At 41.7% G+C, this 44,782-nt stretch carries 36 protein-coding genes, 1 tRNA gene, 1 pseudogene and 1 CRISPR repeat array; of the genes and pseudogenes, 14 read left to right on the forward strand and 24 right to left on the reverse strand.

The window, feature by feature from the left end; translation table 11 throughout:
• Positions 1–102: 102 nt before the first annotated feature.
• From H6G92_RS29885 to H6G92_RS29900, 4 genes are all read right to left on the reverse strand, one after another.
• A complete protein-coding gene (locus H6G92_RS29885; protein WP_190899256.1) occupies positions 103–1,620 on the reverse strand; it encodes a DUF262 domain-containing protein in 1,518 nt (505 codons plus the stop codon).
• Entirely contained in the window at positions 1,617–2,090 is a 474-nt protein-coding gene (locus H6G92_RS39790; protein ID WP_190899257.1) for a hypothetical protein, read from the reverse strand. The genes H6G92_RS29885 and H6G92_RS39790 overlap by 4 nt, the downstream gene beginning before the upstream one ends.
• Before the next feature lie 48 nt (positions 2,091–2,138).
• On the reverse strand, positions 2,139–3,752 hold the full coding sequence (locus H6G92_RS29895; protein WP_190899259.1) for a type I restriction-modification system subunit M: 1,614 nt from the start codon (positions 3,750–3,752) through the stop codon (positions 2,139–2,141).
• A gap of 80 nt (positions 3,753–3,832) precedes the next feature.
• Positions 3,833–4,264, reverse strand: a complete 432-nt coding sequence (locus H6G92_RS29900; RefSeq protein ID WP_190899261.1) for a MerR family transcriptional regulator — start codon at positions 4,262–4,264, stop codon at positions 3,833–3,835.
• 68 nt (positions 4,265–4,332) lie between these two features.
• On the opposite strand from H6G92_RS29900, the gene cas12k reads away from it, so the two are divergent.
• Positions 4,333–6,243, forward strand: a complete 1,911-nt coding sequence (gene cas12k, locus H6G92_RS29905; protein ID WP_190899263.1) for a type V CRISPR-associated protein Cas12k — start codon at positions 4,333–4,335, stop codon at positions 6,241–6,243.
• Between the two features lie 461 nt (positions 6,244–6,704).
• A CRISPR array of direct repeats spans positions 6,705–7,103; the repeat unit is 37 nt; unit sequence GTTTCAACACCCCTCCCAGCTAGAGGCGGGTTGAAAG.
• A 329-nt stretch (positions 7,104–7,432) separates the two neighbouring features.
• Here cas12k and H6G92_RS29910 read toward each other — a convergent pair.
• The 3 genes from H6G92_RS29910 to H6G92_RS29920 all read right to left on the reverse strand — a co-directional run bounded on the left by H6G92_RS29910 (position 7,433) and on the right by H6G92_RS29920 (position 9,459).
• Positions 7,433–7,505, reverse strand: a tRNA-Arg gene (locus tag H6G92_RS29910).
• A 65-nt stretch (positions 7,506–7,570) separates the two neighbouring features.
• Positions 7,571–8,776 carry a murein hydrolase activator EnvC family protein gene (locus tag H6G92_RS29915; RefSeq protein ID WP_190899265.1) on the reverse strand — a complete coding sequence of 402 codons (1,206 nt, stop codon included), beginning with the start codon at positions 8,774–8,776 and terminating at the stop codon, positions 7,571–7,573.
• 275 nt (positions 8,777–9,051) lie between these two features.
• A complete protein-coding gene (locus H6G92_RS29920; RefSeq protein ID WP_190899313.1) occupies positions 9,052–9,459 on the reverse strand; it encodes a universal stress protein in 408 nt (135 codons plus the stop codon).
• An 89-nt stretch (positions 9,460–9,548) separates the two neighbouring features.
• Here H6G92_RS29920 and H6G92_RS29925 point away from each other — a divergent pair, with 89 nt between their 5' ends.
• Positions 9,549–10,751: a phosphoglycerate kinase gene (locus H6G92_RS29925; RefSeq protein ID WP_190899267.1), complete on the forward strand. Its 1,203-nt coding sequence runs from the start codon at positions 9,549–9,551 to the stop codon at positions 10,749–10,751.
• A gap of 80 nt (positions 10,752–10,831) precedes the next feature.
• On the opposite strand, the gene H6G92_RS29930 is transcribed toward H6G92_RS29925, so the two are convergent.
• From H6G92_RS29930 to H6G92_RS29980, 11 genes are all read right to left on the reverse strand, one after another.
• The gene (locus H6G92_RS29930; RefSeq protein ID WP_190899269.1) at positions 10,832–12,031 is read right to left on the reverse strand and encodes a DUF4159 domain-containing protein; all 1,200 of its coding nucleotides are present in this window, start codon (positions 12,029–12,031) and stop codon (positions 10,832–10,834) included.
• Between the two features lie 70 nt (positions 12,032–12,101).
• Positions 12,102–13,130: a phage tail protein gene (locus H6G92_RS29935; protein WP_190899271.1), complete on the reverse strand. Its 1,029-nt coding sequence runs from the start codon at positions 13,128–13,130 to the stop codon at positions 12,102–12,104.
• Between the two features lie 51 nt (positions 13,131–13,181).
• A complete protein-coding gene (locus tag H6G92_RS29940) occupies positions 13,182–15,380 on the reverse strand; it encodes a putative baseplate assembly protein (RefSeq protein ID WP_190899273.1) in 2,199 nt (732 codons plus the stop codon).
• Between the two features lie 221 nt (positions 15,381–15,601).
• Positions 15,602–16,015 (reverse strand): GPW/gp25 family protein, encoded by a 414-nt coding sequence (locus H6G92_RS29945; RefSeq protein WP_190899275.1) that lies wholly within the window; start codon positions 16,013–16,015, stop codon positions 15,602–15,604.
• Between the two features lie 275 nt (positions 16,016–16,290).
• Entirely contained in the window at positions 16,291–16,674 is a 384-nt protein-coding gene (locus tag H6G92_RS29950) for a hypothetical protein (protein ID WP_190899277.1), read from the reverse strand.
• The gene (locus tag H6G92_RS29955) at positions 16,664–17,161 is read right to left on the reverse strand and encodes a PAAR domain-containing protein (RefSeq protein WP_190899279.1); all 498 of its coding nucleotides are present in this window, start codon (positions 17,159–17,161) and stop codon (positions 16,664–16,666) included. The genes H6G92_RS29950 and H6G92_RS29955 overlap by 11 nt, the downstream gene beginning before the upstream one ends.
• Positions 17,162–17,203: 42 nt before the next feature.
• Positions 17,204–18,937, reverse strand: coding sequence for a VgrG-related protein (locus H6G92_RS29960; protein WP_190899281.1), 1,734 nt, complete (start codon positions 18,935–18,937; stop codon positions 17,204–17,206).
• 80 nt (positions 18,938–19,017) lie between these two features.
• Positions 19,018–19,575 carry a CIS tube protein gene (locus H6G92_RS29965; protein ID WP_190899284.1) on the reverse strand — a complete coding sequence of 186 codons (558 nt, stop codon included), beginning with the start codon at positions 19,573–19,575 and terminating at the stop codon, positions 19,018–19,020.
• A gap of 38 nt (positions 19,576–19,613) precedes the next feature.
• Positions 19,614–23,039 carry a hypothetical protein gene (locus H6G92_RS29970; protein WP_190899286.1) on the reverse strand — a complete coding sequence of 1,142 codons (3,426 nt, stop codon included), beginning with the start codon at positions 23,037–23,039 and terminating at the stop codon, positions 19,614–19,616.
• Between the two features lie 107 nt (positions 23,040–23,146).
• Entirely contained in the window at positions 23,147–23,671 is a 525-nt protein-coding gene (locus H6G92_RS29975; protein WP_190899288.1) for a phage tail protein, read from the reverse strand.
• On the reverse strand, positions 23,671–23,910 hold the full coding sequence (locus H6G92_RS29980) for a hypothetical protein (RefSeq protein WP_190899290.1): 240 nt from the start codon (positions 23,908–23,910) through the stop codon (positions 23,671–23,673). The genes H6G92_RS29975 and H6G92_RS29980 overlap by 1 nt, the downstream gene beginning before the upstream one ends.
• A 190-nt stretch (positions 23,911–24,100) precedes the next feature.
• Between H6G92_RS29980 and H6G92_RS29985 the strand changes: the two genes are divergently transcribed.
• Both H6G92_RS29985 and H6G92_RS29990 read left to right on the forward strand, forming a co-directional pair.
• The gene (locus tag H6G92_RS29985; RefSeq protein WP_199345034.1) at positions 24,101–25,795 is read left to right on the forward strand and encodes an eCIS core domain-containing protein; all 1,695 of its coding nucleotides are present in this window, start codon (positions 24,101–24,103) and stop codon (positions 25,793–25,795) included.
• 430 nt (positions 25,796–26,225) lie between these two features.
• Positions 26,226–28,415 (forward strand): eCIS core domain-containing protein, encoded by a 2,190-nt coding sequence (locus H6G92_RS29990; RefSeq protein WP_190899292.1) that lies wholly within the window; start codon positions 26,226–26,228, stop codon positions 28,413–28,415.
• A gap of 284 nt (positions 28,416–28,699) precedes the next feature.
• Here H6G92_RS29990 and H6G92_RS29995 read toward each other — a convergent pair whose 3' ends face one another.
• The 4 genes from H6G92_RS29995 to H6G92_RS30010 form a co-directional block, all read right to left on the reverse strand.
• Positions 28,700–29,359 (reverse strand): FHA domain-containing protein, encoded by a 660-nt coding sequence (locus H6G92_RS29995; RefSeq protein WP_190899294.1) that lies wholly within the window; start codon positions 29,357–29,359, stop codon positions 28,700–28,702.
• Entirely contained in the window at positions 29,337–31,472 is a 2,136-nt protein-coding gene (locus tag H6G92_RS30000) for a substrate-binding domain-containing protein (RefSeq protein WP_190899296.1), read from the reverse strand. Before H6G92_RS30000 ends, H6G92_RS29995 begins: the two co-directional genes overlap by 23 nt.
• A gap of 43 nt (positions 31,473–31,515) precedes the next feature.
• Positions 31,516–32,196 carry a response regulator transcription factor gene (locus H6G92_RS30005; RefSeq protein ID WP_190899298.1) on the reverse strand — a complete coding sequence of 227 codons (681 nt, stop codon included), beginning with the start codon at positions 32,194–32,196 and terminating at the stop codon, positions 31,516–31,518.
• Positions 32,197–32,274: 78 nt separating this feature from the next.
• Positions 32,275–33,249: a sensor histidine kinase gene (locus H6G92_RS30010; protein WP_242059360.1), complete on the reverse strand. Its 975-nt coding sequence runs from the start codon at positions 33,247–33,249 to the stop codon at positions 32,275–32,277.
• Positions 33,250–33,992: 743 nt separating this feature from the next.
• On the opposite strand from H6G92_RS30010, the gene H6G92_RS30015 reads away from it, so the two are divergent.
• The 9 genes from H6G92_RS30015 to H6G92_RS30050 all read left to right on the forward strand — a co-directional run bounded on the left by H6G92_RS30015 (position 33,993) and on the right by H6G92_RS30050 (position 43,176).
• Entirely contained in the window at positions 33,993–34,832 is an 840-nt protein-coding gene (locus tag H6G92_RS30015; protein WP_190899300.1) for a Pvc16 family protein, read from the forward strand.
• A gap of 30 nt (positions 34,833–34,862) precedes the next feature.
• Positions 34,863–36,524 (forward strand): phage tail sheath family protein, encoded by a 1,662-nt coding sequence (locus H6G92_RS30020; protein ID WP_190899301.1) that lies wholly within the window; start codon positions 34,863–34,865, stop codon positions 36,522–36,524.
• 104 nt (positions 36,525–36,628) lie between these two features.
• On the forward strand, positions 36,629–37,084 hold the full coding sequence (locus tag H6G92_RS30025; RefSeq protein WP_190899302.1) for a phage tail protein: 456 nt from the start codon (positions 36,629–36,631) through the stop codon (positions 37,082–37,084).
• A 22-nt stretch (positions 37,085–37,106) separates the two neighbouring features.
• Entirely contained in the window at positions 37,107–37,601 is a 495-nt protein-coding gene (locus tag H6G92_RS30030) for a phage tail protein (RefSeq protein WP_190899303.1), read from the forward strand.
• Between the two features lie 11 nt (positions 37,602–37,612).
• A complete protein-coding gene (locus H6G92_RS30035) occupies positions 37,613–37,960 on the forward strand; it encodes a hypothetical protein (RefSeq protein WP_190899304.1) in 348 nt (115 codons plus the stop codon).
• Positions 37,961–38,267: 307 nt separating this feature from the next.
• Positions 38,268–38,651, forward strand: a complete 384-nt coding sequence (locus H6G92_RS30040) for a phage tail assembly protein (RefSeq protein ID WP_190899305.1) — start codon at positions 38,268–38,270, stop codon at positions 38,649–38,651.
• On the forward strand, positions 38,615–38,797 hold the full coding sequence (locus H6G92_RS40915) for a DUF6760 family protein (RefSeq protein WP_083782463.1): 183 nt from the start codon (positions 38,615–38,617) through the stop codon (positions 38,795–38,797). The genes H6G92_RS30040 and H6G92_RS40915 overlap by 37 nt, the downstream gene beginning before the upstream one ends.
• On the forward strand, positions 38,794–40,827 hold the full coding sequence (locus tag H6G92_RS30045) for an FHA domain-containing protein (protein ID WP_190899306.1): 2,034 nt from the start codon (positions 38,794–38,796) through the stop codon (positions 40,825–40,827). The genes H6G92_RS40915 and H6G92_RS30045 overlap by 4 nt, the downstream gene beginning before the upstream one ends.
• Before the next feature lie 168 nt (positions 40,828–40,995).
• Positions 40,996–43,176, forward strand: coding sequence for a CHASE2 domain-containing serine/threonine-protein kinase (locus H6G92_RS30050; protein WP_190899307.1), 2,181 nt, complete (start codon positions 40,996–40,998; stop codon positions 43,174–43,176).
• 28 nt (positions 43,177–43,204) lie between these two features.
• Here the strand turns inward: H6G92_RS30050 and H6G92_RS30055 are convergent, their stop codons facing one another.
• A complete protein-coding gene (locus H6G92_RS30055; RefSeq protein WP_190899309.1) occupies positions 43,205–43,774 on the reverse strand; it encodes a cysteine hydrolase family protein in 570 nt (189 codons plus the stop codon).
• A gap of 529 nt (positions 43,775–44,303) precedes the next feature.
• Here H6G92_RS30055 and H6G92_RS30060 point away from each other — a divergent pair.
• Positions 44,304–44,453 carry a PsaJ protein gene (locus tag H6G92_RS30060; RefSeq protein ID WP_190899310.1) on the forward strand — a complete coding sequence of 50 codons (150 nt, stop codon included), beginning with the start codon at positions 44,304–44,306 and terminating at the stop codon, positions 44,451–44,453.
• Between the two features lie 123 nt (positions 44,454–44,576).
• On the opposite strand, the pseudogene H6G92_RS30065 reads toward H6G92_RS30060, so the two are convergent.
• Positions 44,577–44,782 (reverse strand): annotated as a pseudogene (locus H6G92_RS30065) (photosystem II q(b) protein); the annotation flags it as partial.

Consider the following 44,782-nt stretch of genomic DNA (forward strand, 5'->3'; position numbering starts at 1 on the left):
CTCGTAGAATTCTGGTAACATTATCATTAAATAGAGCTTGTTGCGAATGAAGGCTCTTTTTCTTTTACCACAAATTGCTACACTCTTTGCAATATAAGCATTCTAAACCATTTTGTCCCCCCGCAAGCTGTAAAGTACATAGCTATCTGCCCAAATATGCTCGATCTCATATCTATTTTTACCAGCGGCAATGTATTCGCTGTATCGTGATCTTAGCCCTGACTGCTGTTCTATATGGTCTGTAATACGAGCAAGAAAGTGGTAAATAGCTTTGTAGTTTTGCTGATTTAGCCGCAACCGATCATTAGAACTAAAAACTTCTGTTTCAGCGTCTAATCTCTTACGCAGAAGTGTTGCCAAATCAACAGGTGTTGTTCTCCGAATCTCCTGCATAACGACAAACATGGCATATTGCATAGTGTTGTAGGTAATGGTTCGGGAGTTCCACAACCTACGGGCGAGAAGAATGTCAATAAAACTTGCCACTAAACGAATTTTCTGATCAATTACTTCGGCTGTATCATCAGGAACAAGAGGAGCAAGCATCAAGAGATATTGAAGGGTAAAACCGTTTTGGGCATTGTAGAAGACTTCCTCCAGACCTGTTTGCAAGGAAGTCGAGGCTTTCCGCAAGCGCACGTATTGACCACTATAAAATTGTAAATCTCGCTCTATAAAGCGCACAAAATCAGCACTTTTGTTAAGTCCAATGTCCAGCTTATAGTCACGTACCCAACGGTGAAACTCTGTACTGATGAGGTCAAAGTCACCAGGAACAGCACCTTTTGTACGTTCCCGAATAGTCTGGGCGTACTGACTGCGAAGCCAAGTTTTAATCGCATCGGCTTCTTCATCTTTGCCCAACTCTATCAATTCACTCACACGCTTTTTCCAAAGCTGATTCGCCTGAACCTTTTTAGCTTCATCACTGATATTCGCCAGCAAAAAGCCTTTAAGCATATCCGTAGGTGAAAGAGATAGCCCCCGGTCATTCATCGTTTCAAAAATGGTGTAGGCATCCTCATCTGAGTAAGCTGTAATCTCAACGATGTGGACGTTCTCTATCAACCAGTCAATAAAGTAGGGTAAAGCTTCTTTAGTTAAATCTTGTGGGAAATATTCTTTAATATCGGCATAACGCGCAACAATATTCTTTACTGACTCCGGTTGATCGGTGTCATCAAAATGAATCTCATTGAAGAGAGCTTCCATGCAAGCATTACGCTCCTCAACATCCAAATTAAAAGATTTTTTAGCAAACTTCTCTGCAAAAATCAAGTCATTTAGTTTTACTTGGTCTGGATGAGCCTTTTGCAGATTGTGTAGGAAAATTAGCAACAGAGATATGGTGGTGAGCCGTTGCTGTCCATCAATAATAAATTTCTTGCTTTCCTTCTGACTAATAATAATTGACCCCAGGAAGTAATGCCCGTAATTTTCAACGGCTTGGCGTTCATGGCTTGGCTCAAAATCATTAAAGAATTTCCCTGCTAAGTCTTCCAGAAGTTCTTGAAGCTGTTTGGTTTGCCACTTATATTCTCGTTGATAATAGTCAATGGCATATTTATTCCCACCAAGAAGTCCACGAATCGTTTTAGCGTCGCCCCGAATCTCTTTCATTTTGCAATGTTCTCCCCAGTAACAATCTGACGTAAAACGCCTTCTGTCTCTGCTTCTAAAGCAAAGATATCTGCTGCTATTGCTTCCAAACTCCGCAACGGTTTGAACTTATAAAAATATTTAGTGAAAGAAATTTCATAACCCCTTACCGTTTTCTCATGGTCTATCCAAGCATCGGGTACATGGGGTAGCACTTCACGAGCAAAAAACTCTTCAATATCTTCTTTCAATGGCACATTTTCAGTATCTCGCAACTCAGAATCCGGCTCATAAACTACCACATCCTTCGTTTTTTTCTTAATTACAGGTTCCGCCGTTTCATCTTTGTATGTGAATGTGTCATAAACCAGCTTTAAATCTTTAGCCGTAAATTTAATTTCTTCTGCCTTCAGTGCTTTTTCAAATTCCTGCTTGACTCTATTAAAATCTTTGTGAGGTTCACTGTTAAACAAGTCCTTTAATATTCCCAAAATTACCCCATGTTTTGTATTAGAGGTGAGATTTAGCAGTATTTCCTGTTATCCTACACTACCTTTTTTAGGAGATGAATTAGTCAGGCTTACTGCTAAAAACTGCTCTACTCTTTCCGGTGTAACTTGGAATGTCAGCCTTAAAGGACGGTCAACAGTAATTTTGTGATAACCAAAATCCTCGTTATCAAAAATTTTAGATTGTTCTGTTTTCTCGAACTCCAAAAATGTTTCTGTAATTCTTTGAATATCTGCTTGGGTTAATACACAATTTTTCTTACCCAAATTCTTTCTTAATTTCCCATACCATTCCGTAGCATCGATTAATTGTATTTTTCCTAAACGGGATTGAAGTTTGCGGTTAGATAGCACCCAAATATAAGTAGCAATACCCGTGTTATAAAACATATTTAAAGGTAAGCCGATGATGCACTCTAACCAATCATTTTCAATAATCCAGCGACGAATATTACTCTCTCCGCCACCTGCATCCCCAGTAAACAAAGCCGAACCATTATGAACAATTGCTATCCGGCTACCCAAAGCAGTTGACTGCTTCATTTTGGAGAGCATATTCACCAAAAATAACAATTGACCGTCACTGCTACGGGGTAACAGAGTCAGCTTTTCTCCTGGTTTTAAATCAGGATGTTCTACAGCAAAACGCGAGTCTTTAACTTCCTTCTTCTTGCCATCAAACACAGCATCCTGATCTACAGTCCATGACTTGCCATAGGGAGGATTAGCAAGCATAAAGTCGAACTGCAAATCTGCAAACTTGTCATGAGAAATCGTTGAGCCGAACCAAATTTTTTCCGGGTCACGACCCTTAATCAACATATCCGACTTACAAATGGCGTATGTTTCTGGGTTGACTTCCTGACCGTATAGCTCGATTTTTACCTTTTTGGCTTTTTTTTCAGCAAGCTGTTGAATAAACGCTTCTGATTCTGTCAACATTCCCCCAGAACCACAAGCGTCGTCATATACCAAGTAAGTACCACCTTGAATCTCATTTTCAATCGGGAGAAATATTAGATTCACCATTAGTTGAATGATGTCACGGGGAGTGAAGTGTTCCCCCGCTTCTTCGTTATTCTCTTCATTAAATCTGCGGATTAACTCTTCAAACACATAACCCATCTCAAGGTTAGTTAATCCCTCAAGAATAATTTCTCCTTCAGAGTTTTTAACAGGTTCAGAACTTAGGTTAATATGATTGGAAACAAATTTATTAATCAGTGCATAAAGCCTATTACTTTCTGTTAAAGTTTCAATTTGATTCCGCAGCTTAAACTTAGCAATAATCTCTTGTACATTATCGCTAAAGCCATCTAGATAGTTTTCAAAGTTTGCCCGAATTTGACTAGGAAAATCGAGTAAAGTTTTAAATGTAAATTTGGAAGTATTATAAAATACATAACCAGGTATTCTGGGAAGCTGTTGTGCTACAGCATTCTGCCCAAAGTTGCCTTCTTCCAGCACCTTGTAACGCTCAAGAACCTTTTCCTTAGTTGGTTCCAGTAAGCAATCCAAACGCCGCAGTACCGTCATTGGCAGAATTACATCTCGGTACTTGCCGCGTACATAGACATCCCTTAATACATCATCGGCAATATTCCAGATGAAGTTAACAATAGTGTTGTGTGTCGTGTGATTCATGTTGCCAGTACAGAAGGCGATCGCATCCCAATAGTTGTAACAGTTTAAAGTACAGTGGTGTCTGCTTTGTAATAAGAGCCTTAATTTTTATCCAACTTTTGACGCAACTGCTGATAAATCACGTCCAACCACACCGGAATCACAGGCTTACCTTCATCCAAAGATGCGATCGCCTTTTTTTTGTCAAACTCCACAAGCTCAAGCGATCGCTCCTGCGCTTGGGACAACAACATAAACCGCTTACCTTTACCTGAAGTAAATAACTCCGGCTCTTGGTCTTTCAGCTTTTTGAGCGTGGTGCTGGCTATGTCAAAACTTAAACCCACAGATAGCCAATATGACATTGCAGCCAGTTCCAGCAAATTAGATTTTGAGTAATAAATACTACGTCCTGTCCCAGTATCACTAATTACAGGAACAATTACCCCCCTCTCTCGCCAATACTGTAGCTGACGAAGGGTGCAGCCTGTGATTTCAGCAGCTTCCTTGCTTGTAAAAAATGTCTCCTGCATACAATTTATTTTACAGAAGACTCGTTTAATACAATTATGTTAGTATTAGACAATATTGTTTTAAAGCGATGAGCCAAATCACTATTCAGTGTCGCCTTGTAGCCTCAGAGTCATCACGCCAGAAACTATGGGAGTTGATGACGGAGTTAAATACGCCATTGATTAATGAACTACTACGTCAGGTAAGTCAACACCCAGAGTTTGAGACTTGGCGACAAAAGGGCAAACACCCCACTAGCGTTGTCAAAGAACTCTGCGAACCTTTGAAAACTGACTCTAGCTTTATTGGTCAGTCTGGACGGTTTTATACGAGTGCGATCGCATTGGTGAACTACATATATAAATCATGGTTTGCGCTAATGAAGCGATCGCAGTTCCAACTAGAAGGCAAAATTCGCTGGTTGGAAATGCTCAACAGTGATGTTGAATTGGTAGAAAGTAGTGGTGTCAGCTTAGATAGTCTTCGCACTAAAGCTGCTGAAATTTTGGTTAAATTTGCTTCCCTCAATACTGCTGAAACTCAATCAACGAATGTAAAAAAAGCTAAAAAGCGCAAGAAACCTCAAAATTCAGATAGCGATCGCAGTTTATCAAAGAATTTATTTGAGGCTTACGGCAACGCAGAAGATAACTTGACTCGTTGCGCTATCAGCTATTTGCTCAAAAATGGTTGCAAAATCACCGAGAAAGAGGAAGATCCTAAAAAATTTGCTCAACGTCGTCGTAAACTTGAAATTCAGATTGAACGCCTTAGAGAACAGCTAGAAACACGAATTCCCAAAGGGCGAGATTTAACCGATGCTAATTGGTTAGAAACTCTTGTTGTTGCTACCCAAGATGTTCCAACAAATGAAGCCGAGGCGAAATCTTGGCAAGACAGCCTTTTAAGGCAATCTAGCAAAGTACCTTTTCCGGTAGCTTACGAAAGCAACGAAGACATGACTTGGTTTAAAAACCAGTTTGGGCGTATCTGTGTAAAATTCAACGGTTTGAGTGAGCATAGTTTTCAAGTGTATTGTGATTCTCGCCAACTTCACTGGTTTCAACGTTTCCTAGAAGATCAACAAATTAAGAAAAATAGCAAAAATCAACACTCCAGTAGCCTGTTCACCCTGCGTAGTGGGCGTATTGCTTGGCAAGAAGAGGAAGGCAAAGGCGATCCTTGGAATGTTAATCGCTTAACTCTTTACTGTTCTGTAGATACCCGTCTATGGACAACTGAAGGAACCAATCAAGTAAGGGAAGAAAAAGCCGAAAAAATCGCTAAAATTATCACCAATACAAAAGCCAAAGGCAAGCTTAATGAAGAACAGCAAGCCCATATAAAACGGCAAAACTCTACTTTAGATACAATTAATAATCCTTTTCCTCGCCCCACTAAACCTTTATATAAAGGACAATCTCATATTCTTGTTGGTATTAGCCTTGGCTTAGAAAAACCTGCAACACTAGCGGTAGTAGACGGCACTACAGGTCAAGTAATTACCTATCGCAGCATCAGACAACTACTTGGTGATAACTACAAACTGCTAAATCGACAGCGACAGCAAAAGCACTCTTTATCCCATCAACGCCAAGTAGCTCAAACGCTTGCTGCACCAAATCAGTTTCGAGAATCGGAGTTAGGGGAATATATAGACAGATTACTAGCGAAAGAGATTATTGCGATCGCCCAAACATACTCTGCTGGAAGTATGGTTCTACCTAACTTGGACAATATGCGAGAACAAGTTCAAAGTGAGGTTCAAGCCAAAGCTGAACAAAAATCAGACTTAATAGAAGTTCAACAAAAGTATGCTAAACAGTACCGAGTTAGCGTCCATCAGTGGAGTTACGGCAGATTGATGGCAAATATTCACTCGTCGGCTGCTAAAGCTGGAATTGTTATAGAGGAGTCAAAACAGCCAATTCGAGGTAGTCCACAAGAGAAAGCGAAAGAATTAGCGATCGCGGCTTATCATTCTCGCAAAATAAACTGATTGACAAAACACCGAACCTTGATAATAAAATAAGAAAATTCAACAGCGCCGCAGTTCATGCTTGTTATAAGCCTCTGTGCTGTGTAAATTTGGGTTAGTTTGACTGCTGTTAAACAGTCTTGCTTTCTGACCCTGGTAGCTGCCCACCTTGATGCTGCTGTCCCTTGTGGATAGGAATTAGGTGCGCCCCCAGTAATAGAGGTGCGGGTTTACCGCAGTGGTGGCTACTGAATCACCTCCGAGCAAGGAGGAACCCACCTTAATTTATTTTTTGGCATGGTAAAGCGGGGGCGATTTCCCTGGGACTCCTGCCAAAACTTTAAATCACTTGTTTAATAAGGTTTATAGCCTTTAATGTGTCAGTTGATTTACTTTTTTAAGTATTAACTGAAGGGCGGTTTTGGGAGACGTGACAAAAATGCCTTCAGAACTATTGGTAAATCAAGGGTTTGAAGCGCAGAGTTTCAACACCCCTCCCAGCTAGAGGCGGGTTGAAAGAAGTTTCATTAATAAAGCTGAATTTCTCGCATACTCCGAGTTTCAACACCCCTCCCAGCTAGAGGCGGGTTGAAAGGACTACTGATACCTAACTATTTCTAAAATGACCAAAGTTTCAACACCCCTCCCAGCTAGAGGCGGGTTGAAAGCAGATGTGGACAATCGGCGAAAAGCAAAGCTTAGGTTTCAACACCCCTCCCAGCTAGAGGCGGGTTGAAAGGCTGAGTAGCACGACTGTATCTTATGCAAAAAGTTTCAACACCCCTCCCAACTAGAGGCGGGTTGAAAGGGGTAGCCGCTTTTTCAGCCCGAATTGCTTTATTAAGTTTCAACACCCCTCCCAGCTAGAAGCGGGTTGAAAAAATATATACCATCTTGTTCTTAAATTAGCTCTTTCTCGGTATTAGCATTACTTTAAAAGCTTTATCGACTTTTTGTGACTGGTTCTCAATTTCGATAACAAGCTGACAAGTTTTTAGGTGGGTTGAAAGGATAGAGCAACAGATTCTTTGTTTGGAGGGAATGACCTCTGGCTCTATTAGTGAATAATTAATCCGGTTATAAGTTAGATGCACAAGGATAATACTGCCATACTTATAAATATATAGCAGTATATGAATGTGACAGCTAATATGTTAACAGTGACATCAATCTGTTAACAGTGACAAATAATTAGTTAATGTACAGGTAACGAGCGCGGAGGGATTTGAACCCCCGACCCACAGAACCGGAATCTGTTGCTCTATCCACTGAGCTACGCGCCCTTAGTCTTACACATTATAGCACGTCTGTGATAAAATTTGCAGCCTAGAAAAACTTGGTTTTTGGGTTAAAGATAATTAGCTGGGTCTACGGGTGTACCATTCCGACGGACTTCAAAGTGGAGGTGGGGCCCAGTTGATAAACCTGTGGAACCGACAGCCGCGATCGCTTGTCCGCGTTCAACTGCTTGTCCGTCAGCAACATACAACTCGCTGCTATGTCCGTACAGCGTAGTAATACCATTGCCGTGGTCAATAATTACGGCTCTGCCATAACCACCATACCACCCAGCAAAAATCACTTTTCCCGAATCGGCTGCCCGAATTGTACTACCATAACTAGCGGCAAAATCTAACCCAGCATGAAACCGGCGATAGCCGAGAACAGGGTGCATTCGCCAGCCAAACGGACTGCTAGTATAAGCATCGCTAGGATATGCCATTACTCCAGTTCCCCGAATGATGACACTGGTACGGCTGTTGGTTTTTGCTTGCGCCTCCTCTGTTGCTCTGGCTTCTGCTACCTTTTGTTGAATCAAGGCTTCCAGATTTTTTGATTCCCTCTCTAGCTGGTTTTGCGCTGCTTCTAAGGCTAGGCGATCGCTATTGAGGCGTTGAATTAATTCTGATTGTGATTGCGCCTGGGTTTGATAATCGGCTTTTTGTGCCAACAGTTGCTCACGAATCAAGGCAATTTCGTTTTTTTGCTGTTCTACGTCCGTTTTTTGTTGATTTATCAAGTTTGCTTGGGCATTGAGTTTTAGCAAAATTTGTTCGTCTGCCTGATACACTAACTTCAACTGATGACGACGGCTGATAAAGTCACTGATATTTTGACTTTGGAGCAAAACTGCCCATCCAACAGATGCAGGCGATCGCTGAAGATAACGCAATCGTGCTACTGTTGCTATTTGCCGCTCTTCATAAGAACGTTCCGCCACAGCTAAATCAGTTTCCAACTGCTGGAGGCGTTGGGTGGCGAGTTGTAATCGTGATTCGCTCTCTTGAATATAGTTATCTGTAGCTTGCAGATTTTGTTTTAAACCAGTGAGGTGTTTTTGGGCCTCTTGTTGGAGATTTGTTAAGCGATCGCGATCGTTAACCACACTCTGACGCTGCTGGTTCATTTGTTGCTGCTGTTGTCGCAGAGTATCAATAGACCCTGTAGACGTTGCGTCAGCTGGAATTAATGCCAAATAAATCCACAAAATGCAACAAAATGCAATAAATAAACAGTAATAAATTGGCTTTTTTCTTAGAAATTGCGCTCTCATAGTGCGCAGCCCAATCAAAATGATGCTTTCATACACTATGAGGATTATTCCCAAAATCTGATTCACCCATTCCAATGCATTATTAAATTGGTCTGCCAAGTTGTAACACAAGGATTCCAGCTATGTCAGCATTAACTTTTACACCGTAAGTCCCCACTGAATTCTGTAATCAGAATTCAGTGGGGACTTAAGGCGAAGTAAATTACCACATTCTTGCATTAGTGGGATAGATTCTAGCATTGAGCAACACACTCGCTCCTGGGCACTGATCACTGCTAAGGCACAATCAGCACTGGGCAAGGGGAAAGGTTAATCACGCGAGTGGTAACACTATCATCCGCTCCCTCTTCAGTCAAGCCTAGACCCCGACAGCCCATAATAATTAAATCTGCCCCAATTTCATCAGCGACATCGCAGATAGTAAAAGCTGGTTTGCCTTGTCTTTCCAGGACTTCGGATTGAATTCCTTGCCCAGAAAATAAAGATTGAGCATTTTCTAGCAGTTTGGCAACTACCTCTGGTGACACCATCGGATCTGGACTAGGCGCGTCTGGAGGCGGTTCTTCTACCACAGACAGCAGTACCAAGCGACTGCCGTACTTTTTAACTACGTTGGTAACAACATCAGCAGCTTCCCGTGTTTCCCGGCTTTGATCAATAGGAAATAGTACTGTCTTAAATATATCTGTCACTTGGGCACCCCTGACTCCGGTAAAATCTTGATGGTTCTACTTTCAAAACAATAACAAAAAGGCAATCAGGAGAGTTTGGTGTGTCCAAAAAAAGTTTAGCAAGTTTATCTTCGGCTGATATATCTGGGAAACGTGCCTTAGTGCGGGTTGACTTTAATGTGCCTGTGGATGATCAAGGCAACATTACCGACGATACTCGCATTCGCGCAGCTTTACCAACCATCAAAGATTTGACGCAGAAGGGTGCTAAGGTCATTCTCGCAAGCCATTTTGGTCGTCCCAAGGGTGTGGATGACAAATTACGCCTAACTCCCGTTGCCAAGCGTCTCTCTGAGTTACTGGGGCAAGAAGTCATTAAAACTGATGACTCCATTGGTGATGAAGTTGCAGCTAAAGTTGGCGCGTTGCAAAATGGTCAAGTGCTGTTACTGGAAAATGTCCGTTTTTACAAAGAAGAAGAGAAAAACGACCCAGAATTTGCGAAAAAATTGGCAGCTAATGCTGATTTTTATGTAAATGATGCTTTTGGTACTGCACACCGCGCCCATGCTTCTACTGAAGGTGTAACTAAATTCCTCAGCCCTTCTGTGGCTGGATATTTGGTTGAAAAGGAATTGCAATATCTGCAAAACGCCATTGAAAATCCCCAACGTCCTTTGGCAGCAATTATTGGCGGTTCCAAAGTTTCTAGCAAAATTGGCGTGATTGAAACGCTACTGGAAAAATGCGACAAACTGATCATCGGCGGTGGGATGATTTTCACCTTCTACAAAGCCCGTGGTTTGAATGTCGGTAAGTCGTTGGTAGAAGAAGACAAGCTAGAACTAGCGAAGTCTTTGGAAGCTAAGGCTAAAGAACGGGGCGTTGCTTTATTGCTTCCTACAGATGTGGTATTGGCAGATAACTTTGCCCCTGATGCCAATTCTCAAACCGTTAGCATTGAGAATATCCCAGATGGTTGGATGGGTTTGGATATTGGGCCAGACTCGGTGAAATTTTTCCAAGAAGCTCTTGCAGATACCAAAACGGTAATTTGGAACGGGCCAATGGGTGTGTTTGAGTTTGATAAGTTTGCCTTAGGTACGGAAGCGATCGCTCATACTCTCGCCGAAATCGGTAAAACTGGCACAACCACGATCATTGGCGGCGGTGACTCAGTAGCGGCTGTGGAAAAGGTTGGTTTAGCCGACCAAATGAGCCACATCTCCACCGGCGGCGGCGCTAGCTTGGAGTTGCTTGAAGGCAAGGTATTGCCTGGAATTGCGGCTTTAGATGATGCTTAATAGCCATCTTTAGAATTATGTAGAGACGTTACATGTAACGTCTCTACATTAAAGCAGTACTCAATCTACTAACTTGGCTTTCACCACTGCCCTGAATTATCTTCCTGTTGCAAACCGATCAACTGTCGCCGCTTCCAAGCATAGTGAAGAATATTAATTCCTAATTCCTGGGCTGTGCGAATGGTCAATCTGGGTAAATTTAATTCTCTATCCAGTCCCCAAGCAGTTGCTAAATCTCCAATTGCTAAAATAATTCCTCCACCAATTGACAGTTTAATCTGCTGTTGATTAACCATTGGCAAGGCAGCAAATAAGAAAGGTTTTGTCCTTAAAGGATGACTCCGTTGCAATTCTTCTAAAGGTCTTAAAGGACTTTCTAACTGTTGTGCTAATGCTTGAGTACTCTCAATGAGAGCATTAGCGTTTGTTGGTGCATCAACTAGAAGCACACCACCTAAATTTAAGTAATTTTTTAGAGATTCAAATTCGAGACTATTTAAAGATATGGCTTGTCCGCCGGTCAGATAAAGTAGGTCATAATCTTGAATATTTTCTCCTAAAGAAACCTGCCCTGGTTCATCAGCCCCTCGCAAACTAGGATATAAGGGTTCTACTGCTTGTAACAAATATGAAAGGCTGAAAAAATTACGCGCACATTCTGGATCGCTATGATTCGCCTGCGCCATACACACAAGTGCTTGGGGACGCATTTGTGCTTGACGGCGATAACGCAAATCAATATTGTTATATCCAGGAAAGAAAGCATCCGCAGGTTGGTTAATTTCAGTATGCCCTGGTTGCAGGAGTATGCGGCATATTTCTATTTCTGAACTGAGTGGTGTAGAGTTCCTTTGGTCAATTCGATAAGTTTCTTGAACAATATCTCTTTGCTGTCCGCGCCGCAATTCGTCAGGGTCTACATAGCTAACTACTAAGTAGATCATGAGTGGTTCAGAACTTGCTACTTCTATATCAATGGGAAAATCATAAGAAGTCGGTACAACAATTAAATTACCTGCTAAATCAATTGCAATACCAGGTTGAATTTGCACCCAACGTCCATCTCGATATTTAGCTTCAACTTGGCTTGGGGCAGTCACATCTCGAACGCCTAAACCGCAGACAATTCCTGGTTGGTTTAAACTTTGATATTGGGCATTTTGCCGATTACGGTGGTAATCATGGGCTGTGCGCCAGCGTTCAGCATTAATTAGTAACCCGTCTGCGGCTTGTAGGCGTTCAAAGGATTTAATTGGTGGGGGTGGAAAAGGATGGGACATAGTAATTTTGGATTTTAGATTTTGGATTAAAAGTCTGTTTAATTTTACTTAATTACAAATTACGAATTATTTAATTAGGGGGATTTTCGATAGATAATTCGTATGTGCAGAAAGCAGGTTTTTCTTGCTCTATGATCCTTTGAATCAGTTGCTCATTAATAATGCCACTAGAAATATTTGAACGCAAACGCACTATAAAGTGATATGGTTGTCCACCTGCTAAAACTGCATTTCCTAGTTGGGCATCTCCTATGATGAAACTTGGCCCAAAAGGTTCTGTGATACTGATATGTTTATCAGCTTCATTAGGTAAATGTTCGTCTAGCGGTAAACCAGTATAAAGATGTAAATAGAGGCGTAATCCTTTACGAGTTCCTCGCCAGCGATAAAGTTCTACAGCCCGGCGAATTAAACGCCGCTGTTGTTGAAGATCCCAAACTGAATCTACTTGCCAAGCAACCCAATGAGCCATAAAGGGTAGTAGTGCTTGCGGTGCTGTCAAGGGATCGAGGTTTGCCCACATGACATTGTAACTATTAACTATTGGTTGAAAAGCTTGCTCAAATATTTTCATGAAGCGACCAATAAAGTCTACTTCCCGATACAAAATTGGCAAGAATTCCATGTAAGCAGTGTAGGGACGGATGTATAAATCGAAATACTCGCTTCTCTCGATTTGTTCGTTGTCAGTGCCTGGGTCTATATGTAGAGTAACTAGACTACGAAAATTGAGCGTCAGTTTGTCTTTTTTTCCAGGAGCGATCGCTTCTTGATCTTCAAAAAATGTGTCAGGAATTGAGAAGTAGAGGACAGCATCCATCTGTCCACGAGGCGGTATTTCACTGCCTTCTGTGCCAATCTGACACCACTGGGACGGGAAGTTTCCCTCAACGCTTAAGCTTACCCGCAAAGGACGCTGTTCTAAGTTTTGCACTTGTACAATCATCTCACTGGGATGTCCAGGATGCAAAAGTAAAGTACGTCCAGCAACATCCATATCTGCGTTCGCAAATGCTAAACCTGCCACAGGTAAAGCTTCAGGAATTTGCATTGGCGTTAATTGAATGCGTACAGATGGACTAGAGCGACTTTGAACCATAGGTTTGGGGGGAGAATAACTACTGACAAATGACAAATTACGAACTACGAATTACGAATTACGAATGATTTGGATGTCGTGATTTGAACGCAGATTAGTATCAGCCCAAGAACATATTAAACCTTCCGAACCTGGGTCAATCAATTGTTCTGGCGATGGTTGTCGCCGCCAATTTTCTCCTTGCTTGCGGATGGGAAATAGTAAAACGGGGCCTAAATGACGCACGCCTGGGGTTTGTTGCAGTAATGCCACAATATCGGATGTATAAACTGGTCGCCCAAATGGCCAACCTTTGCCGTCGATTCCTCCAGTCAAGGGATTTAAATATTTATACAGCGATCGCCTTAAATTCCGGCGAATTTCTTCGCTGGCAAAAGGGTTGTTGTATGCTGGCTCTAAAGCAATTTCTGTCTGTACAGAAACACCTACGTAATTTGGTTCTTGTAACTCTACTTGTACCCCTAATAACCGTCTTTCATCTAAATAACTCAAAATTTGCTCTTGGAGGGCATTACTCAGGGCAAATTCTTCTGGTCTCATGCCATTGCCTTGAGCGATCGCATCTGTATTTGCAAATGGAACTACCAGCAGACTAACTATACCAGCTTGTCTACGAGAATTTGCTGGCAAACAACGGACGCGGGCGATCGCACCTGCACCCGCCTGTTGAGTTAAAACTTCAAAATCTTCAGCAGTGACGGCGCGATCGCGCGTGCGGAGGATGCGGGGAGCCTTCATCACAGCTTGCTCCAGCGATTCGGCATCCGCCCCATTGATTGCTGGTACAGGATTGATCACACTAGCAATATAAGGATATGCAGACTTCAAAAACTGGATCGCTCCAGCTTGAACATTGCCTTCTCTGCCACCGCCTGTACGATAAGCAACCATTTTAATCTCTGATCCACGGGGAGGAATCGCCCCATACTGGTGTTCAGACTGGTTATTATCAAGAACTTGTACAGATGTGTTGTCTAGTTGTGGTTGCTGAATTCGCGATCGCACTTGGGTTTGCTGTTTAAGTTGGCTAGGTTCCCGAATCAGCGGCCCAAACTGGATTGTACCAGTGATCGAATCGATGGTGTAATGGAAATTATGCGGCCCAGAATCAGCAAAATCTCTCACCTCAGTCCACTTCTGCGGCAAACCACCAGCCGGAGTAACTAAAATATACTCATTTTCTTTCCGTTCTAAAATTGGTGCTGTTTGTAATTGGAAACTCTGGCCAGGTGTACCATCACTAATCCCCAAGCGCTCATCTTGAATCAGCGTACTGTGACTAGCCCTAACAGTACCGCCAATTGACCGCACTGCTAAACCAATAATTCGTGGCGGACGATTGTAACCAGATTCATTGGCTTCTGTACTAATAAAACTACAGCGCAACCAGCGACCTCGGTAAGAGGTAAAATTAGCCACAGGCCAAATTTGAGGTAAATGCAGACGTACTTCTGCACCTTGAGATGGGTTTCCACCCTCCTGGGCGATTTCGTAAAAACTGAAGCCGCGAGTCTTATCATCTGACTCTTGTAATAAAACTGATTGCCAATTTTCCCCATCCCAGGCTTCCCATTTTCGAGGTGGTTGATTGGGGTTAATACCAGCAGGGGTAGCCGCAGCCCCTTGGAAAATAATTTCTAAAACATTAGCGTCTAAAGGATCATCAGAATTAATTGCTAAATAAAAGCAGTTCCCAGGCTGGGGTTCCTCTTCAAAAATCGGTTGTTCATTACCTGTCCAGTAACCGTTAGATTGACGAGTCCATGAAGTTGTGACTCTTTCGCGCAGAGATTGGGGAATATCTTCGGTGGTTTGGGCAGTTAAGAAATGTTGGATGCGGGGTTTGCCGATAATTAGAGGAGAATCTGTGCTGAAGGTAATCGCTTCTGTTGTCTCAGTGCGGATAGTTGAGGCTTCCAATCCTGCTGGAATAGTGTAGGCTTCTGGTAGTGCAGCGCTTAAATAAAAAGTTAATTCCGTGCGGGCTGGGGCGGGAGGCTGGAGACGAATACCCAGTAATTCTAGAAAAGCTACATAATTTTTTCGAGGTACTTGGTTAAATCTGAGCAACATCTGGTCAGTTAACCAAGCAAATAACTCAATTAGCGTAATTCCAGGGTCGCTGAGGTTGTGGTCAGTCCATTCTGGACAGTAGCGCGGAATACGCATAATACATTCTTCCACCAAATCATCGAAGGCGCGATCGTCTAAGTTAGAAGAAGGTAATTTCGGTAAAAAATCAAAGTTCATACCAATTTAAAAAAGAATGTGACAGATACAAACCTAGAAACCCAGATAAAATTTAGCTTTTTTAATTAGGACTTACGCATAAATTACGGAATAACGTAGACGCTTCGGCTTGCCGCAGGCTACCGCAGAGGCACAGAGGGCACAGAGAAATCAGAGTTTGAGAGATATTTTGCGTAAGTCGTATTAATTTTTAATTTTCAATTTTCAATTTTTAATTCGGATCATGCTTCCTCCCCAGCTGAAACCAAATAATAAGGATAAACAAAACTATAAATATCGGGGCCGTCTTTGAGTCGATAATTGATAATGATGTCCACTCTGCCACGCACAGGGTCAGGATCGGTGATAACTTCATCGATAGTAATGCGTGGTTCCCAGACTTCTAAAGCTTCCAAGACATAAAGACGGATTCGCAGTAGGGTATCGCTACTTAAAGGTGCAAACGCCAGTTCAGACAAGCGCGAACCAAAGGTAGGTCGATAAACCCGCTCACCTACTCCGGTGCGGAGGATAATCCAAATAGATTCTTTAACTTTTTGATCTTCACGGCTAAGTTGTATCCCGCCTTGCACACTTAAATGCAGTGGATAAGCCCAACCTGTTCCCAAATAGGCTCGTTCACGACCATAAACCATATCTGGCACTTAAACAGTTGTACATGGATATCTTCAAAGATATCGGCACAGAGGGTTTAAGCCTATTCGCCAAAGGTCGAGGATGAAGAGGCAGAGGGGCAGGGGGCAGAGGGAGAATGATTTGTAACTGTAATGTTGGTATAAAATTAAGATTCATAGACGAGTCTTTGATATTCGCGGACGAGTTTCAATACAGTTCAGAATGAGCAACAAAACATTGATGTAGAGACGCGATTTATCGCGTCTTCAAAGACCAATTATCCACACCAATAACCTTAACCCAAGCGTATTGGGACGAGTCTTTGATATTCGCGGATGAGTCTTTGATATTCGCGGACGAGTCTTTGATATTCGCGGGAGAGTCTTTGATACTCATGGATGAGTCTTTGATATTCGCGGATGAGTCTTTGATATTCGCGGACGAGTCTTTGATATTCGCGGGAGAGTCTTTGATACTCGTGGACGAGTCTTTGATATTCGCGGACGAGTCTTTGATATTCGCGGATGAGTCTTTGATATTCGCGGATGAGTCTTTGATATTCGCGGACGAGTCTTTGATATTCGCGGATGAGTCTTTGATATTCGCGGATGAGTATTTGATACTCGCGGGTGCAGTATTCCTCTGCCCCCTGCCCCCTGCCTCTCCAATCACCCGCCAATCAAAACAGTGGGATTACCTTTGATAATTTTATTCGGCGGCCCTAATGCTTCTAAAACAGTATCGCCCATGCGAGAAGCAGGCAGATTGTTAATCAGCACAGTCTGGCTACCATCAATCACAACCCCAGGGCCGTGGGGAGGTAAGGGTAAGGGTGTGGCGCAATTATGAATATCAGCACCAGCAGCAGCAGCAGCGATCGCACTACCCATAGTAGAAGCTGCCGTTGTCTTTGTAGTTTGTTCGGCGGCTAAAGCAGCAGGTGCCCCTGGTGTACCAGCCGCCGCTAGGGTAGCAGCCTCAGCCGCTTTGATAGCTATATCAGAAGATGTTTTAGCAGACTGCAAACCTGGTACTGCTGCTGCAAGCACACCCCGCCACGCAGGTAAAGACCCAATCAACACATTGGGACTACCTGGCCCTCCTGTTAAAACTGGGGGTAAGGGATGCGCTACATTGTCGGTAATTCTTGCTGCTGGTCTACCCATCACAACCTCCTATTGTGTTTATTACGAATTACGAATTACAAATTAATTAAGTCGAATCAACGCACCTTTGACTGTAATCGTACCGTTGGCTGAAATGTCTATATTTCCAGCAGCATCTAATGACATATTGCCTGTTGATTTCACTGAAACAGATTTACCCATGTCGTCCATTTTGATTTTATGGCCGCCTTTGGTTTCAATCTCTATGCACTTCTGACTATCGTTAAGATATATTTTGTGACCGTATTCAGTTTCTACGCGAATACCTTTTTTACTACTTCCTTTATCCTCTTCAACAAACTGTAGAACATGACCAACACGAGTTTTAATTGTGCGTAATCTGACACCACCTGTCACTGAATCACTCACCTTTTCCGGTGGTGCATCTTTCCCGTTCCATACCCCGCCAATGACATAGGGACGATGGATATCGCCATGTTCAAAACCTACCAAAACTTCATCGTTTACCTCTGGTAAACAGTCAAAACCTCTGTTTGGGCCTGCTCCCACAGCTACAACTCTGGCCCAGTCACTTGTATGGTCTTCTGTGAGAGTGGGAAACTTGACCTTCACTCTGCCCATTTTCTCTGGGTCTTTATTATCAGTCACAATTCCGACTAATAAAGTTTCAGATGGCTGTAGACGTTTTTCTGGAGATAGGGTTGTGAATAAGTTACCAGAACGTAGTCCCCGCACGCTGAACTCAGTTTCATAAACGCGCTGATTAAAGAAATGGCGGGTTTCTGTAACATAATACTTACCACTATAGCGATCGCCCATATCCTCAAGACTAATAACCCGTCCAGGACGAATCTCAGGATTCCCTTCTGCTTTAGCATCTGCGTAAACAAATTCTCCTCCTAGTTCATCACACAAAGCCTGAGCCATCGTATCTGCTTGTTTTTTGCTGGCAACAGGTTTATCTACAACAATCATTTTCGGAGACTTAAGATTAGAAAATGCATTACTCGTACTACTTCCTAGCTTATTACCTGTCTGGGTTGTTTGCTTCTCTTTGTTGGCTATTCCACTAATCAATTTTTTCTGGGTATAGTCCCAGGCGCGTACTTCTACAGAACTTATCTGTTCAGCACTAGTAACACGAGTACTAAATTTATTAATATCAACTAGCCATTTTAATGATAAAGCTCCCTGAGTTTTTGGTTTGCAAAAATTGAGTTTTTCCTCGGTAATAAATAACTCAAAACCAATGCGAGCAGCCCTTTCCCGCAAAAATTCCATATTCGTTTGATTTTCTTGGAAGACATACTTATGAACTTCACCAGTTGGCTCTATATTGCCAGGTTTTATACCTACTTCTTGAATTATTTTTTTGACTATACCGCTATCAGTTTCATTTAAAAAAGAACGATTATAACGACCTCTATTCAGACGATGAGAAATATCATAACCGCGAACAATTATATCAGCTTCAGATTTTTCATTAAAGTGAACTTCCATCGCTGTAATTTCGCCTTCAATAATGAATTCTCCTACCTCTTCTTGAAAATTATTATCTAGAGTAGTACTTGAAGTAAAACCCAACTTCACTTTTTTACCAATCTTAAACAACTGATCATGTCGCCAAGCCTTATTTTCTGCTCGATCAGATGTGGGAATATAGCTATTATGGATTACTAGCGTAAACATTGCTGGTAAATGAAGGCTTTCTTCTATTGTGATTTGCAACAAATCCTTCATTAATTCAGGCGAAGCAGGTTGTTCATCTATCTGTATTTTAGGTTCGCTTAAATAAAGGCTTTTTTTAGGAGGCATAACTATTATTTGATAAGTTGTAAAATCTTTAGAGCAGCCTTTAATGACAAAGTAAATACTAATTTATTACTTTATATGTTTTACTTAATCAGTTTTTGACCCTTTTTATCTGTTGCACGAGCGTTGCCTTTAGAATCAGATTTACGTCCTCCAGGCAGGTTATTCTTATCTACTTCTTGCAAGGCTATATCTACCAGTGCCCTGACTGGTGTACCATCACTCAAAAACATATTTAAAGTGTAGGTTAAACTCGTGATTACACAATAAAAATACTCTTCTCCCCATGTAAATATATAGACAGGTGGTCGTTTGTCAGTTGCTTTACTGATAGTTTCTACACCTTTCTTAATGTTGTCTATATATTTTTTCATCACAGACTCTTTCGTTTCATAAGTATCATAAAGTAACTGTTTAAGGGTGAATTTGTAAGGGTCAACGCCAGAAAAGTTTACTTTCGGAAGTAGAGTAGTTCCTCTATTACCATCCTTACTTTCCCACTTAACAGTCCGAGCAAAACTAATATCTGTAGGATTAAACATTAATTCAATATCTGGCGCTTCATTGTTATAAGCTACAAGTTTGGCTTTCTCAAGTTGTGGTTTAAGTTTTTGAATAACAATAATTGCTGGACTTGCCATTTAAGTATCTCTCCAAAAATTAATTATTGAATAGAAATTTACCAAGGTAATCTACCTGAGTAACCGCCATGACGTTCTCGCTCAATTTCTATCCGTTGTCGTAATCTGCTATAAATTTCACGAGCTAGAGCTTCAAGATCAGCCGGATCATCTTTTTCATCTCCTTCAGAAGATGAGGATGTGTTCTCTATGGTCTCAGTTATCGGTTCTATTTCTCTAGATATGTCAGGTGGCGTGACTTCTCCACCATCAGCAAAACCTCTAGGTGAAGGAAGGTGTTTAGCAAAAACTTGTGGTGATTCTGAAACATGAGAAAATTCATAATTTTGGCTGTTAGATTCTCCATCACTAAAATTAAAGCTAGTGAAATCATCATTATTTCCATTTAGTAAATCTTCGACACTCGACCATTGAGAAGGTGTATTAGTGGTAGAATTTGCTTTTCGGAAAATCAGGGGAGGCGATGAGTATTGAGGTGAAGGTTCACCTACATCAATTGTTTCGTTTTGAAGAAGATTAAGCTGTGGAGAATTGAGGACAGAAAGCCTCTGTTTTCCAATATTCAACCCCAATGAAGAAGGAATTAAAGAATTAGATACCTGAGATGAATCAGTCTCAGCGCTTTTTAGCTGTAATGAAGTGTCAGGAAAAGAATCGACTTTAGTCGGAGCCTCTGGAGAAGTTGTTTCTTCTGGTTCTGTGGGATTGGGTGTCTGTAAACTTGGGAGGATAATATCCTGCGGTGTTCCACCAGTGTTGATGTGATGTAGTAGAGGTAAATTTTTCTGTGCATCCCTGGTATTAATCACAAACTCTCCAGGCGTAAGCATTGCAGGTACAGTATCCGAGGGTGCTATCTGCTGACGATTGTCAAAGTGGGAGTTTGTCACATGACCGCCAGTAGCATAACCTTTAGGTGCTGGCAAATTTTCAATGGTCGTATTTTGCTCAACTTTAGGTGCTGTGCTTACCTCATCTTGTGGGGAGATTGAATTTTCTGAGGTATCAACAAAGGTTAATATTTCAGGATTTGTTACCGCAGTGGGAAATTCTGATTCTACTGTTTGTTCATTGTCAATAATTTTCCTGAAAATACTTGCAGTTTTATTCATCTCAGGCAATATGGCGCTAACTACTGGTGCTTCAGCAATCTCAGGTGATGTGGCGGTAAGTGGTGCGTCACTAATCTCAGGTGATGTGGCGGTAATTGTTGGTGTTTCAGCAATCTCAGGTGATGTGGCGGTAATTCGCGCGTAGATGTCTAGCGGCTTGTCGTTAGACGCAGTTTCATTAATCTCAGGTGATGTGGTGGTAATTGTTGGAGTTTCAACAATCTCAGGCGATGTGGCGGTAATTAATGGTGTGTAGACTCCTAGCGGCTTGTCGTTAGACATAGCAGTTTCACCAATTTCAGGTGATATGGCGTTAAGTGGTGTTTCCGTAATCTCAGATGATGTGGCGGTAAGTGGTGCGTCACTAATCTCAGGTGATGTGGCGCTAACTACTGGTGTTTCAGCAATCTCAGATGATGTGGCTTTAACTACTGGTGCTTCAGCAATCTCAGGTGATGTGGCTTTAACTACTGGTGCTTCAGGAATCTCAGGTGATGTGGCGATAACTACTGGTGCTTCAGGAATCTCAGGTGATGTGGTGCTAACTACTGGTGCTTCAGTAATCTCAGGTGATGTGGCGCTAACTACTGGTGCTTCAGGAATCTCAGGTGATGTGGCTTTAACTACTGGTGTTTCAGGAATCTCAGGTGATGCGGTGCTAACTACTGGTGTTTCAGGAATCTCAGGTGATGCGGTGGTAATTGTTGGCGTTTCACCAATTTCAGGTGGTGCTAAGATCGGCTGATTCTCTGTAGAATCGCTGGTAGTATTCTCCACATTACCGTCAAGTTCCAGTGAAATAATATTTGCTGAGACATCTGAAACATTAACTGCCATAGTAGATTGTGACTCTGAAGTAACTAACTGTTCATTATTATCAGAGTTTCTAAACAAACTAGGTGTATCTTCAATATCGACAGAGGTAGGTGTTAACTGAACAGGCGTACTGGCTGAAGACTCACTCGTAACACTAGAGTTAATTTCTTGTTGTACTGTAATAGTTTTTTTTGCAATTAAGGACTCAGAATTAGGTATAGAAACATGCGCTTTGGGCGCATATCTATAAGTCTCTACAGGATTTTCATCATTCCCCAAAGAATAAAGTGTGTCATCAACATCAGGTGAAGTAAATGCTGTATCGTTAGCATTTACTAGAGAATTATCAGCCACCTCATTATCTGTGACGAAATTATTTGGAATGCTTTCTAATATTAAGTCTGCTGCAATGCCTGTAATTGTCTCAAAATTATTATTTATATGTGATGGATCTTCTGAATTTAATGGATATTTTAAGCTTGGTGAAACCTCTTTTGCTTGGATTAAACTTGTTTCTGAAGCGGTGCTTTGATTATCAACTATGGAAGGATATTGATATGTTTTTATATTCTGTTTTGATGGCGTTTTGCTGTCTGGGATATCTGAGCTATTAACTGATTCTGATGATTCTGATGCTTCTGAGATTACTTGTTGTTCATTATTAGGAAAGTTACTAGACGGGCTAAATAATTCCTCCACATTATTAGGCGCAGGAAATTCTATAGGCGAATTTTCAAATAATTCACTTGGGCTTTTGTCTAATTCAATCTTTTCTTTTGATGGTAAAATACTTTCTACACCCAACAACTCTGGACTGGGTAAACTAGATGGTAACTCAGAATTTAATTGCAGTTCATCGTTAGCAATATTTCTGGGTAAAGTTGAATTATCTTCAATACTTGGCGGATTAGATGCCGTTATGATAGGGTTTATACTATTAGCAGAAAAAGCTTCTATCGTAGTATTGTCTGAAGCAATATCCCGTTGTAATGTAGGTATTTCCGAATTAGGCTCAACAGATAGCGGCTCATCTAATGCTAACAAGCTATCTTCATTAAGATTAAGAACAATATTACTTTCGTCAACAAATTTATCAACATTATTAGCCGCTGATGATTTGACTGCTTTTTTAGCCTTAGATTTTGGCTTTGGTTTTTTTTCTGCTGACTGTTGAGATTTATTTATTTTTTTTGATTTAGATTTACCTTGAATATTTATTTTTAATGATGACTCATTACTCGTATTGTTATTAATGCGAGTTGGCATGATCTCTAGAATACTATTTCTTGCCGATTTGTTACTATTAATATTATTATTTTCTGGTGAAGCTATTGAATCAAAATAATCAACCTCACGTAATGGAAACTCACTATTTATATCTTGATTATCCCAACTATCCCAACCTATGAATGGTTGGATAGACGGTTCATGTTCACGAGACAATAAAAATTTAGAGGATGTAACTAATGGTGATTTAGTTTGTATAGGACTAATAATATTACTTCGCAAATGCAGAGAAGGAGAGTTTTTTCTCATTAGCATTTTATGAGAATTAGATAAAGATGATCTTATCCCAAGGGGATGAAGATTGTTCCCTAGTGAAAATTGAATAATTTGCATAGTTATAGAGGAAAAATGGTTAATTAGCTAGAAACGAAATATCCTGTTTTTTGATTTCGTTGTACAGAAATACCTCCTCCTGTGGCTCTTGCAACTTGTAAACCTTCATAGGCTAAAGTTAATTCTTCAATTGCAACTGCCTTTCCATCTGCTTGGAGTGCAGGTGTTTTCCAGGTTATAGGAATAGCACCAATCAAAGTCCAACTCATCATCGTTTCACCAGCTTGATTGAAAATCAGAATATTGACATTGCGTCGAGATGTTTTCTTTTTTTCATCAAAAACTGCATTCATCCAGTTCCAAAAACCTGGATGATCGGTAACTCCACGTTTAAGAGTTATGTCTGCAAATTCTGTATGACCTAAATAAATTCTTTGCTGGTCGTTAACACCACCTTCCTGAAAAACATTTTTCTTAATTTGAATACTTAATCCTGTACATTCAGCGAAAGATGCAGCGATGGAACTGTCTATCTCTACGTAGAACCGATTAGTAGTGACATAATTTAATTCGTGGGTAATATTGCCGTTATTAGCGCCTGTAGCCATCACAACCACCTTTGGGAATTATAATTACCTAGCCTTTCACGCTGCGATCGCAGGTCTTCTAGCAAGAGTTTATACACGTGCTCTGTGAGTTGGTTCAAAAGCCGTGAGTCGTTGAGGTATTTACCCGCAGCAATAGCGACCTTACTGGCATCAGAAGTCACTGAAACCCCAGCGTAGCCAGAAGTACCGCCAACATCTCCATCGAATGTAAAAAAAGTTTGTTTCTGATTTGAGTCCATAAATAAAAAACTCTCCTAGAATCCAGGCTAAAGGTACTGCATCAGAATCAAAAGTAGCCAAAAGTCGAACTTAGTATTTGCCTAGATTTAGATTTTTGAGGAATTGTGCTGGAAATGCGATCGCAGTACTCTAGATGTTAGTAACAACAAAATATTTATCTACCTACGGTTTGGGCAACAGGATAAGAAAATGAGAGAACACATCAGCCGGAATAAAAAAACTACTACAGGCTTCTCAATCCCATCCCTGAAACACCCGACACCCAGATTTGGTTTGGAGTCGTCGACAATTTCACGCCAAGCAGTTTCTAAAATACAACCGCTCCATAAACCAGTTACTCACGATATAAGTCGCATACCACTGCGTAGCCAAGCAAAACTCTCAATTAGCCAGCCGGGAGACATTTACGAACAGGAAGCCGATAGCGTAGCACAGCAGGTAATGCAAACAATGGCGCAACCTGTAAATCATCAGTCTATCCAACGAGAAGCAGTGCCAGAAGAAGAATTGCAGATGAAACCTCTGGCAAATTCCATCACACCCTTGGTGCAACGAGAAGCAGTGCCAGAGGATGAGGAAGAATTGCAAATGAAATCTCTGGACAATCGCACACTGCAACGAGAAGCATTGCCAGAGGAAGAGGAAGAATTACAGATGAAATCTCTGGACAGCAGCACACTGCAACGAGAAGCATTGCCAGAGGAAGAGGAAGAATTACAGATGAAGCCGATGGTGCAGCCTCAGGCTGGGATGGCTGCTACACCAGACTTGGAAACGTCCATTAACCAAGCAAGAGGTGGTGGACAATCGCTCGCAGACAATATCCGCCAACCGATGGAACAGGCGTTTGGCGCTGATTTCAGTGGGGTGAAGGTTCACACGGATGGTCAATCCGATCAGTTGAATCGCTCGATTCAGGCGCGTGCTTTTACTACGGGACAGGATGTGTTCTTTCGTTCGGGTGAATATAATCCTGGGAGCCGGGGTGGACAGGAGTTGTTGGCCCATGAGTTGACCCATGTTGTGCAGCAAAATGGTGGGGTATTGCGAGAGGTGCAGCCACAAACAGAGAAAGGTGAAGAGTCTGTAGAACATAAGGAAAAACAGCGTTTGACTGTCCCGGCATTCAAGCAGCGATACATAAGCGGGAAAGAGGCAACTGAGTCAAGAGTACAGCGATTAGCGTTATTTCATGGCGGCGCGAAAGATTTCGTTGACAACGCCATAACGACTTCTCATACAGCGAAGGAATCCGTGGGAGAACTGGGTACGAAAGGTATGTACTACTGGAAAGATGACGAAGACGCAGCATTGGTGTCGGCTGTCATCTACAACCCAAAAAAAGAATGGTCTGTGATGAAGATAGAAATAAACGAGGCTGTAGCAAAACAGGCAGCAAGCAACACTCGTACCTTGATATTTCCTAGCAATAGTCAAGCTCCATATACGAAGAGCACAAATGGAAAAAAGATAACTATTTATGGTGTCCACTATAAATTCTTGCAGGAAAATCTAGATAACAAGTTGATAGAAGCAAAGAAGGATCTATCTATAGAAGGAGAATTGGAGCCACAGTACCAACAAATGACAGGAAGAGAATTCCTTGACGCATTTGACTTGGTGATTTCGCCGACAAAAGCAGAGGAATACAAGCATGAAAACCTACGACAAGTAAGAGCCAACGACCAGGCGCTAACCAATGTAATTTATGGAAGCGGACTCCAAGGAGAGACCAACGAAAAAACCAAAACATGGGAAGGAATTATCAATGATGACGATCAACAAAAGACTATTGTTAACATGGGGATGAAAGACAAGGCTAAGGTGGGGCCAGTGTTAAGGGGATTCAATGGAAAGAAAGGAAGTTCAATCACAGAAGTATAAGGCAGTTCAATCATAAAAGTATTTAGTGCGATCGCAATTTGGTATAAAGTTTCTCGTCAGGCAACACCGAATAGCCCGTCGTAGATATCGCTTATGTATGATGGATGGTTGATGAGGGTGCGATCGCCGCTCTTGTAAGTTGCCTTGAAGAATGAAACCCAATTATTTATTATTTGGCTTCTCCCACTAAAATGAAATTGTCAAATTATCAGAATTTAACCATCCTACACCTCTTGAAATATGATCGCGTTCGCGTTAGCGTCCGCTTTTTTAGCAACTGTTTTAAAAGTCAAGCATTCGCCCGATACTATCAAATGGATTTCCCGAAAATTTAGACTTTGAGTGAATTGCTTGATAAGTGCGATCGCTGTACTCTAAATGTTAGTAACAACAAAACATATAGTTACAGCTTGGGTATAAGGAGAAGGAAATGAGAGAATATGTCAGCCGGAAGAAACAAACTACTACAGACTTCTCAATCCCATCCTTGAAATACCCGACACCCAGATTTGGTTTGGAGTCGTCGGCAATTTCACGCCAAGCGGTTCCTGAAATACAACCACTCGATAAACCAGTTACTCACGATATCAGTCGCATACTACTGCGTAGCCAAGCAAAACTCTCAATTAGCCAGCCGGGAGATATTTATGAACAGGAAGCTGATAGCGTAGCACAGCAGGTAATGCAAACAATGGCGCAACCTGTAAATCACCAACCTATCCAACGAGAAGCATTGCCAGAGGATGAGGAAGAATTACAGATGAAGCCGATGGTGCAGTGTCAAGCTGAGGCTGGGATGGGTGCTGCGCCTGACCTGGAAGCGTCTATTAACCAAGCAAGGGGTGGGGGACAGGCGATCGCAGACAACATCCGCGAACCTATGGAACAGGCGTTTGGCGCAGATTTCAGTGAGGTGAAGGTTCATACAGATGGTCAGTCTGACCAGTTGAATCGGTCAATTCAGGCGCGAGCTTTCACGACGGGACAGGATGTGTTCTTTCGTTCGGGTGAATATAATCCTGGGAGCCGGGATGGACAGGAGTTGTTGGCCCATGAGTTGACCCATGTTGTGCAGCAGGAGGCTAAGGCGACTCAGAGAACGGACGCAAAAGGGGAATTCAGTGAGTGTGGCAGCCTGCCGAAGTACTCTGAGCAAAGCAGAGTGCTACAGAGGAAAGGCGTTGGAGGAAACAAGATAGGATTCAAGCGGATAAATGATAAAGAGAATAAAGAGGCGTGGGAGAAATTGCAATTTTGTTGGCAGGAAGCGAAGAAGACACGTAAGTTAGCGAAGACAGAAATTGAGAAAACGCTGCCGGATCGGGAAGGGAAAGGAGGATTCCCGGCTTACTACGCCAACAAACTCGACGAAATAAAGGATGAGCGCGAACTCTTAGTGGAGGCACTGACAAAAAACAGCAAAGAACCCATAGTGAAAATCCAAGATAATCAGATCCTATTAGTCACGGTGGGAGAGGGGAAAGAGAACAAAGATGTGGTTATAGGTGAGCTTATAGATACGCAAGAAGAACTGTACGAGGGGAAAGGAATCGCAAGTTCAACCATGCGAGAGATATACAAGAAAAAGAACGCGTTAGAAGAGGGAAGTGAAACTGGTGAAAATGGAGAGAAGGAATACATCAAAGATGCGCGGGGGGTTTACACGCGTCGGTATGCGTATCACGAAATGAACTACCACCAGATGATGGATTTTGTCATGAGCGGTGAACTTACCGGCCGTTATCAGATGTTTATGAGTGCGGGCGAAGCAGACAACACATCTCCCCAAAAGATCGCCCACTTAGAAAATAGGAAAGGAGTATCGAAACGAAACAACAGAAATAAAAGCGACCTAACATGGGAGGAAGTGGCGGTGTTGCACCAATGGAAAGGCAGCGGACCTTATCAAAGTGGAGTTAGTCTGACATCAACATCACGTGAGCAGGTTCGTAGTAATAAAGGGGCGCTATTCAAGACGCGGGGAGGATTCAGGCTAAAGATAGATCTAGCGAAGGTTGCGGCAGAAGTCCCCATCGTGAATGATTATGCGAAGGGAGGTGTAAGTCAAAACCCGGAGAAAACGACCCAAATACGACCGAAGGGAAAATACGAATTCCCGGAAAGTACAACTAAAAGTAGAGAGTTGTATATAGAAAGAGTGAAAAAGGAATGGGTCATAGAGGTCGTCCACCACGGAGCCAGCGATGTGTCAACAACATTCCTTGAGATAGAAAAGGCTGTGCAGGGCGACACAGAAGCGAGTAAGAGCGTTACAGACATAGGAATACAATCATACCTGAAGGGATTTGAGAAAGGGATGAAGGGGGAAAGCTATGATGACGGCAAAGAAGCAGGAAAAGACGGAGCTAAAGCGGGTAAAAACGTTTTGGCAGGATATAACCGCGGGATTAAGGCACGAGAAGACAAAGGTAATCTGGCGCAGCCGTATGAAGCAATAACAGAGCAAAATGGCTATGAAGAACAAAAAGGTGGTGTCCCGAAAGAACATAAGTACGATGCTCACAAAGTGGGGTATATGTGGGGCAGATGCACCACCAACGCTATGTTTGCGTCAGTGGCGCAATATGGAGCGGCCATTAAGGGGCGAAATAAGGTTTGATAAGAGCGATCACCGATCTTGTCGTGGCGTGGCAAGCTTAAAATAGTGCATTAAACGTAGACGTAGCGACTGTCTTAATAGTCTTGCGATCGCTCGTGTATGAAAATTAATTTAGTGTGATCGCCCATCTTCCAAATTCTTGTGGCGTGCATTAACCAATTGCAGTGTCAAACTCAGGTTAATTTATGGTGACTCTCGCCAAAATTGAAGGGTAGTTGATCGATCAACTACCCTATGAAATTTGCCAGCTTTTTGCAACCCTAGTGCATTAGCAAGAAGTTTTACTACACAACATACACCGTAAAATTGACTAGATTATCCTGACCAAATCGCAGTACATCGCCATTAAGCAGGCGATATTGCATCCCAGGAGTTAGAGGATTGTTGTTTAAATAAATACCATTTGTACTCATATCAACAATCATGTATGCATTTTGCGACCAGTCCCAATCGACTCGCGCATGACGACGAGAAACTATTCCCTCACTAGGGATGCCGGTCAAGTCAATTTCTGGCGGCGCTATTCCTGGACTCTGACTGCGACGACCAATATAACCTCCTTCCCCAACGAGATTAAATTCTCTCCCGGTAGTATGAATCAGCTTTAAAAGTGGCGCTCTTTGAGGTGGGGGAGTGTAAACAGGCGGTGTTGGTGGATAGGAAACCCGTGGTTGATAAACTGTTGAATAATCAACAGGAGCTTGTTGGGGAGCTTGGTAGTTAGGTTGGTCTGTTGCTGGTCGCTGATACTGAACAGGTGGTTGTTGACTGGGTGGTGGTTGACTAGGTTGTTGTTGAATAGACGGTGGTTGACTAGGCGGTTGTGGTGTATTGGAAACTACATTACCCACAGGAGTGGAACACCAGGGACAAACCTTAGCATTGTTAGGCAGGGCGCGGTTAAAATATTCGCAACTGGGATTAGGGCACCGATTTGCAGGCATAGGAATTTATATCATCAGGCATAGGTTGTAAAGCTACAAGACCTACTTTACTAAGTAAACACTGACCCTGACGAGTGGTTAGCATCTGGGCAAATGTAGAACCACCAGGCAGGCGGCTGCTGTCTTTAGGGTACACTACGAAAATAGGGTATCCCAAGGGGTAGCTTTGGAAAGTGGTGACATCAACATAATAATCATCATGTTGACACAAATCATCTGAGGGATTAATTGAGCGGCGATCGCGCCTTTGAAACAGAGGTTGAATCGCTGACTTTTTGCCATCTGCGATCGCTAACGGATAGCCAGTACACTGTTTCCAAGTTTTACTGATAATGCCAAAACTAATAATACCAGTGGTTCGCCCCTCCAAAGTCTCACTGCGGATCTGATTTTGAGTTTTTGTTGTATCAAGTTTAGTAACTTTCGCTGTAAATAAAGCTTCGTCCTGAGGGGCATTTTTGAGAACTATTTCTTGAAATTTACTGATTGCTTCCGGTTCAGTCGGGGCAAAAGGTTTCACGGGCAGATTTGGAAGTTTGGAACTAATTTGTTGCCAATTAGTAATTTTACCTGTGTAAATTTTACGCAATTGCTCAATATTTATTTGCCCCCCCAGAGCATTAGCAAGATTTGAGTCTCTTTTATTAAATGCGACAAAAACAATTAATCCATCATAAGCAACTGTTTTTTTTGTCAGTTTATCTGTAATCTGATTTACCAAACTAGTAATTGCAAAATCTTTTTTGTTTGTTTGGACTTCTTCGATACTTTTAATCGGATTATTTAAATTTGCTGATAAAACAGATTCATAGTTAAATGTTGCTGTTGCATCTGGCTTTGGTCTGGTCAATAAATCTCCTAAACGACTGTTGTCAACTGGTTGTGTCAAAACATAGCTCCATGTACTGTCTTTTTCTCCTGTATAAGTAAATTGTCCTGAAGGAACGTTGGGAACTTCGGAGAAATTCCGCACAAGTCTAGACCATTGTATATACTGATTAGGACTATCTGTTTTCTTGCCCAAAAGCCAATACAATATTCCTCCGCCAAGTAGTAATAAAGCCAGAATCCCTAGCAGAATTAAAGGCATTGGCAAACGCTTTTCTACTACTTGAGAACCAGAGGAAGATCGCACTGAACTATTAATATGATCTTCTTTAGGAAGTTGTAGTAGTGCTTGACGAGCCGCTTCAGCATTCTCGAAAGGAGTTTCCAATCCAATTAGGCGATAAAGAAACCGCTTTAAATGGCTATCGGTATCTGGCCATTGTTGATTATCTCTAGGATCGAGAGGTTGGTTGGATAAAAAATTAGTTGTCCGTCCTGCCCATAAATAAAAAGCTAGCAATCCTAATGATTCTAAATCTTGTTCAGGTCTGGCAGGCGCGGGTTGAGCAATAATAGGTGGAATAAATAAGTTTTCCCAGATAGCTAAATCACAAAAATATATAGAAAATTTTTGATTGTTTTCTACCTTAATTAAGGTACTATCTAAATTTATGTTGCCGTGAGTTATACCCAGTTGTGTTTGGTTTGAGGGAAAACGCAGCTTTTGAGTGTGGAGAAACTGGAGAGTTTGTAAACCTTGATTTAGTACCTCACGCACATCAGTAGATGTCATTGCCCCCTTCTCTATGAGATATTTGCCTAAAGTTTGGGATGACTCTATTCCTTTAGTAATTAAATAACAGCGTTCTCCTTTTTCATCAGCGATCGCTTCTTTCGTTTCGACAAGACGGAAGTTTTGAATTCTACTATCGGCTAAACTGATCCCACCTACCCGTTTGAAAGTCTCTTTTCGCTTCAGAGTCTCGCTTTCATTAAAACAACGGTTGGGTAGCAGGTATTCTTTGATGATGACAGGCTGCTTGTCTTTGAGTTGGATACCTGAGTATAAGCGGCCTAAACCCCGCACACCGACAAAACTAGCTATTTGATAAGTCCCTTGACTTCCTTTAATCTCAGCCTCCTGCGGTAAAGTTGCTGGAAAACCACATTCCAAGCAAAACTTAGCGCCCTTGATTTGCTGTGCCGTTTGGAAGGGGCGATCGCAACTTAAGGGAGAATTGTACGAGCAGGGGTATTCTTGATAAAAAGATTCAAATGAAGCCATATACAAAGAGTTTCGTGAATTGCGCCGATTACTTCTGTCGCACTCAAGCGTGAACTAATCCTAACTTGAGGGCAGCCACAATAGCTTGAGTCCGGCTAGTAACCTTCAATTTTTCAAAAATACTTGTGAGATGCGCCTTAACAGTAGCAACTGTTACATATAAATGTTTAGCGATTTCTTCATTAGAAGCACCTTGAGTTAACCAGTATAAAACTTCTTGCTCTCTTTCTGTTAAATGCACCTCATGACATGCTTTCACACAAGAGTCTGAATAAGCCTGAAAAAACCGGAAAAATCTACTAGCAACTTCTGAAGGTAGATAAATTTCTGACCTAGTTACAGTGTCAATAGCCTCACACAATTGTGTTGCTACACGATTTTTAAACACATAACCTGCGGCTCCCGCCTGCATTGCTCTAAAAATCCAGTCATCTTCTTGATGAGCCGACAATACTAAAACCTTTCCAGTGTAAGAAGTTTCTTTAAGACGTGCCAGAACTGTAATTCCATCACATCCTTTCAATTGCATATCCAGCAAAATTAAATCTGGACACTTCTGGGCTGTAAACTTTAAAACCTGCTCCACAGAATCCGCATCACCCATAACTTCTACAGGTAATGCAGAATTAATACTATAAAAATTTAAGAGAGTACGTAACCCTTGACGAAACCGTTCTTCGTCATCTACAAGCAAAACCGAAAGTTTCTTATTATCATTAGCCATCTTTTTTATTACATTAGCGAGTTCATGTTCGCTTTTAGCATCTAGTAGAGAACGTCATTATGAATTACGAATTACGAATTAATTAACACTCCTCGGTCGAGGCAAAATCATTGAGAATTGTGCTCCACTTTCTGATAAAACTTGCGCCCAGATACTTCCTTGATGATCCAAAATAATTTTTTTAGCAATAGTTAAACCCAGCCCTGTACCTCCCTTACGCCGGGAATAAAATGGTGTAAATACTTTTTGTAAATCTTCTTTAGATAATCCCGGCCCTTGATCTGAGATTTTAATTAAAACTTCATCTTGGAAAATCTGCCAGCTACAGGTAATAGTTCCTGAATTAGGACTGAAATGAACAGCATTACTGAGGATATTGTCAAATACTTGTTTCATTTGTAATCTGTCTATTTTCAATATCGTCGATGTGTCGGGAATTGATATTTTAACTTGTTTCTGATTAATTAAAGGTTGTAAATTTGTGATACTTTCAATTACCAAGCTTCTTAAGTCTTGAAGTGTTACCCTTAATTTTGCACCTTGTCCGCAATCAATAAGCTCATTTAAATTAGTATCTAAATCTTGTATGCTTTCGCCGATGATTGTTGCTTGCTCTTGCCAAGGGCTATCCTCTAAACCTAAGCATAAATTATGTGCATACAATCCTATAAGTCCTAGAGAGTTACGTAATTGATGACCTACTCGATGCAGGATATCTTCCAATAGTTGAATTTCAGTTTTTTGTCTTCCATAGTCTAAATAAATATCTACATACTTACTCAGGATCATGGCAGAGCGTTTTACATACAATTGCAAACTTTCTGAGAGAGGTTCATTAGTAATGATTTGGATGTATTCAGGTTTTTGATTTCTATAGGCTATGGGGCAAATGTAAGAAATGGATGAAAAATCCTTAAGTTTAAATGCATGTAAAGTCAAAGCAGGTGGAAAATCTGTCAGCCATGCTTCTGAGCGCAAATAAGCTAAAGTTTTTGGAGAAAAAGGAGCTTGGCCTTGACCATAACGTATAACTTCCTGATGATTTTTCAGCAAGCAATCATGGTAGACAATCCGAGCGAAAAAAATTGGATACTGACTAGTTAACTGCTCAGACTCTAGCTGACAAAAGCTTTGGATGTCTGAGGAATTCAAATAATTCGAGCCATTCTCTAGTTTTTGTATAGAAAAGCCTAGTGTCATAGCTTCACTCGCTTTTTGCAACCAAATGTTTTTACTCTTCTGCTGACCAGTATAAAATTATGCAGTCTCAGTAATGTTTATTTTTTTGTTAAGTTATCTTGTTAGATAATTCATACAAAGAATTATTAAGCTTATATTCACAGATCCTTCTCCTTTTTCTAAGTATATATAAGTACGCAGTAATTTTATCTGTAACACTTAATTCAGTAATAAACTGGCAAGGACAACAATGCTTGGTTCGTAGTTAGCCCTAGCCTACGGAAATCCATCACACCTTACAGAAAAAATGTAGTGCTTCCAATGAAAAACTACTCCAAACTAATCTACAAACTGAAGTTGCTGCTTTTCGGATTCTTGAAAATATAATATTTTCCAGCCTTCTTACTCATGATTTTAGGGGAGCAGGGGAGACTTGGAGACAAGGTGAAAAGGTGACTTGAGCGAGAGCTTGCGACAAGTCTTTCTCCTTGTCCCCAAGTCCTCTTCACCATGCCCAATGCCCCAATCCAAAAATATCGACAAAAGTCTAATTAACTTTAGAAGGCTGATACATATACTGTAGATGCATCTGGATTAGCTACCAGCAGAACACCTTCATGCTTATCTTTGTTCTTCAAACTTTAGCCGAAATTCTAGCTGGAGGAACCTCACTTACCAGTACAGAGCAAATTGACTTTAGCCATCCTGGTAATCGAAGGGAAGAGGGAGCAGGGCCGACTCTCAATTTATACATTTTTGATATACGTGAGAGTAAGCAGGTACAACATTCTGGCAGGCAAGTTGAACGCAAGCTAACACGCGCTTTACAACCTGCTACTGTAAATTGGGCACCTGCTTGGTTTGATGTTTCGCTGCTATTAACAGCCTGGGATAGAACAGCTTTAGGTGAGCATCACTTTATCAGTGAGGCGTTGACCGTACTGTTGCGCCATCGCACCTTGGAAGAGGAGTTTTTGGTTCCTGAATTACGAGGCTATGGTAATTTGAACCTGACAGTTGCCCTAGAGCCACCAATTGAGATTGGCTCTTTGTGGAGCGCTCTCAATGTACCGTTGCGTTCAGCCTTATATTTGACAGTTACAATACCCTTCGAGCCACAACCTACTTCAGTACCTTTGGTTTGGGAGCGAATTTTCAATTTGCGAAATCAATTGTCTCGTGATACTGACAGTCTAGTAGTAACTAGACGAGTTGCGATCGCAGGTATTGTCAAAAGTGCGGTGACAAATCTGCCGTTGGTAGCGACAGAAGTGGCTGTGAGGGGAACTGAAAAGTCCATATTAACCACTAAAGAAGGGCTGTTCTTCTTTGAAGACCTTCATTTAGGTAATTATGTTTTGACTCTGAATCATCCTGGCTATCTACCCCAAAACGTCAACGCATTGGTAGATAACCAAAGTCATACTTTCAAAGAAATATTTCTAACTCCCGAATAATTAGATTTTTACTGACTTGGAGAGACTTTCATGGCTAGACTTGATTACTTTGCTCCCGGTGTCTATATTGAAGAAATTGACCGAGGTAGCCGACCAATTGAAGGTGTTAGTACGGCAGTTGCCGGATTTGTAGGCTTTACAGAAGATGTTCGCGGTGGGGCTGAGTTATACAAGCCCATGCTAGTAACCACTTGGACACAATATCTCAACTACTTTGCCCGTCCTAACTCTGATGGGTTCACCGACTTCAACGCCTATTTACCTTTTTCAGTCTACGGCTACTTTATGAATGGTGGCGGTCGTTGCTGGGTAACAAGCATTGGGACTCAGTTACCAGGCGCACCCAGACCCGCAACTCCAGAACCGGCTACCCTCAGAATCAACTCTAGAGGTAATCGTCCTGCTCTCCGCTTTACTTTGCGTCCTGAGCAAGCATCAGGCGGATTAGTAAATATCGTTATTATTGATGGTTCACCCCGCGCCCTACCAGAAGGTACTGAAGGAGAAGCGCCTCCAAATACGGGTGAATATTTCACCATCCAAATTCGTCGGGGAGATGAGCTTCTAGAGCAATACGAGAACTTGAGCATGAACCGCGAACCTAATGCTCAAGTCGCTACTTATGCGCTGGCGGCATTGAGAAATTCCATGTATGTCACTGTAGAAGACATAACTCAAAGTGGACAGCCTTTAGCTCGTCGTCCCGTGAATGGTCAATATGAACTAGCACCACCCATTGTTGCCGCCCCACCCGATAGATTTTCGCAAAATTTAGAAGGGGTTCGAGATGATCGCACCGGGGTACGCGGTATCTTTGAAGTTGATGAAATCACAATGCTAGCCTGTCCTGATGTGATGCGGGCTTATCAAGAGCAGGTGCTGAATTTAGATCAAGTCCACGGCATCATCGAGCTGATGATTAGTATGTGTGAGGGTTCTGCCAGTGGCGATATTCCCAATCCACCCAACCGCATGGTTGTACTTGATGCGCCACCGGATGCCGTCAAACCCCAGCAAGTAGTTGAGTGGTTGAATAGATTTAACCGTCGTTCGATGTTTGCGGCCCTTTATTATCCTTGGATTAAAGTACCTAATCCACGCGATCGCGGTAATCCAATTTTAGTACCTCCTTGTGGTCATGTAATGGGTGTTTGGGCCCGCACTGACGAAACCAGAGGAGTTTACAAAGCACCTGCAAATGAAGTTCCCAGAGGTGTAATTGGTTTAGGTTATGACACAAACTTCCGCGAACAAGAACTATTAAACCCTCTTGGGATAAATTGTATTCGTACCTTCCCCAACCGAGGTATTCGCATTTGGGGCGCACGCACTTTAGTTGAGCCAGATAAAACAGAGTGGCGTTACATCAGTGTGCGTAGACTAATTAGCTATATCGAAAAATCCCTAGAACTGGGAACTCAGTGGGTAGTTTTTGAACCGAACGACCAAGATTTGTGGGCACGTGTGACCCGCACCGTCAGCAATTTCTTAGAACGCATCTGGCGTGAAGGTGCTTTGTTTGGAGCATCACCAGAACAAGCATTCTATGTTAAATGTGACGAAGAATTGAACCCACCAGAAACCAGGATTTTAGGACGTTTATACATTGAAGTCGGTGTTTGCCCCGTCAGACCGGCTGAGTTTGTTGTTTTCCGCATCAGCCAATGGAATGGCATTGAAGACAGCGAATAGGGCATTGCACCAAGAATTCTCTTAACTCTTGTACAGACGCGATTTATCGCGTCTCTCCCATTCCCCATCTCCCTAATTAACTACACACAAAGGAGTCTAAAAGTATGGCAGGCGAATTTTTAACCTCTTGTAAATTTTACTTCGAGGCTGACGGAATTACGGATAAATTCATCAAAGAGATTAGTGGACTAGGCGTTGAGAATACTCCAGCCCAAGAAGTCCACGGTTCATCTAAAGGCGCTAAACTAATGCGTCAAGCTACACCAACTGTTGTTAAATTTACTAACATCACAGTAAAAGTCATCGCCACTGATGATATAGACCTTTATACTTGGTATCAAAAGTGTAACGAAGATATGGGAGACCCTCGTCAGTGGGCACAGAATCGTAAGACTGGTTCGGTAGTTGCTTATGACCAACAAGGCTCTGAAAAAGCACGCTGGAACATTGTCAATTGTTATCCTTGTAAATACACTGGGCCTACCTTAACTGCCTCTGGTGGTGATATGGCGAATGAAACCATTGAATTGGTTCATGAAGGAATTAAACGGATCAAATAATTAGTATTTGCAGTAATTAACAGTGGTACAATCCGCAAGCCGAATTCCAGAAGTTCTTACAGCCCATCGGTTCTATTTAGAACTGAAACTAGAAGGTCAAAACGATGCCAATTGCTTCTTTTTGGAGTGTCAAGGCTTCAAAAGAACACAAGAGGTAATTGAAATTTCTGAAGTTACTTCTCAAACCTGGGGTACAAAAGGGCAGTCAAAAGGCCAGGTGGTGAGAACTAAGCTTCCTAGCAATCCTAAGAGTGGTAATCTCACTCTGCGTAGAGGTACTACCAACTCTATGGATTTTTGGAAGTGGTTTGAAAAAGTCGAAAAGGGTAATTGGTCTGAGCAACGTAGACTTGTTGCTTTATCTATTTATAATCAGGCAAATCAAGAAGTAGCTAGATTTGAATTAGCTGGTGCTTGGCCTGCAAGTTATAAGATTGCCGATGTCAACGCCCGCAGCCATGACATCGAAATTGAGGAGGTGGAAGTTGCTTTTGAGGAATTTAAGCGCGTGAAGTAATTAGGAGGACTATGTTTCCAACAGAGTTTGAATTTACATTGCCTAAGGGATATCTAGACTCTGAAGGCAACCTCCACCGCAAAGGTGTAATGCGGTTATCAACGGCGATAGACGAGATTGCACCCTTGCGTGACCCACGCGTTAAAGCGAATCCCGTTTATGCCACAATTATTATCTTGGCGCGAGTGATTACCCACTTGGGTGCTTTATCAGAAGTGACTCCTGCAATAGTGGAAAACTTTTTTGCCCAAGATTTAAATTACCTCCAAGATTTGTACCGTCGAATCAATGGCTTGGAGAGCGAAACTTCCATACCAGAAGATACAATAAATTCCCCTGAACCGCTTCTTCATAATTGAATTGGGCATAGGGTATCGGGGGATGAGGCAAATGAGGGAGATAAGGGAGATGGGGAAAAAGAACTATTGATTATTGCCCAATGCCCAAATTTAACTAATTTCGTGGGTTTAAGTAAAAAGCAACTAACAAGACGTTCGGCGAGCACTACTTCGACCCTTCTCTACGATAGGCTGCGCTATCGACAAGCTCAGGGCAACGTAGGCTCAGTACATGTCAGTCCAGTCGCGGCAAGTTCTGTGGCGGGGTCTAAATCCCCGTTACAAAACTTAATTACGAATTACGAATTACGAATTATTTTAATTACCTATGCCCCGTAAGAAAGATACTGTATGCACAGAATTTGCCTTCACTCTTCCTAGAGGACTGAGTGATAGTGAACACCGAATACATCGTCATGGGGTGATGCGTTTAGCCACCGCCAAAGATGAAATTTTGGTGCAGCAAGAGCGCAGAGTTCAGGAAAATCAGGCTTACGGTGTTTTGGTGATGCTAGCACGGGTTATCACTCGCTTGGGCAGTTTCAATTCTGTTAGTCCTGATTTACTCGAAGGACTGCTCTTACATGACATTGCCTATCTCCGAGAATTTTACAATCGAATCAATCAACAAGGCAATGTACACATTCCGACACAATGCCCTCACTGCAATAATCAATTTTCAGTGGAGCTAGAACTAGCGGGGGAGTCGTAAGCTACCCCTCTGATACTTTGTATGAGGAGGTAGCTTTTATTGCTTATCATTTTCACTGGTCACAAGATGATATTTTAAATTTAGAACACACTACCCGTCAGCGCTGGGTAGCAGAAATCAATAAAATTAACCAAAAATTAATATGAAAGTAAAAGTTAGCTACTCACCAAATCTAAGTGAAATCAATGAAGTTGACCTTACCCTAGAAAATACAACCAGAGGAGAATGGCTAATAGGTCGTTCTCCTGATTCTGATTTAGTCTTAGATAGCCCTGATATTAGTCGGGTACATGCTAAGTTTTTTGTTAAAAGTGGAAATTACTACTTCTGCGACCTTGGCAGTAGAAATGGCTCAATATTTAACGGGAAACAAGCTGAAAAAGATCGACCATATTCTTTAAGCGATGGAGATATTATTAGGATTGCAGATTACGTTTTGATCTTAGAAGCAGTTGCTCCCGCTTATGAGCAACCAGAGACAGTCTTTAGAATTATAGATCCTTCATTGTTTTCTCGGCCGCGATCGCCTGAAAATGTCAGCCCTTCCAACGTTGCTAATCCAGCCCCAGAAGTAGTTAACGAAGCTCCAGCGCCAATTGTTCAAGAAGTAGAAACACCTGAACTTAATGTTGTTTCCTTAGAAACCAGCGAAATCTCAGAAGCTTCTATTCAACCTGATGATGTCATCGCGGTTGTTGAGGTAATCACCCCTGAAAACATCATTCAGTCACCAGAAGCAGTTAGCGAAGTTTCAGATGATGTTCATGATGAAATTGGGGATTTGCATACATTAGTTGCAGGAGAAGTCAGCGCAGATGCTGAGGAAGTAGAAGTTCCAGAAGTTAGCGAAGACTCAGAAGCTTCTTTTACTGTAGCTGATGATGCGATCGCTGCACCTGAAAACATAATTGAAACTCCTGAAGAGGAAAGTGTTCTTCCAGAAGCTACCTACGACGAAAATGCAGACTTTGAAGCAGCACTGGCGGCAGAAGCTACCTTCGTACAACGGCGTGATATAAGTGCCATTCCACAAGCTACCTCTGATGAAGATGCAGAGTTCGAGGCAGCACTAGAAGCAGAAGTCACCTTTGTGCAGCCGCGTGATATTTTTAACGAAATTCCTTCACAGAGTTCTGTTCCCGAAGCTACCTCCGATGAAGATGCAGAGTTCGAGGCAGCACTCGCAGCAGAAGTCACCTTCGTACAGCCGCGTGATATTTTCGGCGAAGTATCTGAGGAGGAGAGTACCGTTCCCGAAGCTACTCATAATGAAAATGAAGTAGTAGATTTAGATACACCAGTCGCGGAAGAAGTAAGCGCAAACTTCGGCGAATTTATCAGCGAAGTTCCTGAAGACGCTAACATTCAACCGCAAGAAGCATTGAGCCAAGTACCAGAAGAGGAGAGTGAAGTTACACAAGATAACAGTCATGAGGTAGTAGATTTAGATACCTCAGTTACAGCAGAAGACAGTGCAGAGGTTGACGAAGTAGAACCTAGTTTTGCTGTTGATGAAACAGGAAGCGAAGTTTCTGAAGCATTGACGGAGCCTGATAATACTGTTGCGGAAGTTTTCAACAATCAATACATTGATTTGAGTAATACAACTGTTGATGATGTCGCTCCAGTAAGTGAAGCCTCTGACTCAGATGATATTCAATCTTTGGAAACAACAGAGAGTGGAGCTACTGAGAGCATCAGTCAAACTGTTGAAGAGGCTTCGGAAGTAGAAGCAACTCAATCTGATGAAACTTCAGAAGAAACAAATATAAGTGAGCCTTCTCAAATGATCATTGAAAGAAACATAGTACTCATCGCTCACGAAAGCAAGAAATCAGAACTTGCTGAATTTGTTTCTCAACATCAGGAATTTTTCTCGCAGAGCTTTACAATTACGTGGCCATCAATTAGCGAAGTCTTACATCAACAGGCGGGCATAACTATTAGTCAACAAACCCCCGCACCAACTTCTGGAGGATATCAAACAATTGCTTCATTGGTTGGAGCAGGAGAAATTTTAGCAGTTATTTTCCTAAGAGATTTGCTGCAATCACAACCTGGTCAAGCAAATGAAGAAGCACTGTTAAGGTTATGTACTATTAATCAAGTTTTACTGGCAACTAATTTGCCAACAGCAGAAGCGATTGTGCATTACCTGAAACCGATAGTAGACTAGTACTAAATTATTCATGAACCACAAAATACCCAACTCCTTAAAGGAGTTGGGTATTTTGGTATTTAATTGCTATTTTTTGTGAAAAGTTGCAAATTGCATAGAATAATTTCAATGCTGAAAATGAGGATAAAAAATATGTATATTTTAAAATAAAACTTATCTAAAGAAATGCTTGCAAAATTAAAAAGTTTATTTAGACAGCCAGTTATTTTTTCAAGTGCGATCGCTACAATTTTATTAGTGGGCATTCAAAAACTTGGGGTTTTCGAGCCTCTAGAAATGAAAGTCTACGACCAAATGATGCAATTACGTGGCAACCCAGGCCCAGACTCTCGTCTATTGATTGTTGCTTTAACTGAAAAAGATATCCAAAAATGGAATTGGCCCCTATCTGGTGAACTTCTAGAACGGCTGTTGGGCAAACTTGAAGAATATGAACCGCGAGCCATTGGTCTAGATATATTTCGTGACTTACCAGTGCAACCTGGTCATGAAAAGCTACTGCAACGCATACAACAGAGCGATATCATCATTCCTATCTGCAAACATTCTGGTTCTAACAATCCAGGAATAGCTCCCCCACAGGGGGTTGAAGCAGAGCGAGTAGGATTTAATGATGTCGTAGAAGATACTGATGCGACAATTCGTCGCAACCTATTATTGGTAAGTGCAGAGGAGTCCGATTCTTGCCAAAGTACTTATTCTTTTAGCTTACAACTAGCACTCAAATACTTAGAAGTTGGAGGCATCCAACTAAAATTTACCCCAAAAAAGGAATTACAACTACGAGATACCGTATTTAAGCCCCTGCAAAGTAACGCTGGTGGTTATCAGAAAGCGGATACTAATGGCTACCAAATCCTGCTTAACTACCGTTCTGGTCATCAGGTCGCCCAACAGGTAACTATTACAGAAGTACTTGCAAATCAAGTTAAACCAGATTTGGTCAAAGACCGCATCGTTTTGATTGGTTCAACAGCCAATAGTTTAAATGATATTTTTAATACGCCATTTGCTACTGGTAAATCAGATAATTCCGGCAAAATAGCAGGAATTGAAATTCATGCCCACAGCGTTAGTCAAATTCTCAGTGCTGTTCTTAACAAACAGCCTCTATTTTGGTTTTTGCCTGAGTGGGGTAAAGTCCTTTGGATATGGGGATGGACTGTAGTTGGTGGGTTGCTGGTATCGCGGATTCAACATCCACTAGGCTTAGGATTGGCAGGAGCAACAGCCCTTGCAGTGTTATTTGGAGGCAATTATGTCATTTTTACCCAAGCTGGATGGTTTCCAGTAGTACCTTCAGCGCTGGGGTTAGTATTTACCGCCGGGAGTGTCCTTGCCTATAGTGCTTATCAAACTAAGCAAGAGCAACAAGAAATTACCCAACGGGTTCAAGAACACCAACAATTAATTGTGGAATTGCAAGGCCTTTTACGGCAACGCGGCAACGCCTCAAATGAAGCGCCAACTGTAATTACTGATTCCATCGGGCAAGAAATTGCACTAGGCACAGTACTAAACAACCGCTACAAAATTACTCAACCCTTGGGTTCTGGAGGATTTAGCAATACTTATTTGGCTGACGATATCCAGCGTCCTGGTAATCCGCAGTGTGTGGTTAAACAGTTACGACCTCCCCGCCAAGATGCAGAATATTTAAATGTTGTCAGGCGCTTATTCGACGCTGAAGCAGAAATTTTAGAAACTTTAGGTAAGCACCCACAAATTCCCCAATTGCTAGCTTTTTTTGAAGAAAATAGGCAATTTTCTTTAGTGCAAGAATTTGTTCGAGGGCACGCTATGGACAAAGAGCTAACCTCTGGGAAGCGACTAAAACAAGCTGAAGTTGTGGAGATACTCAAAGAAGTTTTACACGTGCTTGTTTTTGTTCACAGCTATGGCGTTATCCATCGAGATATCAAACCTAGTAACTTGATTAGGCGAGAATCAGATCAGCACATTGTTTTAATTGACTTTGGCGCTGTTAAGCAAATTCAGCCTCAGCAGCAAGAAGCTCAGACCATTTCAATTGGTACTCCTAATTATGCACCTTCTGAGCAAATGAGCGGTTTGCCAAAACTCAACAGCGATATTTATGCGTTGGGAATCATGGGAATACAAGGTTTAACTGGAGTAGATCCCAGAGAATTTCGCAGAGACACAAATACTGGTGAAATAATTATCCAAATTGAAGCTGATGCCAATCAACAGATTTGGCAACATTGGCGCGAATTAACTGAGGCAACAGACGAGTTAGTTATTATCTTAAATAGAATGGTACATTTCGACTTCACTCAACGATATCAATCGGCAGCAGAGGTACTCAAAACTCTCGAAAGTCTCTAGTATTATGTCTGAGCCACTACCCAAAAATTTACAATTGGGCTTCATTTGGATCTTCAAGATTGTTAATCCATTTAGAGGTATCTATTACCTTACTAATAAAGGTATCTTGAGAAACTAAAGTTGCCCTATGAAGTTCTTCATCAGTAGCAACGCCTGCATTATTTGTGAAGGCGAGGGTTCCTGTTGCATCAGAAAGAAACTCTACAGAAAAACCTAGATGGGAGGCTTGTCTAGCAGTTGTATCACAACACATTTGAGTCATGTATCCAGAGATTACCACAGTATCAATATTCCTCTCTTTAAGCCAAGCCTCTAACTCAGTTTCTGTAAAACTTCCTGGCAAACTTTTTTCAATCAGTAGATCATATGGACGTTTGGTAATTTCGGGATGAAGCTCCCATTCTGGGCTTCCCTTTTTAAAAATGGCAGAGTTTTCTGGTGGCTGTGTATGTCTTACGATAATTACAGGTATACCTCGCTCATTAGCAACATTCATCACTTGAAGAATTTTATCTAGGCTTCCTGATGGATAACTTATTGGCAGTTTTCCAGTGAAATATTCATTCTGAACATCGATTACTAATAAGGCTCGTTTCATCTTGATTATTCTCCTTACTAACTTATAAAAATCGATTGTGATATAGCGGTTCCCATTCAGATGCGGTACAACATTACATCACGAGGTGTAGGGGCACGGCACTGCCGCCCCTACGGGTGTACCTGACGTAAATGAGAACGGCTATAATTGAGAATGCAAATTACCCATTGGGTTGAGTGAAACATCTGAAAATAGGTCAAGCTGATTCTATATCCCTAATGTTTGTGGTGAGTATAAAAGCTTTACTAAACTATTATTTTCAGATCAGTATGCTTTCAAAATTCAAGTCGGATTCTTATATAACTAGTAATAACAAATAATTTTTTGTATTTCAGATTACTAATTAATTTAATATTTATCCAGTCTTTGGTTAGAAGTGTCATGAAGTATTCGTTCTTATGATTAGATTGTAAGACAAATTTTAACTTGTGATTCTATATAGGAGTTTCCAAACGCAACGCAGACAAATAAATTCTCGTTTAGCCGCGCTAGTTCAACTGACATTCACTAATTGATTACAGAGTGCGATATGCAGAAACCAAACGACCAAAAAGGTTATTTCCTTAAGTACCTTTCCCTTGCTCCTGTTCTTGCTGTTATTTCGATATCAGTTGCCTTCTCTACCTGGGCGATTTTTAATTATTTTTTCCCCGATCTTCTTTTCCATCCTATGCCATGAGATGAGTGGTGATGATGTAATACCATTACCATAACTATTTCATTGCTAGTAATATTCTCGTTGATACTAAAAAGCGCCCTCCCAATTTGGGAGAGCGCTTTTTGATTTAGCTAAACTTCAGAATTAACCGTTGATAGCAGGAGCAGTCAGAGCGACAGGAGCAACATCACCAGCAGCCAAATCTAAGGGGAAGTTGTGAGCATTGCGCTCGTGCATTACTTCCATACCCAGGTTAGCCCGGTTGATTACATCAGCCCAAGTGCTGATAACGCGACCTTGAGAATCAATGATTGATTGGTTGAAGTTGAAACCGTTCAAGTTGAACGCCA

This window comes from Nostoc foliaceum FACHB-393 (assembly GCF_014698505.1).
Lineage (GTDB): Bacteria > Cyanobacteriota > Cyanobacteriia > Cyanobacteriales > Nostocaceae > Nostoc > Nostoc foliaceum_A.

Coding starts and splice junctions, on each gene's coding strand:
- H6G92_RS29945 (WP_190899275.1), bottom strand. CDS start 16,015: ATGGTTTATGGTCGTGAACGAGCCTATTTGGGAACAGGTTGGGCTTAT.
- H6G92_RS29980 (WP_190899290.1), bottom strand. CDS start 23,910: ATGGACTCAAATCAGAAACAAACTTTTTTTACATTCGATGGAGATGTT.
- H6G92_RS29965 (WP_190899284.1), bottom strand. CDS start 19,575: ATGGCAAGTCCAGCAATTATTGTTATTCAAAAACTTAAACCACAACTT.
- H6G92_RS30015 (WP_190899300.1), top strand. CDS start 33,993: ATGCTTATCTTTGTTCTTCAAACTTTAGCCGAAATTCTAGCTGGAGGA.
- H6G92_RS29970 (WP_190899286.1), bottom strand. CDS start 23,039: ATGAGAAAAAACTCTCCTTCTCTGCATTTGCGAAGTAATATTATTAGT.
- H6G92_RS29990 (WP_190899292.1), top strand. CDS start 26,226: ATGAGAGAATATGTCAGCCGGAAGAAACAAACTACTACAGACTTCTCA.
- cas12k (WP_190899263.1), top strand. CDS start 4,333: ATGAGCCAAATCACTATTCAGTGTCGCCTTGTAGCCTCAGAGTCATCA.
- H6G92_RS30040 (WP_190899305.1), top strand. CDS start 38,268: ATGCCCCGTAAGAAAGATACTGTATGCACAGAATTTGCCTTCACTCTT.
- H6G92_RS29975 (WP_190899288.1), bottom strand. CDS start 23,671: ATGGCTACAGGCGCTAATAACGGCAATATTACCCACGAATTAAATTAT.
- H6G92_RS29960 (WP_190899281.1), bottom strand. CDS start 18,937: ATGCCTCCTAAAAAAAGCCTTTATTTAAGCGAACCTAAAATACAGATA.
- H6G92_RS30005 (WP_190899298.1), bottom strand. CDS start 32,196: ATGGCTAATGATAATAAGAAACTTTCGGTTTTGCTTGTAGATGACGAA.
- H6G92_RS30025 (WP_190899302.1), top strand. CDS start 36,629: ATGGCAGGCGAATTTTTAACCTCTTGTAAATTTTACTTCGAGGCTGAC.
- H6G92_RS30020 (WP_190899301.1), top strand. CDS start 34,863: ATGGCTAGACTTGATTACTTTGCTCCCGGTGTCTATATTGAAGAAATT.
- H6G92_RS30045 (WP_190899306.1), top strand. CDS start 38,794: ATGAAAGTAAAAGTTAGCTACTCACCAAATCTAAGTGAAATCAATGAA.
- H6G92_RS30055 (WP_190899309.1), bottom strand. CDS start 43,774: ATGAAACGAGCCTTATTAGTAATCGATGTTCAGAATGAATATTTCACT.
- H6G92_RS29955 (WP_190899279.1), bottom strand. CDS start 17,161: ATGGGTAGACCAGCAGCAAGAATTACCGACAATGTAGCGCATCCCTTA.
- H6G92_RS29995 (WP_190899294.1), bottom strand. CDS start 29,359: ATGCCTGCAAATCGGTGCCCTAATCCCAGTTGCGAATATTTTAACCGC.
- H6G92_RS29915 (WP_190899265.1), bottom strand. CDS start 8,776: ATGAGAGCGCAATTTCTAAGAAAAAAGCCAATTTATTACTGTTTATTT.
- H6G92_RS30050 (WP_190899307.1), top strand. CDS start 40,996: ATGCTTGCAAAATTAAAAAGTTTATTTAGACAGCCAGTTATTTTTTCA.
- H6G92_RS29895 (WP_190899259.1), bottom strand. CDS start 3,752: ATGAATCACACGACACACAACACTATTGTTAACTTCATCTGGAATATT.
- H6G92_RS30000 (WP_190899296.1), bottom strand. CDS start 31,472: ATGGCTTCATTTGAATCTTTTTATCAAGAATACCCCTGCTCGTACAAT.
- H6G92_RS30035 (WP_190899304.1), top strand. CDS start 37,613: ATGTTTCCAACAGAGTTTGAATTTACATTGCCTAAGGGATATCTAGAC.
- H6G92_RS29930 (WP_190899269.1), bottom strand. CDS start 12,031: ATGTCCCATCCTTTTCCACCCCCACCAATTAAATCCTTTGAACGCCTA.
- H6G92_RS29940 (WP_190899273.1), bottom strand. CDS start 15,380: ATGAACTTTGATTTTTTACCGAAATTACCTTCTTCTAACTTAGACGAT.
- H6G92_RS29900 (WP_190899261.1), bottom strand. CDS start 4,264: ATGCAGGAGACATTTTTTACAAGCAAGGAAGCTGCTGAAATCACAGGC.
- H6G92_RS29885 (WP_190899256.1), bottom strand. CDS start 1,620: ATGAAAGAGATTCGGGGCGACGCTAAAACGATTCGTGGACTTCTTGGT.
- H6G92_RS30060 (WP_190899310.1), top strand. CDS start 44,304: ATGCAGAAACCAAACGACCAAAAAGGTTATTTCCTTAAGTACCTTTCC.
- H6G92_RS29985 (WP_199345034.1), top strand. CDS start 24,101: ATGAGAGAACACATCAGCCGGAATAAAAAAACTACTACAGGCTTCTCA.
- H6G92_RS29935 (WP_190899271.1), bottom strand. CDS start 13,130: ATGGTTCAAAGTCGCTCTAGTCCATCTGTACGCATTCAATTAACGCCA.